Genomic DNA, 54,631 nt, shown 5'->3' with positions numbered 1-54,631 from the left:
CCCAGTACCGTGGCGACGGTTATACCGGCGCGGATGGGGCAGGTGATCGCTTCAAGGACTTCCCCCGTGACGTCAAGGGCAACAATGAGCTGCTGTCCATCACTCGCCCTGACGTGATTCGTGACATTCACGAGCGCTATCTGGCCGCAGGTGCCGACCTGATCGAGACCAACACCTTTGGTGCGACCACCGTGGCCCAGGAAGACTACGGCATGGCTGATCTGGCGCGCGAGATGAACCTCAAGAGCGCGCAGATCGCCCGCGCAGCCTGCGACAAGTACAGCGTCAATGGCCGCAAGTGCTATGTGGCAGGCGCTTTGGGCCCCACACCCAAGACAGCCTCCATCAGCCCCGATGTGAACGACCCCGGTGCACGCAATGTGGACTTTGAAACCCTGCGCAAAGCCTACTTTGAGCAAACCGTGGCGCTGATCGAAGGCGGCGCGGACGTGATCCTGGTCGAAACCATTTTTGACACACTCAACGCCAAGGCAGCGCTGTTTGCGGTGGAAGAAGCGTTTGATGCTACGGGCGAAGTGCTGCCCATCATGATCAGCGGCACGGTGACTGATGCCTCTGGCCGCATCCTGTCGGGCCAGACCGTCACCGCCTTCTGGCACAGCGTGCGTCACAGCAACCCGCTGTCTGTGGGCCTGAACTGCGCCCTGGGTGCCACCCTGATGCGCCCCTACATCCAGGAGCTGGCCAAGGCCGCGTCCGACACTTTCATCAGCTGCTACCCCAATGCGGGTCTGCCCAATCCCATGAGCGACACCGGCTTTGACGAAACCCCTGATGTGACCAGCCGTCTGGTCCATGAGTTTGCAGCCGAAGGTCTGGTCAACATCGTCGGCGGCTGCTGCGGCACCACGCCGGATCACATCGGCGCGATTGCCAAGGCTGTCTCGGCAGACAAGGGCCGCAAGCTGTTCTATCCGGCACAGGCCTGAGTCCACTGCGAGAGCAGATTTCGATAAAAAATAGCTGCCAGTGCCCATGAATCAAGCGCTGGCAGCTATTTTTTTTGTGTGTGAATTTATGCCTGTGGCTGCAGCACCTGGGCCGAGGCGGGTAGACCAAAGATGCGGTCAAAGGCCCAGTTAAACACATAGGTGTAGATCAGGAAGAAGGTCAGAATGCCGGCTTCCAGCACGGTGGCCTGCCACAGCGAGATATCAAACCACCAGGCCATGAGCGGAATCAGCATGGCAGCAATACCGCCTTCAAAGCCGATGGCATGGGCCACGCGGCGCAGCACGGAGCGGCCCTTCTTGGTCTGGCGGGCTTCCCACTTTTCAAACAGCCAGTTGAAGATGACGTTCCAGGCAATGGCGATGGCCGAGGAGACCACGGCCATGGCGCCGGAAGAGGCGGCTTCCTGACCAATGGCCATGAACAGCGCGCTGCAGGCGATGATGGCAATGGTTTCATACAGGCCGACAAAAACGACGCGGCGCCAGGGGCCCTGCAGGCCCACGGCTTGTTGTGTAGTAATGGATGACATATGGGGGCCGAGTTTATGTGTAGAAAATTGACATCGAAAGTCAGGTCTTTTCAGATTTCTTGATAGGTTGCACCCATGCCTTTTCCTCCAGAGCAAGTTCCTCTGTTTCTGACCGTGCTCGACAGCGGCTCGTTTTCTGCGGCAGCCCGCAGGCTGAGGCGCGTGCCTTCGGCCGTCAGCATGGCCATGGGGCAGCTGGAGGTGGAGCTGGGCCTGCAGCTGTTTGACCGTACTGGGCGTGAACCACGGCCCACCGCAGCTGCGCTGGCGCTGGAGCCGCAGGCCCGCCTGCTGGCGCAGCAGCTGCAATTGCTCAACCAGCAGGCCCAGGCCTTGCACGAAGGGCTGGAGCAGCGGCTGACGCTGGCCATTGCCCCCGAGCTGCTGACCACAGACTGGACGCAGGCACTGCGCCCGGTGGTGGAGCAGTACCCCTCGCTGGTGGTGGAAGTGCTGGCAGCGCCGCAGGACGATGCGCTGAACATGCTGCACACCGGCCGCGCCCAGCTGGCGCTGGTGTTCGAGCGCCCGGCCATGGATGCGCGTGAGGATTTTTGCGAGCAGGGGCATGAGACGCTGGTGGCCGTCATGTCACCGCAGCACCCCTGGTGCGCATCGCAGTCTGAAGGGGCACTGCCTGCGCTGGACATGTCGCAGCTGGCCACGATGCGGCAGGTGCTGGTGGCCAGCCGCGATCTGAGCTTGCGCGACACCCGTTTTGTGTTTTCTCACAAGCTCTGGCGGGCTGACAACCACGCAGCGGCGCTGGCGCTGATTGCCAGCGGTCTGTGCTGGGGCTGGTTACCGCAAAGCCTGGTGGAAGCGCAGATTGCGCGGGGCGAGCTGCTGCGCATTCCCTTTGTCAACATCAGCAATGGCAACACCTTGTTTGTGGACTGGGTGTGGTCCAAGGAACGCACGCTGGGGCTGGCTGCGTCTTTGTTTGTGCAGACGCTCAAGGACAGGCGTGTGCAGGCTGGCAGCACACGTTCAGCAGCAGACGCTCTTTAAAAAATAGCATGTTGCGCTGGTGTTTATTGGTTTTCCAGGTGCTTTCATGCGAAATTCGGCATAAATCCAGCGCTGGCAGCTATGCTTTGAATAACAAAAAAGCCGCTGCATGGGCAGCGGCCTGTCTGACACCCTCAGCAACAGCGCTTACTGCTTGGCGGCGCGTGCATCCATGGCGCGCGAGAGGTCTGCCATCATGCGTGCGTCCTGCAGTGCCAGTTTCCAGGTCAACTCATCTGCGCGGGCCAGGCGACGGGCCTGTTGCCAGGCCTTCCACTGCTGCAGGCATGCCTGAAGCAGGCGGGGCAGCAAGGCGTTGGGATTGATGCGGGCAGAGTAAGTGGAGGTAGAGGTAGTCATGGTGTGGCTTTCCAGAGCACCCTGGCAATGGCTTGTGGCCTCAGTGGGTGCGGGACCCGAATACTAGGGTTATCCCTAAAACATTTCAAATTTATATTTTGAATTTCATTCATTCACAGCGGTGATGTTTAAATGGCGGCCGTATGCACCCTGAAGATTTCCGTTTTCTGGACCTCAATCTGCTGCGTGTGTTTGACACTGTCATGTCAGAGGGCAGTCTGACACGTGCTGCAGATAAGTTGTCACTTACTCAGCCTGCGGTGAGCAATGCCATGCGCCGCCTGCGTGATGCCCTGGGCGACGAACTGCTGGTGCGCCACGGCCATGGCGTGCAGCCCACGCCGCGCGCCATGGTGCTGTGGCCGGTGGTGCGTGAAGCACTGGGTGCGCTGCAGCAGAGCCTGGCCCCTGAAGCCTTTGACCCGGCCACCGCCAGCCTGACGCTGGTGCTGGCCATGGCCGACGCCACCGCCAGCACACTGATGCCCAATCTCGTGCCCATCCTCGAGCAGGAAGCGCCTGCGCTCACCGTGCGCGTCCTGCCGCTGACCACGCGGGACCCGCGCAGCATGCTGGACAGCAAGACGGCGGACATGGCCGTGGGCCACTTCCCTGCCGTGCTGACCGATCTGACCGCCCGCGCCCAGGCGGGCACGCTGGTGGTGCATGAGCACCGGCGGCTGTATGACGGCGAATACGTGGCCGTGATGCGCAAGGGCCACCCGCTGGCCCTGATGCCGCTGACGCTGGAGCATTACTGCGCCGCTCGCCATCTGCTGGTGAGCTTTTCTGGCCGCGCCTATGGCTTTATCGACGAAGCCCTGGCTGCGCTGGGGCGTGAACGGCATATTGCGCTGACCGTGAACCAGTACACCACGGCTGCGCGTGTGGTCAGCCAGTCCGACCTGATTACCGTGCTGCCGCGCCACTTTGTGCCGATCACGGGCATCCAGCACCTGCTGCAGGTGCACCCGCTGCCGCTGGAAGTGCCTGCCGTGCGCGTGGATGCGCTGTGGCACAAGCGCGGCCCCAACCGTGCAGCCTATGACTGGCTGCTTCAGGCGCTGAACCGGGCGACGCTGAAAGCTTTTTCTCACTAGGCGCCACGTGCTGTGGTGATGCCCTTGGTGTGTGGACTATGAAACTTCAATTGCTCTCTGATCTTCATCTGGAAGTGCATCCCAACTTTGTGCCGCAGGCCGCCCCCGATGCCGATGTACTGGTGCTGGCCGGAGACATTGGCTCCTACCAGCCGGGCAGTCTGCTGCAGGGCGAGTACTTTGGGTTGGAGCGGTTTGCCAACTGGCCCTGCCCGGTGATTTTTGTGCCGGGCAACCATGAGTACGACATGCAGGACTGGGACGCGGCCCATGCGCGGCTGCGCCGGGTCTGCGAGGAGCTGGGCATCATCTGGCTGGAGCGCGAAACCGTGGTGCTGCACGGCGTGCGCTTTGTGGGCACCACCCTGTGGACGGACTATGACGCCATTGCTCTGCTGGACGAGCAGGTGCAGGCTGGCGACATGAGCCGCTTGCTGCGCCTGCGGGAAAAGTCTTTTCGCGCGGCCAACTTCTACCTGCAAAAGACAGGAGGCACACGCCATGGCGAGCCGTTTCTGGCTGCCCCCATGCGTGAGCAGGCACTGGGCTGTCAGAACTGGCTGCGCCAGGCGCTGGCCCAGCCTTTTGACGGAAAAACGGTGGTGGTCACGCACTTTGCACCCAGCCTGCGCAGCAGCGATCCACGCTATGGCATGGTGCCGGGCACGGCAGGCTTTTGCAGCGCGCTGGACGAGCTGTTGCCCCGCGCCGACCTGTGGCTGCACGGCCACCTGCATGCACCCAGCGACTATGTGGTGCAGGGGGAGGATGCCGAGCGCGGCGCATGGCGCTGCAGGGTCGTCGCCAATCCATTGGGCTATGCACGCAAAGGAGAACAGCGGTATTTCCAGCCCGCGACAAGCCTCACCGTATGATGTGGCGCGGGCCGTTTAAAAACATGACATAAGTCAAGACACAACAGACGCCAGCGACTACGCTTGTCCTTAGACCAGCGCACACCCTCCTGATCCTTGCTGCTCTGCCCCTGCATGTGTTGTACTGCCTGGGCTTTGCGCTTTGTCTCGGGCGCCACAAGGTGGTTTGCTGTGTGGTGTGTGCAGCGCTTATTCACTTGGAGATATCTCATGAAAATCTTGCTTGCTGTTGACGGCAGTCCTTTCACCAAAAAAATGCTGGCCTATCTGGCTGCGCATGAAGAGCTGATTACGGCCGGACGTCATGAATACACCGCGCTGACGGTGCAGTCTGCCCTGCCTCCCCGCGCCCGTGCTGCGCTGAGCAAGGAAGTGGTGGAGGAGTACTACGCTGAGGAAGCTGCCAAGGTGCTCGAGCCTGTGCAGAAGTTCCTGGCGCAGCACAGCATCACGCCTGTGTGCCGCAGCGAAGTGGGCCCTGCTGGCGAGACCATCGCCAAGATTGCCGAAAACGAAAAGTACGACCTGATCATCATGGGCACCCACGGCCACGGCGCGCTGGGCAAGCTGGTGATGGGCTCGGTCTCTACCCAGGTGCTGGCCAACTGCTCCGTGCCTGTGATGCTGATTCGCTGATCGCGCACGGCATTCGCCACACCAACACAAAGGGCTGCCATTCGGCAGCCCTTTGTGTTGGTGGAAGCAGTCTGACTCAGCGGTGCATCAGCGGCAGACGCAGCACAAAGCTGGCGCCTGGCTGGCCGTCCAGACGGCCCTCGCAGACCGCGCTGCCGCCGTGGCGCTGCGCAATGCTGCGCACCAGGGACAGGCCCAGTCCCACACCGCCGGAGCGCTCGCTGGCACCGGGCAGACGGTAGAACTTTTCAAAGATGCGCTCACGCTGGTTTTCGGGCACGCCGGGGCCAAAGTCCTCGACGCGGACCACGGCCATATCACCTTCGCGCGAGAGGATGAGCTGGATGTCGCCCGTGCTGTAGCGGCGTGCGTTTTCCAGCAGATTGCGCACAGCACGGCGCACCAGCTTGGCAATGGCCTTGACTTCCACACCCTCGGTGGCGCGCACTTCCAGGTCGGCATCCACGCGGGCACATTCTTCGGCGGCCAGACCTATCAGGTCGACCGCTTCGGTGCTGCCCACGTCCACATCGGGCTGCTCCAGCCGGCTGGCCAGCAGGATCTCATCGACCAGCTGGTCCAGCTCGTTGATGTTGCGCTGGATCTCGGCCTTGGCCTTGGTCACGGAAGGATCGTCCCCCATCAGCTCCAGGCCCATGCGAATGCGTGCCAGTGGCGAGCGCAGCTCGTGCGAGGCATTGGCCAGCAGCGACTTGTGCGACTGCACCAGCTCCTCAATGCGGCTGGCGGCGGCGTTGAACTGGCGGGCCAGATCGGCCACTTCATCCTTGCCTTCAGTGGGTACGCGCACGGTCAGATCGCCATCGCCAAAGCGCTTGACGCCCCGCTGCAGGTTTTCCAGGCGCTTGAGCAGGCGGCGAATGATGGGGAACACGCCGATGGCTACCGCCACGCCCACCAGCCCCAGCAGCCACAGAAAGCCGAACGGCGGCTGCATCCAGAAGGCCCAGACGTCATTGCGGGGCGGGCGGTGTCCACCGGGGCGGCCGTTGTTGCCCTGGCGGGGCGACATTTCCAGGTAAAAAATCTTGCCGTCTGCCGTGGCAATGGCAAAGCGCGGCACTTCGTTGTCGTGGTTGCGGATGCGCTCAAAAGGCCCCTGGAACAGCAGCTGACCGTAGCCATCGGTAATGCGCATCTCACGCGCCATGGCCGTGGGCGATGCCTGATCGCGGATGCGGTATTCCTCGGCTTCGCGCCAGGCCCAGGCCACGATCAGCGTCAGCACGGCGACGCCGCCTACGACGGCCAGCCAGATGCGCAGATACAGGCGCTGTGAGAATGCGTTGAACATGGTGTGCTTCAGTCCTGCTGCTTGGCAAACACATAGCCCACACCGCGCACGGTGAGGATGCGCTTGGGCGATTTGGGGTCGGCCTCAATCGCAGCGCGGATGCGGCCCATGTGCACGTCGATGGAGCGGTCAAAGGCCTCCAGCTCACGGCCGCGCACGGCTTCCATGATCTGGTCACGTGTGAGCACACGGCCCGCGCGCTCGGCCAGTGCGACCAGCAGGTCAAACTGATAGCTGGTCAGCTCGGCAGGCTGGCCGCCCACGCTCACAGTGCGTGCATCGCGGTCAATTTCCAGGCTGCCAAAGCGCATCACATTGGCCGCTTCCGGCACGGCGGCGGCAGTTGCATCACCTCTGCGGCGCAAGATGGCGCGGATGCGTGCCAGCAGTTCACGCGGTTCAAAGGGCTTGGGCAGGTAGTCGTCCGCACCAATTTCCAGGCCAATCACGCGGTCCATGGGGTCGCCCTTGGCGGTGAGCATCAGCACCGGCACCTGGGCCGCAGGACCGGGCATGGCACGCAGGCGGCGGCATACGTCCAGACCGTCCATGTCGGGCAGCATGAGGTCCAGGATCAGCAGATCCGGCAATGCACTGCTGCCCTGCAGATGGGCCAGCCCCGAGCTGGCGTCTGCGCAGTGTGTGACGCTCAGGCCGTTCTTGCCCAGATAGTCGCTGACCATGTCGGCCAGACGCACATCGTCTTCAATCATTAACAGGCTGTGTGTGCTCATAGGGGCAGTGTAGAGAAGCTGTTTGTCTGTTGCGTAAAGTCGGCGTAAAGCGCGAGAAACCACAAAAAAGAGAGCTGCTAGCGTTTGATGCTGCTTGGTTTGAAAGCAATTTGTTTTTCAATCCATTGCTGGATAAGCGCTGGCCGCTCTTTTTTCAGGAGTTTTTCTGTTTGACCCGTGAGGCCAGTGCCACCAGCACCAGCACCGGCAGCCCCAGGCAGGCTGTGCCTACAAAAAAGTGCACATAGCCGTAGGCATCCACAAACTGGCCGGAAAAGCCTGCCAGCCACTTGGGGGCCAGCATCATCATGGAGCTGAACAGCGCGTACTGCGTGGCCGAGTACTGCACATTGGTGAGGCTGGACAGATAGGCAATAAAGGCGGCCGAGGCAATGCCGCCGGCCAGGTTGTCGGCACTGACCACCAGCGTCAGCCCCGTCAGATCATGGCCACGTGTGGACAGCCAGGCAAACAGCAGATTGCTGGCGGCAGACAGCACCGCGCCCAGCATGAGCACGCGCATCACGCCACAGCGCATGGCCATGGCACCGCCCACAAAGGCACCGAGCAAGGTCATGACCACGCCGAACACCTTGGTGACGGCGGCCACCTCGTCCTTGCTGAAGCCCATGTCCACATAGAAGGGGTTGGCCATGATGCCCATGACCACATCGCTGATGCGATACACGGCAATCAACGACAGCACCAGCGCGGCCTGCCAGCGGTAGCGGCGGATAAAGTCGGCAAACGGTGCCACCAGCGCACCGCGCAGCCAGTCCATCAGACCTTTGGAAGGGGGCAGGGGGGCGGGGTTGGGCTCCCGCGAGCACAGCACCGTCACCATGCCGACCAGCATGCTGGCTGCCATGACCAGATAGGCGACCTGCCAGGCCTGCTGCATATAGCCCTCGACCTGGCCCTGTACGCGCGCAGCCAGCCACAGGGCTCCGGCTCCGGCCCAGATCATGGCGAGCCGGTAACCAGTCTGGTAAGTAGCCGCAAGCGCTGCCTGGTGGTCGGCGTCGGCCGACTCAATGCGAAAGGCATCCAGCGCAATGTCCTGTGTGGCCGAGCCAAAGGCCACAGCCAGTGCGCACCAGATGATGGGGTTCAGGGCCGTGAGCGGGTCGCTCAGCGCCATGCCAACCAGCCCGCCCATGATCATCAGCTGCGACAGCAGCAGCCAGCTGCGCCTGCGCCCCAGTGCGCGCGTGAGCAGCGGGAGCGGCATGCGGTCCACCAGCGGCGACCACATCCACTTGAAGGCATAGGCCAGGGCCACCCAGCTCAGATAGCCAATGGTGGTGCGGTTGATGCCTGCTTCGCGCAGCCAGAACGAGAGCGTGCCCAGCACCAGCAACAGCGGAAGCCCGGCCGAAAAACCCAGGGCCAGCATGCGCAGGCTGGCCGGTTCGGCATAGACCTTGAGGGTCGCGGCCCAGGAGCGGCGTGTGGGGGAGGAAGCAGCGGTGGCTGCGGAAGATTCTTCAGACATGGTGCACAACAAAAAGCCTTAGCCATTATGACCAGCAGCACTGCGATTGCAGGTCTGCTGCAGTGTTTGATTGCGCACTGTTACCTGCAGGCCGCTGTGCATGCTGCGCGACAGAAAGCGGCACGGTTTTGGCATAGCATGCCGCCATGTCGCAATCGTCTTCTTCCGCGCACGGCGTGCTGCTGGTGCTGATCGCTGCCATGCTGTGGGGCACCACAGGCACGGCCCAGAGTTTTGCGCCCGCAGGCATGTCGCCGCTGTGGGTGGGAGCGCTGCGCCTGGTCATGGCCGGGCTGTTTTTTGTGCTGCTGGGCCGCCTGCTGCGCACGGACAGCAGCCATCGCCCTGCGCCCATGGACTGGCCGCGCATGCTGCTGTGTGCGCTGTGCATGCTGACCTACAACATGGCATTTTTTGCCGGGCTCAAGCTCACCGGCATTGGGCTTGGCACGGCCGTGGCGCTGGGCTCCAGCCCTGTCTGGGCGGGGCTGCTGCAGGCCGTGATTCAGCGCCGCCTGCCGGGCGCGGTGTGGTGGCTCGGCACGGCCATTGGTGTGGTGGGCGGCTTTGTGATGACCCAGGGCAAGGGCGGTGACATGAGCGGCTCACTGCCCGGGCTGCTGCTGTGCCTGCTGGCCGGTCTGGCCTACGGGGCCTATGCCGTTATCAGCCAGCCGCTGGTGCTCAAGAGCGGTGTGACGCGTGTGAACGCCTGGGTGTTTCTGACGGCGGCCCTGCTGTCGCTGCCAATTGCGGCCTGGCTGGGCGGCGTGCCGGATGCCAGCGCCCGCAGCTGGGCCGTGGTGGTCTATCTGGGCGTGGTGGCGACAGGGCTGTCCTATCTGTGCTTTTCCACCGGGCTGCGCACCGTGTCTGCGGCCACCAGCGTGGCGCTGAGCAAGTTTGAGCCCATTACGGCCTTTGTGCTGTCCATTGTGGTGGTGGGAGAACAACCGGGCTGGCTGGCCTTTGTGGGGCTGGGAATGGTGTTGCTGGGCCTGTGGCTGGTGGTGCGTGGCGAAATGCGGGACAGCCGCAAAGCTGCTGCCGCCTGAGCTGAAAAACGCTTTGCAGCTGTACACTGCAACAGCGCGTGCAGGCAGTCTGACGCACGGGTGGCGTGACGCAGACTGCAAAGGTCTTTTCAGGCCTCAGGTGTTGCCCACATAAGGATTGGTCTTGCGTTCACGGCCAAAGCTGCTTTCCGGGCCATGGCCGGGAATGAAGACGGTGGCATCGCCCATGGGCCACAGGCGCTGGACGATGGAGTCAATCAGCTGCTGGTGGTTGCCCTGGGGAAAGTCGGTGCGGCCAATGCTGCCTGCAAACAGCACATCGCCGACAAAGCAGCGCTCAATCTGGGGCGCATGGAACACCACATGGCCGGGCGTATGGCCGGGGCAGTGGCGTACCTGCAGGGTTTCCTTGCCGATCTGCACCGTGTCGCCATCGTGCAGCCAGCGTGTGGGCACAAAGCTGCGCGAAGGCGGAAAGCCGAACATGGCACCCTGCTGGGCCAGGCCGTCAATCCAGAACTGGTCGCCCTCGTGCGGGCCGATGATGTCGAGCTGGTACTTGTCTGCCAGATCGGCCACGCCGCCCGCATGGTCGATGTGGGCATGCGTGACCCAGATGGCCTTGAGCTGCAGGCCCAGGCGGTCAATTTCCCACTCGATGGCTTCCAGATCTCCACCGGGGTCGATCACGGCAGCTTCCTGCGTCTGGTCACACCAGACCAGCGAGCAGTTTTGCTGAAACGCTGTAACGGGAATGGTCTTGTACTGGAGCATGGGGCGATGTGTAGGGCTGGGGTGTCAGAAATCAGGCGGACATTGTCACCCAAGTCCCGCTCCGGCAAAAAGCCTGGTGCAGCCGGGGCATGCACCAGGCTTGCAACTGAAGACGCCGTGCGTCTGCTGCCACGGCATTGGCATCGGCCGTGGTGCTGAGCACGAGGTTGTGGCCCATGGTGGCCTTGCTCATCTTGCCCACGTGCGTGAGCGTCATGGTGTACTGGCGGCAGGTTTTGGGCACCACCACGTTCTTGATGTCGAACTGCATCTTGTCATCGCTGGCGATGGTGATGGCGCAGTCAGACGCCAGCGCAGGCATTGCCATGCCGCAGGCAGCCAGCAGGCTCAGGATTCGCAGTGTTGGTTTCATGGATGCATTCTTCCTTATGTTGTCCTTGTGGCAGGAGGCTGCAGGCCCTCTTGTTTCTGCGATGAGCACCTGTCCAGAGACGGTGTGCGATTGCGCCCGCCATTGAAGCAGGGCCTGCGCATCCGGCGTTTGACACCTCTCAACATCTACGAGGGGTGTGGGCTGGAAATGCTTGTACTTCAATAGCTTGTAGCGCTTGATATATCTTGCTTTCACATAGTTTTTATTGTGAAAACACCATCAGTCAAGCACTAAATGCTATGAAATTGTTTTGCCTTGCCATGTCGTCGCTGGGCAGTGCGCGCACTGCATGTCTGCGCCCAAGTACACACAGGTCACGGGGAATGCCGCATTGCAGTTAGGATTCGCAACATTTGCAGCATTCGCGTCCGTGTGGCACCGCCTGCCATGACCGGCGTATTTGCATGATTGCTCCTCTTTTCTAATTGCGCTGTTGTGTCTATTTCTACTTCTGCTGCAGCTGCTGAGTGCCAGCCTGCTTTCACTGAACGCGATTTCCGCAATGCGCTGGGTCAGTTCGCCACGGGCGTGACCGTGGTGACGACGGTAGATGCACAGGGTCAGCCCGTGGGCATGACGGTCAGCTCCTTCAACTCGGTGTCGCTGGACCCTGCGCTGGTGCTGTGGAGCCTGGGCAAGCACGCAGGCTGCTTTCCGGCCTTTGCACAGGCCAGCCACTATGCCATCCATGTGCTGGCCAGCCACCACCAGGAACTGGCCCTGCAGTTCGCGCGCCGGGGTGTGGACCGCTTTGCCGGTGTGGCCTGGCATGCGAATGCGCAGGGCGTGCCGCTGCTCGACGATGCACTGGCCACCTTCGAGTGCCGTGCACGCAGCCAGTACGCTGAGGGCGACCATCTGATTCTGGTGGGTGAGGTACTGGCCTGCCACCATGCGGCACACCCTGAGCCCTTGCTCTACCACCGTGGTGTCATGCGCTGAGGCGCCAGAAGGTGGCACAAAAAACAAAACCGCAGCCCGGCAACGGGACTGCGGTTTTTTTGTGCGAAATGGTGTGAAGACCGGGATTTAGCGCGTGGTTTCGGGCAGCTCGATCTTGACTTCCAGCACTTCCAGATTGTCCTGACGCTCAAGTTGCACCTTGATGTCATCGGGATTGATGGACACGTACTTGGACACCACCGCCATCAGCTCGCGCTGCAGGGCAGGCAGATAGTCTGGCTGTGCGCTGGAGCCACCGATGCGCTCGCGCGCCAGAATGATTTGCAGGCGTTCTTTGGCTACGGAAGCGGATTTTTTCTTTTCGCCCAGGAGCATGGAAATCAGGGACATCGTGGCTTACCTCCCGCCAAAGATGCGTTTGAAGAAACCGGGCTTGTTGGCCTCGGTAAAGCGCATGGGCTTGTCTTCGCCCAGGAAGCGGGACACCACATCCTTGTATGCCTCAGAGACGTCCGAGCCTTCCATGTGGATCGCAGGAATGCCCTGGTTGGAGGCCTGCAGCACGGTTTCAGATTCGGGAATCACGCCGATCAGCGGGATGCGCAGAATGTCTTCAATGTCCTGGATGGACAGCATCTGGCCGTCCTCCACGCGGTTGGGGTTGTAGCGCGTGATCAGCAGGTGTTCCTTGACGCTTTCGCCCTTGGTGGCCTTGTCGGTCTTGGAGCTGAGCATGCCCAGAATGCGGTCCGAGTCGCGCACGGACGAGACTTCGGGGTTGGTCGTCACCAGTGCTTCGTCAGCATAGTGCATGGCCAGCAGCGCACCGCTTTCAATACCCGCGGGCGAGTCGCAGATGATGAACTCAAAACCCATGTCGGCCAGATCGTCCAGCACCTTTTTCACGCCTTCCTGCGTGAGGGCTTCCTTGTCGCGTGTCTGCGACGCGGCCAGCACAAACAGGTTGTCGCACTGCTTGTCCTTGATCAGCGCCTGGTTCAGATTGGCTTCTCCGTGGATCACGTTGATCAGGTCATAGACCACGCGGCGCTCGCAGCCCATGATCAGGTCCAGATTACGCAGGCCGACGTCGAAATCGATCACTGCTGTCTTGTGGCCGCGCAGGGCGAGGCCGGATGCAAAGCTTGCACTGGTGGTGGTCTTACCTACGCCACCTTTTCCGGAAGTCACTACGACGATTTTGGCCATGTTTGCTGGGTTCCTTAGAGAAGAATCTTGTGAGGGTGGGTTCAATGGTGAATGCTGCTCATGCTAAACGCAAAGGCTCAATGATCAATTTCTCGCCGTCCAGCCGGGCCTGTGCAGGCTTGCCTGCAATGTCCTTGGGCAGATCGGTTTCCAGTGCACGGTAGTTGCCAGCGATGGACAGCAACTGGGGTTCCATGCAGGTGCTGAAGATGCGGGCATTGGCATTGCCACGCGCACCCGCTACAGCGCGGCCGCGCAGCGGGGCATACACATGGACATTGCCGTCGGCAATGACTTCTGCACCATAACTCACCACGGCCATGACCACCAGATCACAGCCCTTGGCGTAGATCTGCTGGCCCGAGCGCAGGGGCTTGTCAATGATCATGGCGTTGGCAGCAGGCGCAGGCACCTCTCGAATCACTTCCACAGGCACTTCCCGGATGACTTCCACCTCACGCACGACTTCCTTGGTGCGCACGGGGTGGGCGTCGGGCGCTGGCATCAGGCCCGCTGCATGGGCAGCGGCCATCTGCTCGGCCGAGCCATTGCACACGGCCACGGGCACGGTGCGGTGCTTTTTCAGCAGTTTGATGAGCTTGGGGAAGTCGATGGCGTCCGTGCTGTCCTGCACATGCTGCAGGTCAATCAGTACGGGATCATTGTCGAAAAAATCCGGATCATTGGCCAGGCGCTGGGCCAGGTCCTGGGCAATCACGTTTACTTGGGTGTCTCGCACCGCGACGGCCATTACGGGCAGCTGGGCGCTTTTGAGGTCAAAGCTGGAGCGGGCGGTGCCCAACGAGTCAACGGCCATGGTAAGGATTGCGGTTAGATGGAGAGGGCGCAACGCAAAACGCGCTAAGTGTACCCCGCGCGCCTGCAGGCACCAGCCAGACAGTGCCGCACATTGCAAAAGCTTGTAGCGTGTACGCTGCGTCTGGCTTATACCGCGACAGTGTGACGGGCCGCATGGCGCTGTGCATAGGCCACAAACCACTGCAGGCTGGCCGGGTTGGCCATGGTGTCCTTGTTGACCACTTTTTCCAGTGGCTGCCCCAGCAGCAGCTTCTTGATGGGCAGCTCCTGCTTCTTGCCCGTGAGGGTGCGTGGGATCTCCGGCACCTGCACGATCTCATCCGGCACAAAGCGTGGCGAGAGCGCAGTGCGAATGGCGTCTGCCAGCTGCTCGCGCAGGGCATCGTCCAGCTGCAGGCCGTCGCGCAGCACCACAAACATGGGCATGAAGCTCTCGCGGCCCAGGTACTCCAGGTCCACCACCATGCTGTCCAGCACCTCAGGCAGGGCTTCGACAGCGCGGTAGATCTCGCTGGTGCCCATGCGCAGGCCGTGGCGGTTGATGGTGGCATCACTGCGGCCATAGATGGTGCAGCCGCCATGTGCAGAGATACGCAGCCAGTCGCCATGGCGCCAGACGCCGCCCATGTCTGCCGGGCCATCGCCGCCGCCGGGCTGTCTGCCGTGGCCGGGCGGGTACATGTCGAAATAGCTGGACAGGTAGCGTTTGCCTTCCGCATCGCCCCAGAAGTACAGCGGCATGGAGGGTATGGGCTGCGTGCAGACCAGCTCGCCCACGGCGTCGATCACCGGACGGCCTTGCTCGTCCCAGGCCTCGACCGCTGCGCCCAGCATGCGGCACTGCATCTCGCCGGGGTACTGGGGCAGCTCGCGGTTGCCGCCGATGAAGGCTCCGCAGAAATCTGTGCCGCCCGAGATGTTGTTCCACCAGATGTCAGGTGTGCCCAGGGCTGCGAACTGCTGCATGCCCCAGTGCTGCACATCGGGCGACAGGGGGGAGCCCGTGCTGCCCAGGCTGGTGATGCGCGAAAGATCGCCGCACTGCGACAGCTCTATCCCGGCCTTCATGCAGTTGGCATAGAAGGCTGCGCCAGCGCCGAAGCTGGTGACTGCGTGGCGCGCTGCAAAGCGCCACAGCACACCCCAGTCGGGCTGCTCCTTGCTGCCGCCGGGGCTGCCGTCATAGATCACACAGGTCGTGCCGCCCAAAAGACCTGCGAGCTGCGAGTTCCACATCACCCAGCCGGTAGAGCTGTACCAGTGAAAGCGTTCCCCCCAGCTCTCGGGCGCATAGCTGCAGCCCACATCGCTGTGCAGGGTCTTCATGGTCAGGGCCACCAGCATGATGCCGCCGTGGCCATGCACGATGGGCTTGGGCAGGCCGGTGGTGCCGCTGGAATACACAATCCACAGCGGGTGGTCGAAGGGCAGCCACAGGGGGGTGAAGCTGTGCAGCTGCGCATCGTCACGCTGCATGAGGGTGTTCCAGTCCGCAGCGCCCTGCACGGGTGCCTGCGCCCAGCGTGTAGACAGGACGATGCAGTGCTGCAGGCTGGGCAGCCTGGCGCGCAGCTCCTGCACGATGCTGCTGCGGTCCATGGGCTTGCCGGCGTAGTAGACGCCATCCACCGCAATCAATGCCTTGGGTGCAATCTGCTCAAAGCGGTCCAGCACTGCTGCCGTACCCATGTCGGGCGAGCACACGCTCCACACCGCGCCAATGCTGACCACGGCCAGCATGGCCACCATGGCCTGGGGAATATTGGGCAGATAGGCTGCGACCCGGTCGCCCGGGCGAATGCCCTGTGCCTGCAGGTGCAGGGCCAGGGCGGCAACCTGGCGGCGCAGCTCGGGCCAGCTCAGCGTGGTGACTTCGCCCAGCTCGTTGTCTGCAATCACTGCAGGCATGCCTGCGGCATCGGCCGCTTCCACATGGCGCAGCACCTGCTGCGCGTAATTGACCTGTGCATCCGGAAACCACTGCGCCCCGGGCATGCAGTTGCGGCCCAGCGCCGCGCTGTGCGGGGTGGGCGACTGGATATCGAAATAGCGCCAGATGCTTTGCCAGAAAGCTTCCAGATCGGTGGTGGACCAGCGCCAGAGCGCGTCATAGCTGTCAAAGTGCAGGTCGTAGTGCTGGGCCAGCCATTGCTGGTAGTGGCGCATCAGCGGCGTGCGGCGGGTGTGGGGCAGGGTGGGGGCAGACATGCATCCCAGCCTAGCGAGCCGCGCCGTGGTGCACCATGCCAGCGCCCCGGATTGACAAGCGGCAAGTTCTGGCGCGTGCTCGCTGACGGGCACAAAGGGGGTGTCAAGGACATGCCATTGATGCAATGCAAGCCACGGCCAAGCCAAACCGGCCGACAATGCACGGGCCGCACAGGCAGCGAGGCCCGTAGATCAGGCCACAATAGGCCCTACTTTCACAGTGATTGCACACATGTCCATGAACACCGATGTCCTTATTGTGGGCGCAGGTCCTGCCGGCCTGTCGCTTGCCATTTCGTTGGCCCAGGCGGGCTTGCAAGCCACGGTGCTGGAACTGCAAGGCGAATCCCAGCTGGCCCAGCCCGCACCCGATGGGCGCGAGATCGCGCTGACCCATCCCAGCGTGCAGATCCTGCAGCGTCTGGGCACCTGGGGCAGGCTGCAAGACCATGAGATTGGCACCATCCGTGATGCCATCGTGCATGACGGCCCCGTAGGCCTGCGTTCCACGCTGGACATCGTCTCTGACGGCAGTGGCGCAGACTATCTGGGCCGCATCGTGCCCAACCATGCCCTGCGCCGCACGGCCTGGGAAGTGGCCAGCACCACCGAAGGCGTGCACATCATCACCGGTGCACGCGTGACCCAGGTGACGGTCACGCCTTCCCATGCTGAAGTTCATTACACCCAGGACGACAACGGCGTGCGCGTGGATGGTGCACCGCTCAAAGCGCCGCTGGTGATTGCGGCAGATAGCCGTTTCTCCAGCGTGCGTCGCATGCTGGGCGTGGGTGCGCAGATGACGGACTTTGGCCGCAGCGTCATCGTCTGCCGCCTCAGCCACACCGTGCCGCATGAAGGCAAGGCCCATGAATGCTTTGGCTATGACCGCACCCTGGCCATCCTGCCGCTGCAGCCTGATCCTGAAACCGGTGAGCTGCTGTGCTCTGCGGTGGTGACCACGGATTCGGCCGATGCGCAGCAGCTCATGCAGCTCTCGCCCGAAGACTTTGCGGCCCATGTGCACAACCATTTTCAGGGCCGCCTGGGGGACATGAAACTGGTGGGTGAGCGCCACATCTACCCCCTGGTGGCCACCTATGCCCACCGCTTCAGCGGCACGCGCTTTGCGCTGCTGGGTGATGCCGCCATCGGTATGCACCCAGTCACGGCACATGGCTTCAACCTGGGGCTTTCGGGTGTGGAGCGCCTGACGGCCTGCATCGTGTCGGCCTATGGTGCTGGTCAGGACTGGGGCCGCGCCGAAGTGCTGGAGCCCTATGCCCAGGGCCACCATCGTCATGCCTGGCCCATCTTCCAGGGCACGAACACCGTGGTGAAGCTGTTCACCGATGCGCGCCCCGTGCCACGGCTGGTGCGTCAGGCGGTGATCGGCCTGTCGCGCAACATGCCGCCCGTCAAGGCGGCCATCGTGGCGCAGCTCACGGGCCGTAGCCCCTGGTCCGTCATCCGCGGCCAGCTGCCTGCGCTGCCGTTTTTTTCGCGCAACATGCGCTGACTTCAAAAAACAGAGTGCCCAGCGCTGAACTTTGCTTGCTTTTCAAGGCTTAGGGCTTTGAATGCAAGCAAAGTCAAGCGCAAGCCGCTCCTAAAAATATAGTTAAGCAAAAATCTCGCTGGCACGCTGTCTGCTTGTGTTTAGCTGACATGCAAGCACGTATGCCTGGCGAGGACATGCCGTGCCCGGTCGAAAGCTTCTAACATCGCGCCAGCAATTTTTACGGAGCAAAAAAATGGGAATGTTTTCCTGGACTGCAAAGTCCCCCGCAGCGCTGAAAAACGGCGGTGTGATCGGGCCTGACGAGCGTCTGCCCTGGGGCCAGACGGGGCTGATGGGCATTCAGCACGTGGTCGCCATGTTCGGTTCGACGGTGCTGGCTCCCATCCTCATGGGCTTTGACCCCAATCTGGCCGTGCTGATGAGCGGCATCGGCACGCTGATTTTCTTCCTCATCACCGGCGGCAAGGTGCCCAGCTATCTGGGCTCTTCTTTTGCCTTCATCGGCGTGGTGAACGTGGCCACCGGCTATGTGGCCACCCATGGTGCCAATGCCAACATCGGCCTGGCGCTGGGCGGCATCATTGCCTGCGGTCTGGTCTACACCCTGATTGGCTTCCTGGTGCAGGCCATTGGTACGGGCTGGATTGAGCGCTTCATGCCTCCCGTCGTGACGGGTGCGGTGGTGGCCGTGATTGGTCTGAACCTGGCAGCCATTCCCGTCAAGAACATGGCGGCCAACAACTTTGATGCCTGGATGCAGGCCGTGACCTTCGTGTCCGTGGCGCTGGTGGCCGTATTTACCAGCGGCATGCTGCAGCGCCTGCTGATTCTGATGGGCCTGATCGTCGCTTCCATCATCTATGCCGTGCTGACCAATGGCATGGGTCTGGGCAAGCCTATGGACCTGAGCGGCGTTGCCAATGCTGCATGGTTTGGTCTGCCTACGCTGCACGCCCCTGTGTTCAACGCCAATGCCATGCTGCTGATCGTGCCCGTGGTCATCATTCTGGTGGCCGAGAACCTGGGCCACATCAAGGCCGTGACCGCCATGACCGGCAAGAACCTGGACAAGTACATGGGCCGTGCCTTCATCGGTGACGGTGTGGCCACCATGGTCTCCGGTGCGGCCGGCGGCACCGGCGTGACTACCTATGCCGAAAACATCGGCGTGATGGCCGCCACGCGCATCTACTCCACCGCCGTGTTCCTGTTTGCGGCGCTGCTGGCCGTGCTGCTGGGCTTCAGCCCCAAGTTTGGTGCGCTGATTCAGGCGATTCCGCTGCCCGTGATGGGCGGTGTGTCCATCGTGGTGTTCGGTCTGATCGCCATTGCGGGTGCCAAGATCTGGGTGGATAACAAGGTGGACTTCTCCGACACCAAGAACCTGATCGTGGCCGCCATCACCTTGATTCTGGGCACGGGCGAATTCACGCTGAAGTTCGGCGATTTCGCACTGGGCGGCATTGGTACCTCGACCTTTGGTGCCATCATTCTTTATGCCCTGCTCAGCCGCGCCAAGCGCAGCTAAGCAGTTGCTGCTCGATACCACTGTGTAAAACCGGCCTGCTTAGCAGGTCGGTTTTTTTATGGGATTGCTGCGGTGCAGCAAATCTAGGTGTTTACCCTGGTTTTTGCGGCGTTAGTAGCTACTCTGCCGCGAATCCAGTAATGACAATGGGTTAGAGACCTACGCAGAACTACGCACTATGCTTAGGTCAAGGGTTAACGCTGATACCATCTCCCCCGGAGATAGGGAGCCGACCAAGATGTCGCCAGTACAACAACAGCCTGCACGAACAGGCAAGCGAGGAGCGTGAAAGCCCCCTGTGCATGTTGGCCGTCCCGATAAAGCCGGCCCGATGGGGCGGCTTGTTTATGCAAAGTTGGAGAACACCTCGATGAGCCTGGCAGACCGCGTCCGCTACCCCCAATTTCACAACCTCATCATGTCGGCCGAACAGGCTGCAGCCATGATTCCGCACGGCGTCAACGTCGGCATGAGCGGCTTCACGGGTGCAGGCTATCCCAAGGCATTGCCACAGGCGATTGCTGACCGGGCCAAGGCCGAGCATGCACAGGGCAAGCCCTACAAGATCAATGTGTGGACCGGCGCGTCCACTGCTGCCGAGTGTGATGGCGTGATGGCCGAAGCCCATGCGCTGGGCCAGCGTCTGCCTTTCAACACCGACCCGACCGCACGCAAGGCCATCAACGCCGGTGAGATCGACTTCATCGACATGCACCTGTCGCACGTTGCCCAGCACGCCTGGTTTGGCTTTCTGGGCCACATGGATGTGGCTGTGGTGGAAGTGCTGGGCATTACGCCCGATGGCCTCTTAATTCCCTCTACCGCCGTGGGCAACAACAAGACCTGGCTGGAGATTGCGGACAAGGTCATTCTGGAGGTGAACACCAAGTTCCCCGCCAAGATGGAAGGTATGCACGACATCTACTACGGCACGGCCATCCCGCCCCGCCGTACGCCCATCCACATGACCACGGCCGACCAGCGCATTGGCGAGCAGTACCTGAAGGTCGACCCCTCCAAGGTGATCGCCATTGTGGAAACGCACAAGGGCGACCGCGACAACGTATTTGCCGCGCCGGATGCGAACTCCAACACGATTGCTGCGTCCATCATCGACTTCCTCGCGCATGAGATGAAGATGGGCCGTCTGCCCAAGGACATGCTGCCTATCCAGTCGGGTGTGGGCAATGTGGCCAACGCCGTGCTGGCAGGCCTGTTGCATGGCCCGTTCGAGAACCTGCTGGGCTTTACCGAAGTGCTGCAGGACGGCATGCTGGAGCTGATCCGCGCAGGCAAGATGACCCGCGCTTCGGCCACCTCGATCTCGCTGTCCAGCAGTGCTTTCAAGGAGTTTGAAGACAACATCGACTTCTACCGCGAGCGCATCATCCTGCGCCCACAGGAAATCTCCAACCACCCTGAGCTGGTGCGCCGTCTGGGCATCATTGCCATGAACTCGATGATCGAGGCAGACATCTACGGCAACATCAACTCCACCCACGTCATGGGCACGGGCATGATGAACGGTATTGGTGGCTCGGGCGACTTTGCGCGCAATGGCTATCTGTCCTTCTTTGTGACCCCTTCCGTGGCCAAGGACGGCAAGATCAGCTGCATCGTGCCCATGTGCTCGCACGTGGACCACACCGAGCACGACACACAGATCATCGTCACCGAGCAGGGTCTGGCTGACCTGCGTGGTCTGAGCCCCAAGCAGCGTGCACGCGTCATCATCGACAAGTGTGCTCACCCCGACTACCGTGACCAGTTGAACGACTACTTTGACCGTGCACGCGCCAGGGGTGCACAGCACACGCCGCACATCCTGACGGAAGCGCTGAGCTGGCACCAGCGATTCGTCGAAACCGGCGATATGCGTATCTAAAAAACGCAAAAAAACGGGGCGCTGCAAGCGCCCCGTTTTTTTATCGCCCGGCACCAGCACGGTGTGCTGGTGCCGGGCTGTCTGTCACTAAATCCGCAACTACACCCGCTCGGCATGCATGCCCGCGTCGCGCAGCACCTGCAGCACCTGCTCCACGTGCTGCAGATTGCGGGTCTGCAGCACAAAGTCGATCTCTACGTTCTGCGCGGCCAGCATGGTGAAGGCGCGCTGGTGGTGCACCTCTTCGATGTTCGCTCCGGCTTCGGCCACCAGGGCTGTGATCCGTGCCAGCACGCCGGGCACATCGCGCGCACTGACGCGGATGCGTGCCAGGCGGCCCGAGCGTACCATGCCACGCTCGATGATGGCAGCCAGCAGCAGCGGGTCGATATTGCCGCCAGACAGCACAATGCCCACCTTCTTGCCCTGGAACTTGTTTTTGTGGCGAATCAGCGCCGCCAGCCCGGCAGCGCCTGCACCTTCGACCAGCGTCTTTTCAATTTCCAGCAGCATGAGCACGGCCTGCTCGATATCGCCTTCGTCCACCAGCAGCAACTCGTCCACATGCTCGCGCACGATCTCGCGTGTGATCTGGCCCGCCGTGGCCACGGCAATGCCTTCGGCAATGGTGGAAGTGCCTATCGGCAGGTCTTTGCCTTCGATGGCATTGACCATGGAGGGAAAACGCTCGGTCTGCACGCCCACGACGTGAATCTCGGGCTTGAGCGCCTTGGCCGCAGTGGCCACACCGGCAATCAGGCCACCACCGCCAATGCCCATGATGAGCACATCCAGATCGTGCTGGTCCGCCAGCATTTCCATAGCCAGCGTGCCCTGTCCAGCAGCCACGCCTTCGTCATCAAAGGGGTGCACAAAGGTCAGATTCTGCGCTTCAGCCAGCGCGTAGGCGTGTTGGCGTGCCGCTTCCAGCGTGTCGCCATGCAGCACCACTTCGGCACCAAAGCCGCGCGTGCGCTCCACTTTCACACCGGGGGTGAAGCGCGGCATCACGATCACGGCGCGTATGCCCATGCGCTGCGCGTGGTAGGCCACGCCTTGGGCATGGTTGCCCGCGCTCATGGCGATCACGCCGCGCGCCTTTTCTTCGGTGGTCAGCAGCTGCAGGCGGTTGCAGGCACCGCGCTCCTTGAACGAGGCGGTGAACTGCAGGTTCTCAAACTTCAGAAACACCTGTGCCCCCACGATGTGCGACAGGGTCTGGGACTCCACGCAGGGCGTGCGCAACACATGGTCACGCAGGCGCTGGGAGGCGGCTTGGATATCGGAATAGCTCAGCATGGTCTGCACATTCTGAAGCAATGCGTGCGGCCGTGCAGTGCGGGTGCTGAAAACTTCTTTTCAGTTTTGTGAGCAGCTAGCGCGCGTATTTGCTGCTTATTAAGCAGAAAACACATTGAAAGTCGCTTGTAGCAAGCGCTGGATGCTACATTTTTTCAGTTCTGGCGCAGCTGCTCAGGCGCTCAGACGCACCACGCGCAGCACTTCTTCGCCATAGGCTTCGAGCTTTTTCGCACCAATGCCGCTGATGCCCTGCAGATCGGCCAGGGTCTGCGGATTGCGCTCGGCAATGCCGACCAGGGTGGCATCGTTGAAGATGACGTAGGCCGGCAAATCGTGTGCCTTGGCGACTTCGGCACGCCAGGCCTTGAGGTTGATAAAGCGTGCCTGTGCATCCGGCCCCAGGTGGATGGCAGCCGCACTGGTGGGCGTGCTGCGCTTGGCAGAGCGCGTGCGGCTGGCAGCGGCCGATTCGCGCAGCAGCACCTGCACATCGCCGCGCAGCACGGCGCGTGACTGGGGGGTGAGCGTGAGTGTGTCAAACACATGGCCGCTGTTTTCGCTGGTCACCTTGTGCAGGCCCAGCGCACCTGTGGCCAGGAGCTGGCGCATCACGGCGCGCAGCTGCTGCTCGGAGTAATCCTTGCCAATGCCGAAGGTGGACACCTTGTCATGCAGGTATTGCGTGACTTTGTCCGTCACCTTGCCGCGCATCACGTCCATGATGTGGCCTGCACCAAAGGTCAGCTGGCTCATCTCATGCACGCGGTAGATGGTTGACAGCAGCTTGCGCGCAGCGTCTGTGCCGTCCCAGATGGCGGGCGGGTGCAGGCAGTTGTCGCAATTACCACAGGGCTCGGAATGCTCACCAAAGTACTGCAGCAGGCGCACGCGGCGGCAGTCTGTGGCCTCGGCCAGTGTGAGTAGTGCGTCGAGCTTGCCGCGCAGCACGGCCTTGAACTGCTCGTCCGCATTGCCTTCGTCAATCATGCGGCGCTGGTTGACCACGTCCGAGATGCCATAGGCCATCCAGGCATGTGCAGGCAGGCCGTCACGGCCCGCACGGCCGGTTTCCTGGTAGTAGCCTTCGATGTTGCGCGGCATGTCCACATGGGCCACAAAGCGCACATCGGGCTTGTCAATGCCCATGCCAAAGGCAATCGTGGCCACCATCACCACCCCTTCTTCGCGCAGAAAACGGTTCTGGTGCAGCTGGCGCACATCGGAGGGCAGGCCCGCGTGGTAGGGCAGGGCGTGAATGCCGTTGTCCTGCAGTGTCTTGGCCAGCTCCTCCACGCGGCGGCGCGAGAGGCAATAGACCACGCCTGCATCGCCCTCGTGCTCGTGCTTGATGAAGCGCAGCAGCTGGTTGGTGACGTCTTTTTTCTCGACGATGGTGTAGCGGATGTTGGGCCGGTCAAAGCTGCTGATGAACTGTTCGGCCTGCTCCAGATGCAGGCGTTCCACGATGTCAGCGCGGGTGAGGCTGTCTGCCGTTGCCGTCAGGGCAATGCGCGGCACGCCCACATAGCGCTCGTGCAGCACGGAAAGCGCGTGGTATTCAGGGCGGAAGTCATGGCCCCACTGGCTGACGCAGTGCGCTTCGTCAATCGCAAACAGGCTCAGCTGGCCGTTGGCATGCAGGTCGTCCAGCAGCCCCAGAAAACGCGGCGTGACCAGGCGTTCAGGCGCCACATACAGCAGCGTGAGCTGGCCGCTTTGCATCTGCCACTCCACATCCTGCGCCTGTGCCCAGTCGAGGGAGGAGTTCAGAAAGGCGGCCTTGACCCCGGCTTCATGTAGCGCACCGACCTGGTCGTGCATGAGGGCAATCAGGGGTGAGACCACAATGGTCACGCCATAGCCCTGGTGCTGGCGCACGATGGCGGGAATCTGGTAGCACAGGCTTTTGCCGCCGCCTGTAGGCATGAGCACCAGGGCGTCGCCACCGGCTGCGACATGCTCAATGATGGCCTGCTGCGGCCCACGGAAGGCCTCGTAGCCAAAAACATCTTGCAAAACGGTGTGGGCGGGGGACAAAGGCAGCTTCCTGATCAGGTGCGGGGAAACCGCATATTGTGCGCTGCAAGCCTGCGTTCTGGCACGCAAGCCCCCAAGTCCCAGGTGCGGTGCAGGATGTATGGGGTGCGGCCTGCCGCTGTCACCGAACCAACAGCGTGGGTCCGCCACTGGCTGCATCATGCTGCCCTGTTGCTTTGGAGGTATGACATGTCAATCTGGCGTAAACCTGTGACGCTGGCGCAGCTGAATGCAAGCGCCGCCGATACGGCCGTACAGCATCTGGGGATTGAGATTACGGAGCTGGGGCCGGACTATCTGACGGGCCGCGTACCCGTAGACCACCGCACCAGGCAGCCCTTTGGGCTGCTGCACGGTGGCGTCAGCGTGGTGCTGGCGGAAACCCTGGGCTCCATGGCGGCCTACTACGCCGCACCTGAAGGGCACAAGGCGGTGGGGCTGGACATCAACGCCAATCACCTGCGTGCGGTGCGCAGCGGCTGGGTGACGGGCACGGCCAGGCCCGTGCACATTGGCAAGACCACCCAGGTCTGGCAGATCGACATGGTGGACGACGAAGGGCGGCCCAGCTGCGTCTCGCGCATCACCATGGCGATTCTGGCTCCGCAAGTAGTGGATCAGACGGTCTCTGTGTAAGCCTGGGCTGCCAGCGCCTGGGCAAGGATCCAGGCAGGGTCTATGAGCCGGGCGCCTTGTGCCTGCGGCGCCTGTGGCAGGGCCAGTGGAATTTCCGTGCATGCCATGAGCACAGGGATATCAGTGCCGTGGCGGCTTTGCATGTCCTGTAGCACCTGCCCAAAGCATTGCATGGCCAGAGCGGTATCACCGCGCTTGACGCCGTCATAGATACCTTGCATGAGCAGGGTAATGCCCGCTGCATCAGGCTGCAGCGCTTTGATGCCGTGGCAGAGCAGTGCGGCGTCGTACAGCCCCGTCTGGTAGGTGCCTGCGGTGGCCAGCACGATGGCACATTGCATACCCTGCTGCTGCAGGTGCCGGGCCGTTTCTTCGGCAATGTGCAGGATGCGCAGCTGCGGAAACAGCGCCTGCAGCTGTGCATGCCAGACATGGGCGGTATTGCAGGCCACGGCCACGCTGCATACGCCCAGTGCCGCCAGTCGCCCAACCCCTTGCAGCATGTAGGGGGCTGGTCCATGCGGCGCCTGTGGACTGGTACGCAGTGCCTCGGTGCGATCGGGCACCGGCATCTGCACCAGCCAGTGTTCGGGAAAAGCCTGATCATTGACCGGGTGATTATGAGCGCGCAGATAGTTGCTACAGGCCTCGACAAACAGGCGCACAAAATCGGCGCCTGCGGCCGGGCCCATGCCTCCCAGAATGCCCACTGCACGCGGTGGGCGGCGAAACACATTGGTCATGCTCAGAACGCGGGCTTGTCGCTCAGCTCCACCAGGTTCTGCTTGAGCTGCTCCGACATGGGCAGGTTCAGTGCCATGTTGGATGGAGGAATGGGCTGCACGAACCACTTGTCGTACAGCTGGGTGAACTGGCCGCTCTTCATCATGTCGCTGATCACGCCATCGACCAGCGCCTTGAACTTGGGGTCGTCCTTGCGCAGCATGCAGGCATAGGGCTCGACCTGTAGGGCATCGCCCACGACTTCGTAGTCGCCGGGATTCTTGGCATTGGCAATCAGGCCATAGAGCAGGATGTCATCCATCGCAAATGCACTGGCACGGTCGCTTTCCACCAGCAGAAAAGCGTCCGCGTGGTCCTTGGGGTGGACCATGTCAATGCCCCAGTTGTTTTCGGCGTTGGCCTTGCGCATGACCTGCAGGTTGGTGGTGCCCGAGGTCACGGCCACGGTTTTGCCCTTAAGGTCGCTGTAGTTCTTGATGCCGGAGCTCTTCTTCACCAACAGGCGGGTGCCGGTGTAGAAGTGGTTGATGGCGAAATCCACATCCTTGCCGCGCGTGGTGTTGTTGGTGGTCGAGCCGCATTCGAGGTCGATCGTGCCATTGGTCAGCAGCGGAATGCGGTTCTGCGACGTGACAGCCTGCCAGTTGACCTTGATGTCGTTTTTGCCCGTGGCTTTCTTGACCGCTTCCACCACGGCATTGCTGATGTCCACGGAAATTCCAGCTGGCTTGCTCTGGTTCAGATAGCTGAAGGGCACCGAAGACTCGCGATAAGCCAAGGTGATCTGGCCGCTTTGGGCCACCTTGTCCAAGGTGTCAGCATGGGCGCTGGCCAGACAGGCTAGGGACAGGGCTGCGTAGAGAACCGTGGTGCGGACTTGCATGTGCATCTCCTTCGAAAGAACTGATGGGGTGAGGCCAGTGTAGGAAGCAGATTTCGGCTGTGGCGATGCCAATCACAGGTCCGTCCATGCCATTTTTTTATGCCTTGTCTAGGTTTTCACCAGTAGGGTGCGTGGCTTGCTGAAAAGCGGTGCGGTGTGCGCCGTTTATGTACATGGGGTTTACCCATAAACCACGGGCATACCCCTGCAAACAAATGCCATGCGTCAGGGGCGTTGGCAGTTCTACAGTGACGGCAGATGGAGAACACCAATGCATGTATGTGTGATAGGAGCCGGCATCGTCGGTCTGGCCAGCGGGTATGCGCTGCAGCAGGCCGGGTATGAAGTTAGCCTGGTGGAGCGGGCCGAGGCACCTGCTATGGGTGCCAGTGGCGGCAATGGCGCGCAGCTGAGCTATGCCTATGTGCAGCCTCTCGCTGATCCCGGCATCTGGGCCAGTTTGCCCAAGCTGCTGCTCGACAAAACCTCACCGCTGCACATGCGCTGGCAGCTGGACCCGCACCAGTGGTCCTGGCTGCTGCAGTTTCTGGGGGCCTGCAATGCTGCCTCCTCGCGCGCCACCACGCAAAGCCTGTTGACGCTGGCTGCGCAAAGCCGCGCTGCGCTCGAAGCGACCCTGCAGCGCGAGCAGCTGAACTGCGACTTTCACACACCCGGCAAGCTGGTGCTGCAGAGCACGCAGGTGGGGCTCGATGGTGCGGCGCGCCAGCTGCAGCTGCAGGCTCAGCTGGGCGGGCCTCAGCAGCACATGGTCGATGCGGCAGAAGTGGCACGCCTGGAGCCGGCGCTGCAGCACTATGTGTCCCAGATTGCCGGTGCGGTCTATACGCCCAGTGAATGCGCGATTGACTGCCGCAAGCTGTGTGAGGCCCTGCTGGCCCTGCTGCGACAACGTGGTGCACAAGTGCTGCTGGGGTGTGAGGTGCAGCAGTTCCAGACGCAGGGCAGTCGCATCACGGGCGTGCAGACCACGTGTGGTCTACATCAGGCCGATCACTTTGTGCTGGCCGGGGGCTGGGAGAGTGTGTCGCTCGCTCGCCAACTGGGCGTGAAGCTGCCGGTCTACCCGCTCAAGGGCTACAGCATCACACTGGATGCAGGTGCTGCGGCAGAGCAGCTGCCGCGCGTGAGCGTGACCGACAGCAGCCGCAAGGTGGTGTTTGCGCGCATTGGCGAGCGTCTGCGCGTGGCGGGCATGGTGGAAATCGTCGGGGCCGACCGCGCCCTGCATCTGGACCGGATTGGGCGTCTGCGTGAGGCCTCGCACCAGGTGTTTCCGCAGCTGGATATTCCGGACGATCTGCAGCCCTGGACCGGCATGCGTCCGGCCACGCCCACGGGGTTGCCCATCACAGGCCGCATGCCTGGGGGACCGCAGAACCTGTGGTTGCAGACGGGCCATGGGGCGTTGGGGCTGACGCTGGCCTTTGGCTCGGCACAGCGACTGCTGGAGGCCTTGGACGCAGCGTGCTAGCCGATCAGCTCGCGTAGTGCCTTGCGCATCTCCTGTGTCATCGCGCGTGCGAGCACGGAGCGCGGGTGCTGTGCGAGGTGCAGTGCGCTGACGGTCACCGTGATCTGTGGCAGCAGCGGCAGCACATGGACCTTGCGCCTGTCGGCGGCGGAGGCTGTGCAGCCATCCACAATGGCGACGCCCAGGCCGTATTCGGCCATGGACAGCGCCGCATGGTAGGTCTGCACCGTCACTACAGGCGACAGGCCCACCCCATGTTCGCTGCAGGCCTGGTTGATGCGCATGCCCAGCGGGTCTTTCACGTCGAGCGCGACGACGGGCAGTTCGGCCAGTGCTTCGATGGGCATGCCATGTCTGGGCACCTTGGAGGGTGCGATCAAGCCCTTGGGGACGAGGCAGTGCATGTCCACATCGGCCAGCGGTTCGCGCTCCAGCGCAGGCAGCAGGCCCGCACTGATCACAAAACCCACATCGGCTTCCTGCAGCAGCAGACCTGAGACGACCTGTGGCGTGTGCAGCGCCTGCACGGTGACATGCACGTTCGGGTACTGCTTGCGAAACCCTGCGACGGCGTGGGGCACTACCTCGCGGCTGAGTGCAAACACGGTCAGCACCTGCAGTCGGTCTGTCACTTCGCCGTGTCGCAGGCCGGCGGCCAGACGCTGGACTTCACCGAGCTGCTCGTAGAGCTTTTCGACATGGGGGAACAGGGCTGCGGCTTCGTTGGTGGGCGTGAGGCGTCCGCGCACACGCTCGAACAGCGGAAAGCCCAGCTGCAGTTCTGCATGCTGCAGCGTGCGGCTGACGGCAGGCTGTGTGACGTGCAGCAGCCGTGCGGCGGCACTGACGCTGCCGGTCTGCATCACAGCATGAAAGACTTCAATGTGTTTGAGGCGCATGGCATGGGGGTCCGGCAGGGAGGTGCGGGCAGCCTCCCTGCATGCAAGAAATGCACCTAAAAAAGGAGCTGCTTGCGCTTGTTATATCTTGATTTCACTGTGAAATCATCTCAAAACCAAGAAAAATCAGGCGCAAGAAGCTCTGCTTTTTACTTGGCCTCTTCGTCCTGCATCTTGGCCAGGCGTTCGCTCTTCCAGTAGACATCATCGCCGCCATCGACGCGGTTGAGCACGCGTGCCAGCACGAACATCAGGTCGGACAGGCGGTTCAGATACTGACGGGGCGCTGCGCGCATGGGCTCAGACTCCTGCAGGGCGACCACGCTGCGCTCGGCGCGGCGTGCCACGGTGCGGCAGATATGGGCCTGCGAGGCAGCGCGGGTGCCGGCGGGCAGGATGAATTCCAGCAGACGTGGCAGCTGTGCGTTGTAGTGGGCCAGGGCTTCGTCCAGGCGCAGCAGGGCGTCGTCCTTGAGCATTTCGTAGCCGGGCACGGAAATTTCGCCGCCCAGATTGAACAGCTGGTGCTGCACATCCACGAGGACGGCGCGCACATCTTCTGGCAGTGCTTCGCACAGCAGCAGGCCGATGTGCGAGTTCAGCTCGTCCACATCACCCATGGCGTGGGGACGGGCGCTGTTCTTGGAAACGCGGGTGTTGTCACCCAGGCCGGTGGTGCCGTCATCACCGGTGCGGGTGGCGATTTGTGTCAGACGGTTGCCCATAGAAACTCCTTGTGGTCTGCGGCAACGAGGCCGTGTAAAACGGGCATTTTGCGTTACATCGCGCAGGCAGATGTTGTGCAGGGAAACAACTGGCAAAAAGCATGGACGTGCCGACGCGCAGCAGGTGCAATGCAAGCCTGTTTCACGCATTTGAAGGAGAGTCACCATGGCACATCCACACCGCACATTGCACGCCTTTGATGTTCGCAGCATGCTGCTGTTTGCCAGCCTGACGCTGGGCGGCACCACAGCCCTGATGGCACAGCCCGCACCTGGTGCGGTTCTGGGCCCTGCAGAAACGGGCCGCAGCGTACCCCGCCAGGATGATGCGCAGCAAAATGCGCAAAATACTTTTCAGCGCGTTGATGTCGATGGCGACGGTTTTCTGAGCCGCGAAGAAGCGAAAGCCCTGCCCGCCGTGCTGGAGCAGTTTGAGCTGTGGGACCAGGACGGGGATGGAAAAATCTCGCTGCAGGAGTTCCTCGGCGCAGCGCGGGCGCGCAGCAATCAGTAAGCGCTGCGCTTGCAGCATTTGCAGCCAGTCGCCGTGAACGCAGCCCGTCATGCTGCGTGCTTGGCGAATGCAGCAACAGCTTTTTACGGGTGCAGCGCCTGGGGATGCGAGGGATGGGGTGCTAATCTTTGACGTTCCTTGTGAGAGCCAGAAGATGAACGCATTGCACCACCCCACGCAGCTGTCCCGTCCCATTCCTCCAGCCTTTGTCGATGCCCTGCAGGCGCGCTTTGGCGCACAGTGCTCCACCGCGCAGGCCGTGCGCGAGCAGCATGGCCGCGATGAAGGCTCGATTGAGGCACCACCACCTGTGGCCGTGGTGTATGCGCACAGCACACAGGATGTGGCGGACTGCGTCAAGCTGGCCGCCCAGCACAAGGTGCCAGTCATCCCTTATGGCGCGGGCACATCGCTGGAAGGCCATCTGCTGGCCGTGCAGGGCGGTGTGAGCCTGGATGTCTCGCGCATGAACCAGATCATTCGCGTGAATGCCGAAGACATGACCGTGACGGTGCAGCCTGGCATTTTGCGCAAAGCCCTGAACGATGCCATCAAGGATCAGGGCCTGTTTTTCCCCATTGACCCCGGTGCTGATGCCTCCATAGGCGGCATGACTGCCACACGCGCCAGCGGCACGAACGCCGTGCGCTACGGCACCATGCGCGAGAACGTGCTGGCGCTGGAAGTGGTGACGGCCAGCGGTGAGATCATCCGCACCGGCAACCGCGCCAAAAAGAGCGCGGCGGGCTATGACCTGACCCGCCTGCTGGTGGGCAGCGAAGGCACGCTGGGCATCTTCACCGAAATCACGCTGCGCCTGTACCCCTTGCCCGAGGCAGTGAGTGCTGCGGTCTGCTCCTTCAACACCGTAGCGGACGCCGTGCACACGGTGATTCAGACCATCCAGATGGGTGTGCCGATTGCACGTGTGGAGCTGGTGGATGCGGGCACGATTGCCATGGTCAACAAGCACAGCAACCTCACGCTGCGCGAAGCACCTACGCTGATGATGGAGTTCCACGGCAGCCCCAATGGCGTGAAAGAACAGGCCGAGCTGGTGCAGGACATTGCGGCGGAATTTGACGCCCAGGGTTTTGAGTGGGCCGACACCCCCGAAGAGCGCACACGCCTGTTTACCGCACGCCACAACGCCTACTTTGCCGCCATCCAGAGCCGCCCCGGCTGCCGCAGCATCACTACCGACACCTGCGTGCCCATCAGCCGTCTGGCGGACTGTTTGCTGGAATCCATGGAAGAAGCGCGGGCCAGCGCCATTCCGTTCTTCCTCGTCGGCCACGTGGGCGATGGCAACTTCCACTTCGGCTACCTGATCGACCCCGACAACGACGACGAGCGCCAGCGTGCCGAAGCGCTCAACCACGCGCTGGTGCGCCGTGCGATTGCCATGGAAGGCACCTGCACGGGCGAGCACGGCATTGGCATCCACAAGCAGGACTTTCTGCGCGAGGAATGCGGAGAGGGGGCCATTGCCATGATGCGCGCCATCAAGCAGGCGCTGGACCCAGAAAACATCCTCAACCCCGGCAAGATCTTTGCGCTCTGAGCGCAAGCGAGGCGGTCTGTCTGCGTGCTTGCTGTGTACAGGCATAGTGTGAGCAGGGCGCAGCTGCAGGCAACGCACCGTAAAATTGACGCTTTTCGCCCCAAGGAGCGCTGCAGCAGCGAAGGCTTTCGCTGTCAGGCTTGGGGTGAACGGCTGGCACCGCCGGGTGCAGCCGTCCCCCATTGCAACGGCGCTCACCTGTCCCTGGCCCCTTTGTTTTTTAGATACAGGTGAGTGCAATGTCTGCTGCCGCCCCTCAAGCTATTCCCCCCATGCGCCTTTCGGGCTTGGAGCCCCTGACCATTGGAGAGGATTCGCTGTTCGTCAACGTGGGCGAACGCACCAACGTCACAGGCTCCAAGGCCTTTGCGCGTCTGATTCTGAATGAGCAGTACGAAGAAGCCCTGGCCGTAGCGCGCCAGCAGGTGGAAAACGGCGCGCAGGTCATTGACGTGAACATGGACGAAGCCATGCTGGACAGCAAGGCTGCCATGGTGCGCTTTCTGAACCTGATTGCCTCTGAGCCCGATATCGCCAAGGTGCCGGTGATGGTGGACTCCTCCAAGTGGGAAGTGATCGAAGCCGGCCTGCGTTGCCTGCAGGGCAAGGGCATCGTGAACTCGATCTCCATGAAGGAAGGCGTCGAAGAGTTCAAGAAGCACGCCAAACTCGTCAAGCGCTATGGCGCTGCGGCCGTGGTCATGGCTTTTGACGAAAAAGGCCAGGCCGACACCTTCGCGCGCAAGATTGAAATCTGCGAACGCGCCTACCGCATCCTGGTGGACGAAGTGGGCTTTGCGCCCGAAGACATCATCTTCGACCCCAACATCTTTGCCGTGGCCACCGGCATTGAAGAGCACAACAACTACGGCGTGGACTTCATCGAGGCCGTGCGCTGGATCAAGCAGAACCTGCCCGGCGCCAAGGTGTCCGGTGGAGTGTCCAACGTGTCCTTCTCCTTCCGTGGCAATGACCCCGTGCGCGAGGCCATCCACACCGTGTTCCTGTACCACGCTATCAAGGCAGGCATGGATATGGGCATTGTGAACGCCGGCATGATTGGCGTGTACGACGAGCTGGACCCTGTGCTGCGTGAGCGTGTGGAAGACGTGGTGCTCAACCGCCGCCCTGACGCGGCCGAGCGCCTGCTGGAAATTGCCGATCAGGCCAAGGGCAATGCCAAGGACGACAGCAAGAAGCTGGAATGGCGCGGCACGCCCGAGCACCCCAAGACCGTGGAAGAGCGCCTGACCCACGCGCTGGTGCATGGCATTACCGACTTCATCGCCGAAGACACGGAAGAGGCCTACCAGGCGATTGTGGCCAAGGGTGGCCGTCCCTTGCACGTGATTGAAGGCCCGCTCATGGCAGGCATGAACGTGGTGGGCGATCTGTTTGGCGCGGGCAAGATGTTCCTGCCCCAGGTGGTGAAGTCCGCCCGCGTGATGAAGCAGGCGGTAGCGCATCTGGTGCCCTACATTGAAGAAGAAAAGCGCCAGCAGGAAGCGGCTGGTATGGACGTGACCAGCAAAGGCAAGATCGTGATGGCCACCGTCAAGGGCGACGTGCACGACATTGGCAAGAACATCGTCACCGTGGTCCTGCAGTGCAACAACTTTGAAGTCATCAACATGGGCGTGATGGTGCCCTGCCATGAAATCCTGGCCAAGGCCAAGGAAGTGGGGGCAGACATCATCGGCTTGTCGGGCCTGATTACCCCCAGCCTCGAAGAAATGCAGTATGTGGCGGGCGAGATGCAGAAGGACGAATGCTTCCGCAGCCGCAATACCCCGCTGCTGATCGGTGGTGCGACCTGCTCGCGCGTGCACACGGCCGTGAAGATTGCGCCCAAGTACGAAGGCCCCGTGGTCTACGTGCCTGATGCCTCGCGCTCGGTCAGCGTGGCGCAAAGCCTGCTGGGCGAAGGCAAGGAAGCCTATCTGGCAGAGCTGAAGGCCGACTACGACAAGGTGCGCACCCAGCACGCCAACAAGAAGAAGACACCGCTGTGGGCGCTGGAAAAAGCGCGTGCCAATGCGGCGGTGGTCGAACACGCACCCGTGGTGCCACGTGCCATTGGCCGCAAGGTGTTCAAGAACTTTGATCTGGCAGAAATTGCCAAGTACATTGACTGGGGCCCCTTCTTCCAGACCTGGGATCTGGCTGGCCCCTTCCCCGCCATCCTTGAGGACGAAGTCGTGGGCGAGCAGGCGCGCAAGGTCTATGAAGACGCGCAGGCCATGCTCAAGAAAATCATCGAAGGCCGCTGGCTGCAGGCCAATGGTGTGATGGGCCTCTTCCCTGCCAACCGTGTGGGTGATGACATCGTGTTCTACACCGACGAGTCGCGCACCCAGGTGCTGAGCACCTGGTATGGCATGCGCCAGCAGACCGAAAAGCAGGCGGTAGACGGTGTGATGCGCCCCAGCCGTTGCCTCTCCGACTTTGTCGCGCCTGTGGGCGTGGCCGACTACGCAGGCATGTTTGCCGTGACTGCGGGCATTGGCGCTGAGAAGAAGGACAAGGAGTTTGAAGCCGCGCTGGACGACTACTCCGGCATCATGTTCAAAGCCCTGGCCGACCGCCTGGCCGAAGCTTTTGCAGAATGCCTGCATGAGCGCGTGCGCAAGGACTTGTGGGGTTACGCAGCCGATGAGAACCTCAGCAATGAGGAACTCATCAAGGAGCAGTACAAGGGCATTCGCCCTGCGCCCGGCTACCCTGCCTGTCCCGACCACACGGCCAAGATCGACCTGTTCAAGGTGCTGCAGGCCGAAGAAATCGGCATGAGCCTGACCGAGAGCCTGGCCATGAACCCAGCCTCCAGCGTGAGCGGTTTCTATATCGGCAACCCCGAAGCGACCTACTTCAACGTGGGCCAGATTGGCGAAGACCAGCTGGCCGATATGGCCCAGCGCCGCGGCATGGATGTGGAAGAGTTGCGTCGTTATCTGGCACCGAATCTGGGCTGATTGCACCGCTTTGCCGTATCGCACGAGGCCACGCAATGCGTGGCCTTTTTCTATTCAGAATGAGCCATTTTTCTATTCAAAAATCTGTCTGATTGATCTGTAAGTGTTTGAAAAACATAGCTAGCAGAAAGTTTTTTTCTATTCAATAATCTATTCAGTTTTCTATTCAATGTCTCGCCATGTCCAATGCCACGTCTGAGTTGATGCAGTCCATGCTGCGCATCCTGCGCCAGCAGGGGCAACCACTGCGCAGCGCGCAATTGCAGCAGCAGTTGCAAGTGAGCCAGCCCACCGCCTCGCGGGCTTTGGCTGCGCTGGTGCAAGCTGGGGATGTGATCAAACTGGGCCTGGGGCGTAACCAGCATTACGGCGTGCCACGGCAGGTGCCTGGTGTGGGGCAGCATATCCCGGTCACTGCGGTGGATGCGGCAGGCAGCCTTCAGCCATTGGGCAGCTTGCATGCCCTGCATGGTGATGGCTACTGGGTGGAAGGCGAGGGCTTGCGCGCCATGCTCGGCGGAGGGCCGTACTTCGATGGATTGCCGTGGCTGATACAGGATATGCGCCCCCAAGGCTTTCTGGGACGCAGTTTTGCCAAGCAGTATCTGGGGCAGGTGCTGGGCAGCGATCCACGCCAGTGGAGTGAGGATGATGTGCTGCTGGCCATCACCCAGTATGGGGACGATTGGCCCGGCAACCTGATCGTGGGCGAGGCCGCTTTGCAAAGGTATGTGCAGCGCACAGGGCAGGGGCTGCCGCAAGCAGAGCCACACAACTATCCGGCCCTGGCAGAGGCCGCTATGAATGGTGTCGAACCAGGCTCCTGCGCAGGTGGTGAGCAGCCCAAGTTCTGCTGTCTGGATACGCAGGGCCGAAGCTGGATCGTGAAGTTTTCTCCGGCAGAAGCCAATCCTGTCGCTGAACGCATACGCACGTTGCTGCGCTGTGAGCATCTGGCGCTGGAGACTTTGGGTGCAGCAGGCCAGCCCGTGGCTCGTACGCAGCTGCATGAAGTGCAAGGGCGCGTATTTTTGGCGACTGAACGCTTTGATCGTCCGGAGCCAGATCTGCTGGGGCGGGCACCTGGGCGCATCGGCATGGTGTCGCTGGAGTCCTTCAACGCAGAGTTTGCCGGGCCGGTGGATCAATGGGCCAGGACGGCGCAACGCCTGCACGACCAGGGGCTGTTGAGCGCTGCGGATGCACGCAGGCTCAAGCTGTGGGACGCATTTGGCCAGCTCATTGCCAATACAGACCGGCATTACGGCAATGTGTCTTTGCTGTGGAATGGCAGGCGCTGGGAGCTGGCGCCTTGCTATGACATGCTGCCCATGCGCTTTATGCCGGTGCAGGGTGAAGTGCCAGCGTGGATATGGGATATGGAGGCCGTACAGCCGTCTGCGGCGGTCTTGCCCGTGTGGGAGGAAGCCAAAGTGCTCGCGCGTCAGTTCTGGGCACGAGCACAGGCGATGATGGCTGGCTGAGGCCACCGGGCTTTATTTCACCACCGGATAACAAGCCTCCCCCCATACCGCCATGGGGTGGGACATCATGATGTCCACGATGACGGGCACCAGCTTGCCCATCAGATTGGCGCAGTCTTGCACCTGTGCGCGATTGACCTTGCTGTTCCATGTAGCACCGCCGTGGATCAGCTGGTTGCGCAGGGTGTAGATGCGCTGCAGCACCAGGCTCAGCAGTTCGGGTGTATTGCCCTTGGCCAGCAGAATGAGTGCGCGCTGCTTGCCGTTGGCAAAGCGTTCCTGCCACTGTGCTTCGGTCAGCAGACCGCGATGGTAGTCCCAGAACGATTCAAACACATAGGGGTTGTCCAGCAGGACGCGGATAGGGCCGCTGAACTCTTCCCACACCAGATGGTCGAGCTGCTTGCTGGTGTCGAGCTGGTGGAGCTTGTGCAGAAACTGCTGGAAGCTGAACTGCTCGGGCAGGCGCTGGGCACTGGGAATTTCCTGCGCGTAGGCAGCGTTAAAAGCAATCCACAGAAAGATAAAGCGAGCGTCTGGATCGGGCTCACAGACGGCGGCGCGCTGGATCCAGCTCAGGGCGCGGTGGATGCGCAGATTCAGCGCTTCCGGCATGTCGTCACGCGTGGCGCGATGGCGTTTCTTGAGTGTGGCGTGTACAGCCAGCATGGTGCTCTCCCTCCGGGGCTGTTTTTGTGAGGGGCAGCATAGGACGGTTGTAACAAGTCGTGCAATGACTTAGCGCATATGCAACGCGCGCTTTTCTTGTTTTGATAGCTACCAGCGCCCGTTACATCAGCGCTGGCGGCCAAAAATATAGAAAACACTAAGTCGTGTTTCTGGCCGCAGCCTGTACACGGCTTATTGGCGCGGTAGGGCGTACTCCGCAGGGCGCACGTCGAGGATGCCATGCTCGCTGTGCCTGCCGGTGGTGCTCAGGATGTGTGTGCCATGCTCATCTTCTACGCGGTACAGCGAAGGATCATGTGGGTCACGGAAGGCCTTGAGCTTGACCTGGTAGATGTGTGGACCGCTGATGATGGAGCCATTGGCGTAGGGCGTGTGGGGTGCAAAGATCAGGCAGGTGTGCCCGGAAAGCTGCCCTTGTGCACATTGCGCATCACCATACAGTTTGGCGGGCTGGCCCTGGTACTGAATGTCGATGCCGGGCGGGAACATCAGGGTATCGGTCAACGACGATTTTTCGCTGCAGGCGGACAGTGCAAAGGCACAAGCAAAGGCTGCCAGATATGGCAATCGCATGGTGTAGTTTCTCTCGGCAAACACGATGGCAGGACGGTCTGGGCTGCGCCTGCCTGGCTCGTAACAATGGGTGAATGCAGAGCTGTAAGTGTAGCGATCAAGCACTGCCTCAGCGGCTTGTGCCGCTGTGTTTTTCAGAGCGTGCCAGCCTGTTTTTACTGTGGTGGCAGGCTGGTTTTCTTCAGGCGGTAGTGCTGTGCCTGGGGCAGAGGCGCACCGCTGAAACGGTCACGCATCTCCAGCCAGTTTTCCCCCACAAAAAAGCGGTAGGCAGGCTGTGCTTCCGGGGATTCGCTCAGCGTGATCAGGCTGCCGCCTGCCGGGTCAAAGCGAAAAGGCCCCTGGTAGGTGAAGTTCACAGGCTCGCCCGTGGTGTCCAGGCTGCGCTCACGCACGACGGCGGTGCGGTCATCACGCAGCTGCACGCTGATGGCGCGCTGGGGCAGAACAGCCTGGTAGGTACCGGGCCAGTCCAGCATGTTTTCCGGGGAATCTCCCACCGGTACTTGCTGGAATGTCTGCTCCATCTTGGGGGGCGGTGCATCCACTGTGGGCAGAGGGGCCTGGCAGCCAGCAAGGCTGAGCACGGCAGTCAGGGAGAGCAGGCCCAGGCTGGAAGCAGGGGAGCAGCGGAGCAATGAAGACATAAGCGAGCGTGAATGGTGTGTGGCAATGAGGATCATGCTAGCGATAGAGCCTGCCATGCCAATTGCTGGACGCTGTCAGATTTTGTAGGCCATGGCGTACAGAGGGCTGGCGGCAGAGTCGCTGTGCAGCAGATGCACAATGCCTGAGGGCACTGTGATGTGCCTGCTGAAACGTGTGTGGCAACCCCACAAGCGTAAAGCAGCACAACTTTCCCTGTGGCTCGTGGGGAAAGTCATGGCTGCTATCAAAACTGAGAAGCTTTGACGGTGCTGAGGGCGGCTGCAGCACCGTACACTGTTTCGCATTACCTGGCCCTGCGTGCCGGGCCTTTGGCAAGACAAGCGTATGAGTACACCTACCACCCGTGACTGGCTGCAAACTTTGGTGGCGTTTGATACCACCAGCCGCAATTCCAACCTGCATCTGATTGAGCATGTGCGTGACGCGCTGGCAGCGCTGGGCGTGCAGGCACAGCTGTTCAAGTCGCCCGACGGGGCCAAGTCCAATCTGTTCGCCACCCTGCCTGCCCGGGATGGCAGCACACAGGGCGGCATCGTGCTGTCTGGCCACACCGATGTGGTGCCCGTGGATGGCCAGACCTGGAACACCGATCCCTTCGCGCTGACCGAGATCGACGGCAAGCTCTATGGCCGTGGCACCTGTGACATGAAAGGCTTTATTGCCGCAGGCCTGGCGATGGTGCCGGAGTTCCTGGCCATGGAGCGCAACAAGCCGCTGCACTTTGCGCTGTCGTATGACGAAGAGGTGGGCTGCGTGGGCGCACCCATCATGCTGGAGCAGCTCAGGCTGCAGGGCCAGCGTTTTGACGGCTGCATTGTGGGCGAGCCCACCAGCATGCAGCCCGTGGTGGCGCATAAGGGCATCAATGTGTGGCGCTGCAGGGTGCATGGCAAAGCTGCGCATTCCTCGCTCACACCCCGTGGCAGCAATGCCATTGAATACGCGGCGCGCCTGATTTGCCGCATCCGCGATCTGGCAGACAGCTTCAAGGCCCATGGCCCGTATGACGAGTTTTTTGACGTGCCCTACACCACCATGACTACCAACCAGATCAGCGGTGGCATTGCGGTGAACACCATCCCTGAGTACTGCGAATTTGCCTACGAGTTCCGCAACCTGCCGGGGATTGCGCCAGGCTGCATCCAGGCCCAGGTGGAGGCCTATGTGCAGCAGGAGCTGCTGCCGCGCATGCGCCAGGAGTTTGCCGAGGCACGCATTGAGTTTGAGTCCTGCGCCGGTGCACCATCGTTTGATACCGCAGAGACGGAGGCCATCAGCCAGCTGGTGCAGGCACTCACCGGCGACCGTGAAAAGCGCAAGGTGGCCTATGCTACGGAAGCAGGCCTGTTCCAGCTTGCTGGCATTCCCACCGTGGTCTGCGGGCCCGGTGCGATTGCGGAGGCGCACAAGGCCAATGAGTTTGTGGGAATTGCGCAGCTGCAGCGTTGCGAAAGCTTTTTGCGCAAGCTGGCGCAGTCGCTATAGGGTGGTCTGAAAATATCAGCCAAATTGGCTGCCAGCGCTTATCTGGTAAGCGCTGGCAGCTATATTTTTATAAAAAAGGCTGCTTCGCAGCCTGAACAGCCAGGGCTTCAGACCATGGGCCGCTGCAGATAGACATAGAGAAATGCAGCGCAGCCCAGCGCAAACAGGGCGCAGCCAGAGCCATAGCGAAAGATCAGCTGAGGCAGCGCAATGGTCTGGCTGGACAGAGCGCCCCAGGCCAGCCCCAGAATACCCAGCATCCACAACACAGCAGCAACGGTGTACATAAGCTCTCCTTGTCATGTCGTCTGAAAACGAATGACACAAGTCTAGGGCGTGTTCACATCAACATTGGGTTCGCGCAGCCACGACAAGGCTGGCAATGCGCGACGCACGGCGCAGCGCGGGTGCGCACCCGCGCAAGGCGGGCAACAATGCAGTGGCGACCTTGTCGTGGCTGCCCCTGATTATGGAGATCACAAATGGGGTTGAAGGCTTGGGGCGGTCTGCGTTGTTGCGGCGGCTTGCAAGGCGCTCGGCATTGCTGCGCCACCGCGCCTAGCATCCCATCCCCAAGCCTTCAACGCGAATCTCAAGCTTTATGTGAACACGCACTAATGTCCCAGTATGCCAATGCGTGTCAGTACAGACCTTAAGCGGCGTACGCAGCCACCAATCTTTCTTTAAGCCTGATGCATCAAGCCTGAGCCGCCATTTTTTATGCACGGCACAGGGCTGCCGCTGGGCAGTGGGAAGGGGTAGACCTGCTGCACGCAGTCCAGCCAGGCCTGTGCGGCGCGGGATCGGTAGCCGCTGCGCCACATCAGCACGGCGTCCCAGGTCATGGACGGCCCCACCAGTGGGCGGCTGGCTACGCGTGCCGTGTCGTACTTGGCAATCACGTGCTCAAACATCACGGCAATGCCAATGTCGGCAGCGACCAGATCACCAATGAAATCCCAGTAGCGGCTTTGCAGCCTGACCTGTGGCGTAAATCCTGCTGCCGCGCACTGCTGCAGCACGGCTTCGTGCAGGGTGAAGTCACTGGTGTAGAGCAGAAAAGGCATGCCCTCCAGCTCTTTCCAGCGCACGGGTCGCGTTTCGTTTTTGATGCGGTGGCGCGCCATGGCTACGCGTGTTTTCTGGTGGGCAATGGTGTAGGTCTGCAGCTGCGGGTCGGGTGCATCAATCAGGCCCAGTGCCATGTCCAGCTTGCCTTCCAGCACCAGCTGGCGCTGCATGCGTGCGCCGGACTCCTGCACGTTCAGCGTCACGCCCGGGTAGCGCTGCTGGAACAGGGCAATTACCGGCGCCATGTAGTGGCCTGCGGTGGGCATGATGCCCACGGAGAGCTCACCGCGCGCAATGCCGTCCACCTCGGCCACTTCCTGCTTGAGCAGCTGCGCCTGCGCCAGCACCTGCAGGCCGCGTTCATAGACCACCTGGCCCGCATCCGTGAGCTGCACGCCACGGCCTTCGCGCAGCAGCAGCGGGCCGCCCAGCTCGTCTTCAAGCTGCCTGACCATCTTGCTGATGGTGGGCTGGGTGACGTGGGCGTTTTCTGCCGCACGCGTAAAGCTGTTGGTGCGCACGACTTCAACAAAGTAGCGCAGGGCGCGTAAATCCATGGGGATGCCTTATAGGAATGCCTGTGATGGAAATTATTCATTTTACGAATCTAAGTAGAAACCCTAGACTGCGCAGCATGTCATCCCTGATCGCGTCCGTCTCCAGCCTGTCCCTGCAGCGCAGCCTGCTCAGCCTCCAGCACCTGTTCAAAGTGGTGCTGCAGGTGGTGGTGCTCAGCTGCATCTGGCTCAGCATGGACGTGCTGCGCCAGCACTTTGGCTGGAGCATGCCTGCAGGCCTGATCGGCTTTGGCCTGCTGGCTGCAGGCCTGTTCAGCGGCGTGATCAAGGTGCAGTGGCTCAAAGGCGGCACCAACTGGCTGCTGGCAGAAATGCTGCTGTTTTTTGTGCCTGCCGTGCTGGTGGTCACCGAATACCCGGAGCTGATACAGAACCAGGGCCTGCGCATTCTGGCGGTCATCATCTCCAGCACCTTGTGTGTGATGGTGGCCACAGCCTGGGCCGTAGACCGTGTCTACCGTCTGGAGCTGTTGCTGGCACGCCGCCGTTCTTCGCGTGGAGCCTGAAGCCATGCTCAGCAATGAAGCGATTGGCGTGCTGTCGCTGCTGGCGACGGTGGTCTGCTACGCCATTAACAAGCAGCTGTACCGCAAGTACCCCTCACCGTTTTTGATGCCGATTCTGGTCACGCCGCTGGTACTGATCGCCCTGCTGCTGCTCACGCACGTGAGCTATCCACAGTACATCGCCCAGACACGCTGGCTGGCCTGGCTGCTGGGCCCCACCACTGTGGCCTTTGCGCTGCCGCTGTATGAACACCGCGCCATGCTGCGCAAGCACTGGCTGTCCATCACCACCGGCGTGCTGGTGGCCAGCTGCGTCTCCATCAGCACCACGGTCTGGTTCGCCCATGCCTTTGGCCTGGACGAAACGCTGCAAAAAGGCCTGGCCGTGCGTTCCATCACCACACCGTTTGCCATTGAGGCAGAACGTGTGCTGGGTGGCCCCACAGATCTGGCCGCGCTGTTTGTGGTCATGACCGGTATTGCCGGCATGCTGCTGGGTGAAGTGCTGCTGCGCGTGCTGCCCCATGTGCGCAGCAAGCTGGCCACGGGTGCCATTCTGGGTGGGGCTGCCCACGGCACAGGCGTTGCCAAGGCGCGCCAGTTTGGCGATGTGCAGGCTGTGGTTGCTTCGCTGGTGATGATGATTGCGGGCGCGGTCAATGTGCTGGCGGCACCGTTTGTGCGGCAGGTGTTCTTTTAGGGCGTGTGCACACAAAGCTTGAGATTCGCGTTGAAGGCTTGGGGATGGGGTGCTAGGCGTGGTGGCGCAGCAATGCCGAGTGCCTTGCAAGCCACCACAACACCGCAGACCGCCCCAAGCCTTCAACCCCATTTGTGATTTCCATAATCAGGGGCAGCGAACCCAATGTTGATGTGAACACGCCCTAGACTGCCAGATATCCACCATCGACATTGAGCACCGTGGCCGTGATGTAGCTCGCCATGGGGGATGCCAGAAAGGCCACAGGGCCGGCGATTTCTGCGGGCTCGCCATAGCGCTTCATGGGAATGCGGCGCAGGATGTACTCCACATGCTTGGGGTCTTTGCGGGTCTGCTCGGTCATGCTGGTGAGCATCACGCCCGGAGCAATGGCATTGACGCGAATGCCCTTGGGGGCCAGCTCCAGAGCCATGGTTTTGGTGAGCATCTCCAGTGCCGCTTTGGAGGTGGAGTACGCAATCGAATGCGCCGCTGCACGGGAGGCCGCCAGCGAGGTGATGTTGACCACACAGCCTTGCGTCTGTGCCAGCAGGGCTTCAAAGGCCAGGATGGTGTTGCGCGCACCATCCAGGTTGACGGACAGGGTGCGCTGCCACTGGGCATCACGGTCTTCACTGTCAAACGCATGCTTGGGGCGCAGGCCTGCGTTATTGACCAGCAGCAGCTGGTGCCCTGCGGGCAGCTGCACAGACGCTGCAGCAGCGCGGCAGGCCGCTGCATCAGCTACATCGAGTGCCATGGCCTGTGCCTGGCCGCCAGCGTCCCGGATGCGCTGGGCGGTGTGCTCGGCCTTGTCGGCGTGGATGTCGGCGGCAATCACATGCGCGCCCATGGCGGCCAGCCCTTCGGCCACGGCTTGACCGATGCCCTGGCCTGCGCCGGTGATGAAAGCGGTTTGCTGTGCGAGAAATTGGTGCATATCCATTTAGAAATACCGGGTGATGCGTGTGCGTGCCAAGCGGGCCACACGCACAAAAAAGCCTGTGTGCATGGCACACAGGCCAGTGGTCTCAGCTGCTGTGCGCGAGCGTGGCTTTAGTCCACCGAGGCACCGCTGATTTTGACAATCTGCTCATAGCGTGCGCGCTCTTTGGCCATGAATTCGCCAAACTCCTGCGGTGTGCTGGTGACAGTGTCCATCATCATGTCGCCATAGGTCTTCATGACTTCCGGCGAGTGCAGGGCCTGCACAAAGTGCTTATTGAGCGTTTGAACCACATCAGCCGGAGTGCCTGCGGGTGCCACCAGGCCCCACCATGTGTCAATGGCAAAGCCCGGAATCACATCGGCCACAGGTGGCAGCTCAGGCAGCAGCTGGCTGCGTTCCAGTGTGGTGACTGCCAGTGGCTTGAGCTTGCCCGCGCGGATATTGGCTGCGGCACTGGAGAGGTTGTCAAACGTGAAGTCCACCTGCTGTGACAGCAGTGCCAGCTGGGAGGGCGCGCCGCCGTTGTAGGGCACGTGCACGATGTCCAGCCCTGTCTCACGCTTGAAGATTTCGCCAGCCAGATGGCCTGCGCTGCCATTGCCGCCACTGCCGTAGCTGAGCTTGCCGGAGTTGCGCTTGGCGTAGGCCATGAAGTCGTCAAAGGTCTCAATGCCTTCGCGCTTGGCCACCTCTGCATTCATCACCAGCAGGTTGGGGATGCGCGTCATCTGCGTGATAGGCGCAAAGTCTTTTTCGGCGTCGTAGGGCAGGTTTTTGAACAGCCAGGGATTGATGGCGTTGGTGGCGACTGCTGCAATGCCCACAGTCAGACCGTCAGCGGGGGCGCGTGCAATGGCATTCATGCCGATACCGCCACCTGCGCCGGGACGGTTTTCTACCAGGATGGTGCCAAGCACCGGCTCCAGGCGCTCCGCAATGCGCCGCACGCTCACATCGATGGAGCCACCTGCGGTGTAGGGCACGATGATGCGCAGCGGCCCCTTGGCGGTCTGTGCGCTGGCCCATTGTGGAGCTGCAAGAACGCCGCATACGGCTGCGGCTGTGGTCATGAACTGTCTGCGCTGCATATGTCTCCTTGTCCGAAACTGGTGGGTACGGGCACTTGTCCGTACCTCTGCTCTCTACTCTGTGTGCCAGAGTGTGGCGCTATTAGAACCCAGGCCATGCGTTGCGCCTATCAGGGCTTGTCTCGGCAGGAACAGCCTGTTGCGCAGCAGCAAGGCGGGCGCTACACATGCATTGCGCAGGCCTTTGTGCTGGCGGAAAAGCATGGCGCAAACCAGGAATACCGCGCAAGAAAATGCCAGGCATCACTAACAGCGATGCACCCCATCATGGGGGTGCTGAAACTGTCTGGCAAGGCACTCATCCGCGGCCGCGCACACTCATCCAAATGCTGCATAGGCCGCAGGCCATGATGACGCCCATACCGGCCAGCGAAATACCATCGGGCACCTGGCCAAAGAACAGCCAGCCCATCAGCATGGCAAAGCCAATCTGGCTGTAGAGGAAGGGAGACACCACCGAAGGCAGTGCGTAGCGGTAGGCCTGCAGCAGAAGCAGGTGGCCTACGCCGCTGCAGATACCCATCATGGCAATGGCCCCCCACAGCTGCCAGTCGGTGATGGATTGCCAGATCCATGGAATCACCGGCGCTGTTGCCATCACGGGCAGCCAGGTGGTGTACAGCTGCGTGGTGGTGGGAGGGTCCAGGCGCGAGAGGCGGCTGCCCAGCAGCTGGTAGGTGGTGCCGCACAGCAGCACACCCACTGGGGCGAGGGCAGCCCAGCCCAGCGACATGCCATCGCTCTCCGGGCGCACGATGGTGATGACGGCGACCAGTCCGATGACCAGCAGCACCCAGCGTGCGGGGCTGACTTTCTCACCAAACAGCAGGGCCGAGGCAACGACGATGAGCAGCGGGCCTGCCGACCAGATGGCCGTGAAGTTGGCCAGCGGCATGGTCTGAATGCAGAAGAAGGCAAACACCGTGGTCATGACGCCGCTGAGCGCACGGCTGACCTGGAACTTGGGGTGCTCGGTGCGCAGCGCTGCCAGTCCATGTTTCGGGAGTACAAGGGCTGTGGTCACCAGCGCCTGCGCCATGAAGCGTAGCCAGACCACCAGCAGCATGGGCAGTGCCTGCCCAGCGAACTTGGTGCCGCTGTCGAGCAGGGCAAACATGGCGCAGGCTACGACCGTCAGGCCAATGCCTGCGAGCGCAGCACGCGCGGGAGACATGGAAGCGGGTGCTGTGCCCAGGGGAGAGGACGGCATAAGGGCCAGCCCACTTTCTGCAAAAAATCCGCCAGGATGGCGTTCATGCGTGTGCACCGCGCACCGCACGGCGGCGGATTGTAGAAGCGATTGCGCGTGGTGGATGTGATGTCCGGGAGGGTAGCTGCGGCGCTGGTGCTTTTCTGGCAGCCGCTGGTGGGCGAGGGCTGACAGTCGGCGGTGCGCGGGACGCGCCACAATGGCGACATGCAAGCTCCTTCTTCTGTCGCTCCCCATCCTCTGTTGCGGCCCGTATGGCCTCTGATTCAAGCCGTGCAGCTGTGGCTGCAGGCCGATGGCCTGCGCATGAGTGCTGCCATGACCTTCTATGGCTTGCTGAGCCTGTCGCCGCTGCTGCTGCTGATTGTGGGTCTGCTGGGCTGGTGGATGGACCGCAGTGTGGTGGAAGACAACCTGCTTGCGCAGGTGCGCAGCGTGATGGGTGAGCGTGGTGCCAGCGTGGTGGAGGCTGCGCTGGCCAGTGCGCAGGCACCCTCACAGGGGAAACTGGCTTCGATTGCAGCCTTTGTGTTGCTGGTCTCAGGTGCCACAGGGGTGTTTGCAGAGCTGCAGCAGGCCTTCAACAAGCTCTGGCAGATTGGCCAGCCTGCCACCGTGCAGGAACAGAAAAAATGGTGGGCGCTTGCCACGCTGCGTATGCGCGGTCTGCTTTATGTGCTGGTGCTGGGCTTTTTGCTGCTGGTGACCATGGTGCTGTCCACAGCGCTGCGGATTTTCACGCAGCTGGCCGGGGACTGGCTGCAAATGGAGCCGCCTGGCGAGCTGATCTGGCTGCTCAATGAAGGCGTATCCATGTGCGTGATTGCGCTGCTGTTCATGGGTCTGATGCGCATTGGCTCCGGCCAGAAACCCTCTTTGCGCTATCTGGCCGTGGGCGCTGTGGTGGGGGCGCTGCTGTTCACGCTGAGCAAGCAGGCGCTGGCCTGGTATCTGGCCACGGCGGCGGTGGTCTCCGCCTATGGGGCCGCAGGCTCGCTGGTGGTGGTGCTGATGTGGATGTATGTCACCTCGGCCATCCTGCTGCTGTCTGCCAGCTGCGCCAAGGCGCTGGAAATGCAGGCGCGCCCGCCAGCAGCGGAGCCTGACGACTCGCCGAAGGCGGAGAGCGAGGCTGCAGACAGCGTGGCGGCTGCGCGGCCCCAGGTGCCGCAGAGCGTGGGTTCTCGGCCCATACGGCAGTGGCCAGAGGTTTAAGCGCTCTGGGTCAGCGTGGCATCAATCTGTGCCAGCAGCTCCAGCACTGTGGCATGCTGACCCTGGGGCATGCGATGCGTCCATTCATGCTCGGCCAGTGGCTGCACGCTGCAGCTGCTGGGCAAGGCAGCGTCGGCATCCAGTAGTGCATGCAGGCGTGGCACAAACACCCACTGCAGCCATTCTTCAATGTGCAGGGTGTCGTACATGAAAGGCATGGTCGATGCCATGGCCTGCTCGGAGGGCGGCACGGCGCTCCATAGCGAGGCGGTACGCATTTCGGCTTCAAGCTGCAGCAGCAGCTGGCGCAAGGTGTGGGCGGTATCACTCATGGCTTGGGATTGTGCGCGCAGGCGCAAAACTTGTCCGGGCAACGCCCATCGCTGGGCATGAAAAAGCCTGCCGATGCAGTACATGGGCAGGCTGATGTGCAGGCGCTGTTAACGGCTTACTTTTCGACGAAAGCGCGCTCGATCACAAAGTCGCCGGGGGTGGTGGTGTTGCCTTCCTTGAAGCCACGCTTTTCCATCATTTCCTTCAGCTCAGCCAGCATGGCAGGGCTGCCGCACAGCATGACGCGGTCGGTTTCCGGGTTGAGCGCGGGCAGGCCCAGGCACTGGGGGAAGGTGCCGTTGTTGATCAGGTCGGTGATACGGCCCTGGTTGCGGAAGGGCTCGCGTGTCACCGTGGGGTAGTAGTGCAGCTTGTCCTTGACGATTTCGCCGAGGAATTCGTGCTCGAACAAGTCCTTCTCGAACATGTCCTTGTACGCCAGTTCCTTGACTTCACGCACGCCGTGTACGACCACTACGTTGTCAAACTTTTCGTAGGTTTCGGGGTCGCGCGCTACGGCCAGCCAGGGGGCCAGGCCTGTGCCGGTGCCGATCATGTACAGGTTCTTGCCGGGCAGCAGGTAGTCGATCAGCAGCGTGCCTGTGGGCTTCTTGCCGACGATGATGGTGTCGCCCACCTGGATGTGCTGCAGGCGCGAAGTCAGCGGCCCGTCTTCGACCTTGATGGACAGAAATTCCAGGTGCTCTTCGTAGTTGGGGCTGGCAATCGAATAGGCGCGCAGCAGATTTTTGCCATCTACCTTCAGGCCAATCATCGTGAAGTGGCCGTTGGAAAAACGCAGCGATGTGTCACGGGTGGTGGTGAAGGAAAACAGGCGGTCGGTCCAGTGGTGTACGGACAGGACGCGTTCTTCGAGGAAAGCGCTCATGATGAAACAGATGACAGAGGATGCAAAAACGGGCACGACATGCCCGGGCTTTGAAGCCAGGTGGCGAACCCGCCGAAGCAGCGCATGCAGCGCAGGAGGGGGTATAGCGGGCTGGCGTTTATGCGAATCAACCGCTTATTGTCGGAGAAATGCGGCGCCACGGGTGAGGATGCGGTCTTTGATTTGATATGGATTAGTAATAAGCACCTAACGAAGCGGCAGGGTTGTGTGTCTTGACAACAAATAATGCTCGGAATTAGCATAAATGAATGCGTGCCGTGCAGGGAGTCAAGCCCTGCGCATTTTTTTGGCTTAAATATACTCAAAATGAGTATTAATAATCAGCGCCATCCCAGCGCTGTGGAGGAAGACATATGCAATGGCGTTGGACTTGGCCTGCCCTGGCGCTGATGGCTGCCGCTCCTGCCTGGTCGGCACAGGATGTGCTCAAGATTGGTGAAATCAACAGCTACAAGGCCATGCCGGCTTTTCTGGAGCCCTACAAAAAAGGCATGGAGCTGGCGGTCGAGCAGATCAATGCCCAGGGCGGCCTGCTGGGCAAGCCAGTGGTGCTGGTCACGCGTGATGACAACGGCAATCCCGGTGATGCCGTGCGTGCGGCGGAAGAGCTGTACACCCGCGAAAAAATCGATGTGCTCACGGGCAGTTTTCTGTCGCACGTGGGCATGGCGCTGACCGATTACGCAGGGCAGAAAAAGCGTTTCTTCCTGGCCTCGGAAACGCTGACCGACAAGGTGGTCTGGGAGAACGGCAACCGCTACACCTACCGCCTGCGTGGCTCTACCTACATGCAGACGGCCATGCTGGTCGAAGAGGCCAAGAAGCTGAACAAAAAGCGCTGGGCGATTGTGTATCCCAACTACGAGTACGGCCAGTCGGCCGTCGCCACCTTCAAAAAGCTGATGAAGGAGGCGCAGCCCGACATCGAATTTGTGGCTGAGCAAGCGCCGCCGCTGGGCAAGATCGATGCCGGTTCCGTGGTGCAGGCCATTGCCGACGCCAAGCCGGATGCCATCTTTAACGTGCTGTTCTCGGTCGATCTGGGCAAGTTTGTGCGCGAAGGCAATACGCGTGGCCTGTTCAAGGACCGCACCGTGGTCGGGCTACTGTCTGGCGAGCCGGAATATCTGGACGCGCTGCGCCGGGAAGCGCCTGAGGGCTGGATCGTCACCGGCTACCCCTGGTACGCCATTGATACGCCCGAACACAATGCCTTTCTGAAGGCTTATCAGGCCAAGTTCAAGGACTACCCACGCCTGGGCACCATCGTGGGCTACAACGCCATCCAGTCGCTGGCCGCAGGCATCACCAAGGCCGGCAGTACCGACACCGAGGCATTGATCCAAGCCTTCAAGGGCCTGAACGTGGATACGCCCTGGGGCACCATTACCTACCGCCCGCAGGACAACCAGTCCACCATGGGGGCTTATGTGGGTAAGACCACCTACAGCCCGGAGATGAAGCGCGGCGTGATGGTGGACTTCTACTATGCCGACGGCAAGGACTACCAGCCTTCCGATGAGGCCGTGAAAAAACTGCGCCCCGCGAGCGCGCAGTAAGCGGCTTCAGGATCTGCAGAAAAAATAGCTGCTTGCGCTGATAAATACTTGTTTTCAGAGCGATTTTGTTTTGAAAACAAGCAATATCAAGCGCTGGCGGCTACGTTTTTGAAAGCTACCGTGCAATGAGTGCCTCTGGCCTGCTGGCCCAACTGCTCAACGGACTGGCCAGTGCTTCGTCACTGTTTCTGGTGTCCGTGGGCCTGTCTCTGATTTTTGGCGTCACGCGCATCATCAACTTTGCGCATGGCTCCTTCTTCATGCTGGGTGCGTATCTGGCCTTTTCCAGCGTGGAAATGCTGGAGCCCGTCATCGGCTTCTGGCCTGCGCTGCTGCTCGCGCCACTGGTGTGCGGCGTACTCGGTGCGCTGACGGAAATCGGCCTGCTGCGCCGCATCTACAAAGCGCCGGAGCTGTTTCAGCTGCTGGCCACGTTTGCGCTGGTGCTGGTGATCAAGGATGCCGCCCTGTGGCTGTGGGGCCCGGAAGAATTGTTTGGCCCGCGTGCAGCGGGTTTGGAGGGTTCGGTTGAGTTGCTGGGCCGCCAGTTCCCTAACTATGACTTGCTGCTCATCGCCGTGGGGCCACTCGTGTTGCTGGGCCTGCACCTGCTGCTGACGCGCACTCGCTTTGGCACGCTGGTGCGCGCCGCCACGCAGGACCGCGAAATGGTGGGCGCACTGGGTGTGAACCAGGCCTGGCTGTTCACGGCCGTGTTTGCGCTGGGCACGCTGCTCGCAGGCCTGGCAGGTGCCTTGCAATTGCCGCGCGAACCCGCCAGTCTGGAGATGGATATGACCACCATTGGCGCAGCCTTTGTAGTGGTGGTGGTAGGTGGTATGGGCAGCATTCCGGGTGCCTTTATTGCGGCGCTCTTGATTGCGGAAATCAAGGCCGTGTGCATCTGGCTGGGCGTGCAGGAGATCGCAGGCGTGGAAGTCTCTTTTTCCAAGCTCACGCTGGTGGTGGAGTTTCTGGTGATGGCCGCCGTGCTGGTCTGGCGGCCCTGGGGTCTGATGGGCAAACCGCAAGCTGCTGCACGCCATGCGGGCGCGCCAGAGCAGCCGCTGCGCAGCAGCTCCCGGCAGGGCCGGGTGGCGTGGCTCGTATTGATCCTCGCCATGGCGGTGCTGCCACTGCTGCTGGATGCTGACAACTACGCCACCGTGCTGCTGACCGACATGCTGATTGCCGCACTGTTTGCGGCCAGCCTGCACTTCATCCTCGGCCCCGGTGGCATGCATTCGTTTGGCCATGCTGCCTACTTTGGCCTCGGCGCCTATGGCGCTGCACTGGCGGTGCGGGCGCTGGATTTGCCGATGGAAGCCGCGCTGTTGTTTGGCCCCCTGGCGGCCGCCGCAGGGGCCTTGCTCTACGGCTGGTTCTGCGTGCGTCTGAGCGGCGTGTACTTGACCATGCTCACGCTGGCCTTTGCGCAAATCACCTGGGCCATTGTGTTCCAGTGGGATGGTTTTACGGGTGGCAGCAATGGCTTGACCGGCGTATGGCCCAGTGAGTGGGCAGCTGATGGCTCTACGTTCTACTGGCTGGCTTTGGCGCTGTGTGCAGGTGGCATTTACCTGCTGCGCCGCATGCTGTTTTCACCGCTCGGTTATGCGCTGCGCACCGCACGCGATTCGGCCCTGCGCGCCGATGCGATTGGGCTGGATGTGCGCCGCATTCAATGGACGGCCTTTGTGATCGCCGCGGCCTTTGCCGGTGTGGCGGGGGCGCTGTTTGCGTTTTCCAAAGGCAGTGTGGCGCCGGATGCGTTGAGCGTGACCAAGAGTGTGGATGGCCTGGTCATGGTGCTGCTGGGCGGCATTCAGACGCTGGCAGGCCCCGTGGTGGGCTCGGCGGCTTTTACCTGGCTGCATGACACCGTGGCCCGCAATACCGATTACTGGCGCGCCATGATGGGCGGGATTATGTTGGTGCTGGTGCTGCTGTTCCCGCAAGGCATTGCGGGCTTTGCGCAGCAGTTGCAGGCGCTGCTGGCTTCCAACAAGAAAGCGCAGGTGGCGCCATGACGGCCTTGCTGCAAGTGCAGAACATCTGCAAATCCTTTGGCGGCGTGCAGGCCGTGCGTGGGGTGTCGTTCACGCTGCAAGCTGGTGAAATGCTGGCCCTGATTGGGCCGAACGGCGCAGGCAAATCCACCACCTTCAATATGGTCGGCGGCCAGCTCACACCCGATTGCGGGCAGGTGCTGCTGCACGGCGAAAACATCGCCGGTCTGCCACCTCGTGCTATCTGGCGCAAGGGCGTGGGGCGCACCTTTCAGATTGCGCAGACGTTTGCCTCGCTCACCGTGGTGGAGAACGTGCAGATGGCGCTGCTCTCACACGACCGCCGCATCTTTGCGTGGTGGCCGCGTGCCAGTGCCCATCGCCGTGCGGATGCACTGGCGCTGCTGGAGCAGGTGGGCATGGCGGCCCAGGCAGACCGCGCGTGCTCGGAGCTGGCCTATGGTGATGTCAAGCGTGTGGAGCTGGCCATGGCCTTGGCACACAACCCGCAATTGCTGCTGATGGATGAGCCCACCGCCGGCATGGCCCCGGGCGAGCGCGTGGCGCTGATGCAGCTCACGCGCGATCTGGCGCAGCAGCGCCGCATGGGCGTGCTGTTTACCGAGCACAGCATGGACGTAGTGTTTGGCCAGGCCGACCGCGTAGCCGTGCTGGTGCGTGGGCAGCTGCTGGCACAAGGCACGCCGCAAGCGGTGCGTGATGACGAACGCGTGCAGCAAGCGTATTTGGGCACTGGACTGGTGCTGGAGAACAACCTATGAGCAACGCGCCAACACTGCTGCAGGTCGAAGGCCTGAACGCCTGGTATGGGGCGGCGCACATCCTGCATGGCGTGTCGCTCAGTGTGGGCCGTGGTGAGGTTGTGGCGCTGATGGGCCGCAATGGCGCAGGCAAATCCACCACGCTCAAGGCTATTGCCGGGCTGGTCGAGCGCCGCGATGGAAAAGCGCTTTTCATGGGCGCCGACATCAGCCGCAAAGCACCGCACCAGATTGCGCGTCTGGGGCTGGGCTATGTGCCTGAAGACCGGCGCATCTTCACCGAGTTGACGGTGCTGGAGAACCTGGAAGTCGGCCGCCAGAAGGCACGCCACTGGCCCAGCGGCGAAGCGCTGCCGCACTGGACACCTGAAAAGCTTTTTTCGTTATTTCCCAACTTGGGTGAAATGCCGCAACGCCCTGGCGGGCAGATGAGTGGCGGCGAGCAACAGATGCTCACCGTGGCACGCACGCTGATGGGCCAGCCCTATGTGGTGCTGCTCGATGAACCCTCGGAAGGCGTGGCACCGCTGATCGTGGAGCAGATGGCGAAAACGATTTTGCAGCTCAAGGCACAGGGCATAGGCATTTTGCTGAGTGAGCAAAACCTGCCCTTTGCGCAGGTGGTGGCTGACCGCGCCTATGTGCTGGAAAAGGGGCAGATTGTGCACAGTGGCAGCATGCAGGAGCTGGCAGGCAATGCGGCCGTGCGCCAGCAGTACCTCGGCGTGTGAAAACGCTTTTTCAAAAATCAAAGCAGCCAGCGCTTGTCAGTACGGCATTTCCGATGGTTTTCTATGTGAAAACCAATGTAGACAAGCGCTGAGCGCTCTTTTTATTGAAAACGCTTTTGCAGTTTTCCGCCATCAGGCAAACCGGGTCTGCGCCAGCGCCTCGCGCTGCTCGGCGCTTTGCAGCCAGGCGTGCAGCTGTGGGTAGTCGGCCTGTGGCAGCAGGGCAGGCAGGCGAAACTGCACATAGGCCAGCGCAACGGCGGTGGCAATCTGGTCGAGCGTCAGCTGCGCCTCCGCAGGTGCTGAAAGCTGCTTTTCAAGCTGTGCGAGGGCGCGGGTGATGGCCGCCAGTCGGCGCTGGCCCATGACGCTGGCGTCGGCCGCTGCGCCTTCGTACTTGCGCGCAATCACGATGTTGAACGCAGCTTCCATCAGGCCATAGGCCACGCTGGTCTGCGCCAGCACGCGGCTGATGTGCTGCGCCGGAATCAGGCGCGGGCCGCGGCCCATATGGTCCAGATACTGCGCAATCAGCAGCGACTCGGCAATGGCCTGCCCATCGTCCGTGACCAGCACCGGAATGCGGGCCTGCGGGTGCTGGGCGAGCAGGGCGGGGTCGTTGTTCCACGGGTCGCACCAGACCAGCTCCAGCTGATCGGCCAGACCTTTTTCCAGGGCGACCACACGCGCAACGCGTGCAAACGGAGATGTGGTGTTCAGAAAGAGTTGCATGGTGAAAGTCGTAGAAAAAATAAAAGCAGTCAGCGCAGATTTCACGGGCGCTGCAGGCGTTTTTGCCTGGAAAAAACCACCAGCACCGCGCCCAGCAGCAGGGCCGCACTGCCCATGACAAACAGGCTGCGGTAGCTGCCCGTGCTGGCATAGACATAGGCCATCAGATAGCCCGCCGTGGCCTGCAGCAGTGCAAACGCTGCCGTGGCATAGCCCCACATGCGCTTGTGCTGTGCAGGGCCAATCAGCTGCATCAGATAGCCCGAGGTAATGGCCGCCATACCAGGCGAGAGCGCTC

General features: G+C 61.7%; 53 protein-coding genes and 1 riboswitch (2 of these 54 cut by a window edge). Of the genes, 24 read left to right on the top strand and 29 right to left on the bottom strand.

The window, feature by feature from the left end; all coding sequences use genetic code 11:
- Nucleotides 1-950 carry the 3' portion of a homocysteine S-methyltransferase family protein gene (locus tag B5M06_RS05490; protein ID WP_054067907.1) on the top strand. The gene continues 115 nt to the left of window position 1, outside the view, so only the last 950 of its 1,065 coding nucleotides appear in the window; its start codon lies beyond the left edge, outside the window; the stop codon is at nt 948-950.
- Nucleotides 951-1,036: 86 nt separating this feature from the next.
- Here B5M06_RS05490 and B5M06_RS05485 read toward each other — a convergent pair whose 3' ends face one another.
- On the bottom strand, nt 1,037-1,504 hold the full coding sequence (locus B5M06_RS05485) for a PACE efflux transporter (RefSeq protein ID WP_054067908.1): 468 nt from the start codon (nt 1,502-1,504) through the stop codon (nt 1,037-1,039).
- A gap of 75 nt (nt 1,505-1,579) precedes the next feature.
- On the opposite strand from B5M06_RS05485, the gene B5M06_RS05480 reads away from it, so the two are divergent.
- Nucleotides 1,580-2,515, top strand: coding sequence for a LysR family transcriptional regulator (locus tag B5M06_RS05480; protein WP_054067909.1), 936 nt, complete (start codon nt 1,580-1,582; stop codon nt 2,513-2,515).
- Between the two features lie 147 nt (nt 2,516-2,662).
- On the opposite strand, the gene B5M06_RS05475 is transcribed toward B5M06_RS05480, so the two are convergent.
- Nucleotides 2,663-2,875: a hypothetical protein gene (locus B5M06_RS05475; protein ID WP_054067910.1), complete on the bottom strand. Its 213-nt coding sequence runs from the start codon at nt 2,873-2,875 to the stop codon at nt 2,663-2,665.
- A gap of 143 nt (nt 2,876-3,018) precedes the next feature.
- On the opposite strand from B5M06_RS05475, the gene B5M06_RS05470 reads away from it, so the two are divergent.
- From B5M06_RS05470 to B5M06_RS05460, 3 genes are all read left to right on the top strand, one after another.
- Entirely contained in the window at nt 3,019-3,975 is a 957-nt protein-coding gene (locus B5M06_RS05470) for a LysR family transcriptional regulator (protein WP_054067911.1), read from the top strand.
- Between the two features lie 38 nt (nt 3,976-4,013).
- Complete coding sequence (locus B5M06_RS05465) at nt 4,014-4,850, top strand: metallophosphoesterase (protein WP_054067912.1); 837 nt, start codon at nt 4,014-4,016, stop codon at nt 4,848-4,850.
- A 210-nt stretch (nt 4,851-5,060) separates the two neighbouring features.
- Nucleotides 5,061-5,486, top strand: coding sequence for a universal stress protein (locus B5M06_RS05460; protein ID WP_054067913.1), 426 nt, complete (start codon nt 5,061-5,063; stop codon nt 5,484-5,486).
- A gap of 76 nt (nt 5,487-5,562) precedes the next feature.
- On the opposite strand, the gene B5M06_RS05455 is transcribed toward B5M06_RS05460, so the two are convergent.
- From B5M06_RS05455 to B5M06_RS05445, 3 genes are all read right to left on the bottom strand, one after another.
- Nucleotides 5,563-6,801 (bottom strand): ATP-binding protein, encoded by a 1,239-nt coding sequence (locus tag B5M06_RS05455; protein ID WP_054067914.1) that lies wholly within the window; start codon nt 6,799-6,801, stop codon nt 5,563-5,565.
- Nucleotides 6,802-6,809: 8 nt separating this feature from the next.
- Nucleotides 6,810-7,535 (bottom strand): response regulator, encoded by a 726-nt coding sequence (locus tag B5M06_RS05450; protein ID WP_054067915.1) that lies wholly within the window; start codon nt 7,533-7,535, stop codon nt 6,810-6,812.
- 154 nt (nt 7,536-7,689) lie between these two features.
- Nucleotides 7,690-9,030 (bottom strand): AmpG family muropeptide MFS transporter, encoded by a 1,341-nt coding sequence (locus B5M06_RS05445; protein WP_054067916.1) that lies wholly within the window; start codon nt 9,028-9,030, stop codon nt 7,690-7,692.
- A gap of 146 nt (nt 9,031-9,176) precedes the next feature.
- Here B5M06_RS05445 and B5M06_RS05440 point away from each other — a divergent pair, with 146 nt between their 5' ends.
- Nucleotides 9,177-10,085 carry a DMT family transporter gene (locus B5M06_RS05440; protein WP_054067917.1) on the top strand — a complete coding sequence of 303 codons (909 nt, stop codon included), beginning with the start codon at nt 9,177-9,179 and terminating at the stop codon, nt 10,083-10,085.
- Nucleotides 10,086-10,181: 96 nt separating this feature from the next.
- Here B5M06_RS05440 and B5M06_RS05435 read toward each other — a convergent pair whose 3' ends face one another.
- Nucleotides 10,182-10,820 carry an MBL fold metallo-hydrolase gene (locus tag B5M06_RS05435; RefSeq protein WP_054067918.1) on the bottom strand — a complete coding sequence of 213 codons (639 nt, stop codon included), beginning with the start codon at nt 10,818-10,820 and terminating at the stop codon, nt 10,182-10,184.
- Nucleotides 10,821-10,851: 31 nt separating this feature from the next.
- Complete coding sequence (locus B5M06_RS05430) at nt 10,852-11,193, bottom strand: plastocyanin/azurin family copper-binding protein (protein ID WP_054067919.1); 342 nt, start codon at nt 11,191-11,193, stop codon at nt 10,852-10,854.
- A 456-nt stretch (nt 11,194-11,649) separates the two neighbouring features.
- Between B5M06_RS05430 and B5M06_RS05425 the strand changes: the two genes are divergently transcribed.
- Nucleotides 11,650-12,156 carry a flavin reductase family protein gene (locus B5M06_RS05425; RefSeq protein ID WP_114070970.1) on the top strand — a complete coding sequence of 169 codons (507 nt, stop codon included), beginning with the start codon at nt 11,650-11,652 and terminating at the stop codon, nt 12,154-12,156.
- Between the two features lie 87 nt (nt 12,157-12,243).
- On the opposite strand, the gene minE is transcribed toward B5M06_RS05425, so the two are convergent.
- The 4 genes from minE to B5M06_RS05405 all read right to left on the bottom strand — a co-directional run bounded on the left by minE (nt 12,244) and on the right by B5M06_RS05405 (nt 16,353).
- Nucleotides 12,244-12,507: a cell division topological specificity factor MinE gene (gene minE / locus B5M06_RS05420; RefSeq protein ID WP_054067920.1), complete on the bottom strand. Its 264-nt coding sequence runs from the start codon at nt 12,505-12,507 to the stop codon at nt 12,244-12,246.
- A gap of 6 nt (nt 12,508-12,513) precedes the next feature.
- Nucleotides 12,514-13,326: a septum site-determining protein MinD gene (minD, locus tag B5M06_RS05415; protein WP_054067921.1), complete on the bottom strand. Its 813-nt coding sequence runs from the start codon at nt 13,324-13,326 to the stop codon at nt 12,514-12,516.
- Between the two features lie 58 nt (nt 13,327-13,384).
- Entirely contained in the window at nt 13,385-14,143 is a 759-nt protein-coding gene (gene minC / locus B5M06_RS05410) for a septum site-determining protein MinC (protein WP_054067922.1), read from the bottom strand.
- 128 nt (nt 14,144-14,271) lie between these two features.
- On the bottom strand, nt 14,272-16,353 hold the full coding sequence (locus B5M06_RS05405; protein ID WP_054067923.1) for an acetoacetate--CoA ligase: 2,082 nt from the start codon (nt 16,351-16,353) through the stop codon (nt 14,272-14,274).
- A 232-nt stretch (nt 16,354-16,585) separates the two neighbouring features.
- Between B5M06_RS05405 and ubiM the strand changes: the two genes are divergently transcribed.
- From ubiM to B5M06_RS05390, 3 genes are all read left to right on the top strand, one after another.
- Nucleotides 16,586-17,872 (top strand): 5-demethoxyubiquinol-8 5-hydroxylase UbiM, encoded by a 1,287-nt coding sequence (gene ubiM / locus B5M06_RS05400; protein WP_054067924.1) that lies wholly within the window; start codon nt 16,586-16,588, stop codon nt 17,870-17,872.
- A gap of 235 nt (nt 17,873-18,107) precedes the next feature.
- Nucleotides 18,108-19,403 carry a solute carrier family 23 protein gene (locus B5M06_RS05395; RefSeq protein WP_054067925.1) on the top strand — a complete coding sequence of 432 codons (1,296 nt, stop codon included), beginning with the start codon at nt 18,108-18,110 and terminating at the stop codon, nt 19,401-19,403.
- Nucleotides 19,404-19,773: 370 nt separating this feature from the next.
- Nucleotides 19,774-21,288, top strand: a complete 1,515-nt coding sequence (locus tag B5M06_RS05390; RefSeq protein WP_054067926.1) for an acetyl-CoA hydrolase/transferase family protein — start codon at nt 19,774-19,776, stop codon at nt 21,286-21,288.
- Nucleotides 21,289-21,387: 99 nt separating this feature from the next.
- On the opposite strand, the gene B5M06_RS05385 is transcribed toward B5M06_RS05390, so the two are convergent.
- On the bottom strand, nt 21,388-22,587 hold the full coding sequence (locus B5M06_RS05385) for a threonine ammonia-lyase (protein ID WP_054067943.1): 1,200 nt from the start codon (nt 22,585-22,587) through the stop codon (nt 21,388-21,390).
- A gap of 174 nt (nt 22,588-22,761) precedes the next feature.
- Nucleotides 22,762-24,627 (bottom strand): DNA helicase RecQ, encoded by a 1,866-nt coding sequence (gene recQ, locus B5M06_RS05380; protein WP_054067927.1) that lies wholly within the window; start codon nt 24,625-24,627, stop codon nt 22,762-22,764.
- Nucleotides 24,628-24,816: 189 nt separating this feature from the next.
- On the opposite strand from recQ, the gene B5M06_RS05375 reads away from it, so the two are divergent.
- Nucleotides 24,817-25,263: a hotdog fold thioesterase gene (locus B5M06_RS05375; RefSeq protein ID WP_054067928.1), complete on the top strand. Its 447-nt coding sequence runs from the start codon at nt 24,817-24,819 to the stop codon at nt 25,261-25,263.
- Here B5M06_RS05375 and B5M06_RS05370 read toward each other — a convergent pair.
- Both B5M06_RS05370 and B5M06_RS05365 read right to left on the bottom strand, forming a co-directional pair.
- Nucleotides 25,245-26,006, bottom strand: a complete 762-nt coding sequence (locus tag B5M06_RS05370; RefSeq protein WP_054067929.1) for an aspartate/glutamate racemase family protein — start codon at nt 26,004-26,006, stop codon at nt 25,245-25,247. The two genes, B5M06_RS05375 and B5M06_RS05370, sit on opposite strands and share 19 nt — an antisense overlap.
- Before the next feature lie 2 nt (nt 26,007-26,008).
- Nucleotides 26,009-26,890, bottom strand: a complete 882-nt coding sequence (locus B5M06_RS05365) for an amino acid ABC transporter substrate-binding protein (RefSeq protein ID WP_054067944.1) — start codon at nt 26,888-26,890, stop codon at nt 26,009-26,011.
- A 271-nt stretch (nt 26,891-27,161) separates the two neighbouring features.
- Between B5M06_RS05365 and B5M06_RS05360 the strand changes: the two genes are divergently transcribed.
- On the top strand, nt 27,162-28,385 hold the full coding sequence (locus tag B5M06_RS05360; RefSeq protein WP_054067930.1) for a D-amino acid dehydrogenase: 1,224 nt from the start codon (nt 27,162-27,164) through the stop codon (nt 28,383-28,385).
- Here B5M06_RS05360 and B5M06_RS05355 read toward each other — a convergent pair.
- Together B5M06_RS05355 and B5M06_RS05350 are read right to left on the bottom strand one after the other, a co-directional pair.
- Nucleotides 28,382-29,284 (bottom strand): LysR family transcriptional regulator, encoded by a 903-nt coding sequence (locus tag B5M06_RS05355; protein WP_054067931.1) that lies wholly within the window; start codon nt 29,282-29,284, stop codon nt 28,382-28,384. The two genes, B5M06_RS05360 and B5M06_RS05355, sit on opposite strands and share 4 nt — an antisense overlap.
- A gap of 149 nt (nt 29,285-29,433) precedes the next feature.
- Nucleotides 29,434-30,009: a cob(I)yrinic acid a,c-diamide adenosyltransferase gene (locus B5M06_RS05350; RefSeq protein WP_054067932.1), complete on the bottom strand. Its 576-nt coding sequence runs from the start codon at nt 30,007-30,009 to the stop codon at nt 29,434-29,436.
- A 166-nt stretch (nt 30,010-30,175) separates the two neighbouring features.
- On the opposite strand from B5M06_RS05350, the gene B5M06_RS05345 reads away from it, so the two are divergent.
- From B5M06_RS05345 to yjjJ, 4 genes are all read left to right on the top strand, one after another.
- Nucleotides 30,176-30,523 (top strand): EF-hand domain-containing protein, encoded by a 348-nt coding sequence (locus tag B5M06_RS05345; RefSeq protein ID WP_054067933.1) that lies wholly within the window; start codon nt 30,176-30,178, stop codon nt 30,521-30,523.
- A 154-nt stretch (nt 30,524-30,677) separates the two neighbouring features.
- Nucleotides 30,678-32,087 (top strand): FAD-binding oxidoreductase, encoded by a 1,410-nt coding sequence (locus B5M06_RS05340; protein ID WP_054067934.1) that lies wholly within the window; start codon nt 30,678-30,680, stop codon nt 32,085-32,087.
- Between the two features lie 96 nt (nt 32,088-32,183).
- Nucleotides 32,184-32,290: riboswitch (S-adenosyl-L-homocysteine riboswitch) on the top strand.
- Nucleotides 32,291-32,326: 36 nt separating this feature from the next.
- Nucleotides 32,327-35,059 (top strand): methionine synthase, encoded by a 2,733-nt coding sequence (gene metH / locus B5M06_RS05335; protein ID WP_077345390.1) that lies wholly within the window; start codon nt 32,327-32,329, stop codon nt 35,057-35,059.
- 179 nt (nt 35,060-35,238) lie between these two features.
- Nucleotides 35,239-36,543, top strand: coding sequence for a type II toxin-antitoxin system HipA family toxin YjjJ (gene yjjJ / locus B5M06_RS05330; RefSeq protein ID WP_054067935.1), 1,305 nt, complete (start codon nt 35,239-35,241; stop codon nt 36,541-36,543).
- A gap of 12 nt (nt 36,544-36,555) precedes the next feature.
- Here the strand turns inward: yjjJ and B5M06_RS05325 are convergent, their stop codons facing one another.
- From B5M06_RS05325 to B5M06_RS05315, 3 genes are all read right to left on the bottom strand, one after another.
- Nucleotides 36,556-37,212 (bottom strand): HEPN domain-containing protein, encoded by a 657-nt coding sequence (locus tag B5M06_RS05325; RefSeq protein WP_054067936.1) that lies wholly within the window; start codon nt 37,210-37,212, stop codon nt 36,556-36,558.
- 192 nt (nt 37,213-37,404) lie between these two features.
- A complete protein-coding gene (locus B5M06_RS05320) occupies nt 37,405-37,806 on the bottom strand; it encodes a hypothetical protein (RefSeq protein ID WP_133936581.1) in 402 nt (133 codons plus the stop codon).
- Between the two features lie 155 nt (nt 37,807-37,961).
- The gene (locus B5M06_RS05315) at nt 37,962-38,453 is read right to left on the bottom strand and encodes a hypothetical protein (RefSeq protein WP_133936580.1); all 492 of its coding nucleotides are present in this window, start codon (nt 38,451-38,453) and stop codon (nt 37,962-37,964) included.
- A 346-nt stretch (nt 38,454-38,799) separates the two neighbouring features.
- On the opposite strand from B5M06_RS05315, the gene argE reads away from it, so the two are divergent.
- Nucleotides 38,800-39,960 carry an acetylornithine deacetylase gene (gene argE, locus B5M06_RS05310; RefSeq protein WP_054067939.1) on the top strand — a complete coding sequence of 387 codons (1,161 nt, stop codon included), beginning with the start codon at nt 38,800-38,802 and terminating at the stop codon, nt 39,958-39,960.
- A gap of 107 nt (nt 39,961-40,067) precedes the next feature.
- Here argE and B5M06_RS05305 read toward each other — a convergent pair whose 3' ends face one another.
- Nucleotides 40,068-40,247, bottom strand: a complete 180-nt coding sequence (locus tag B5M06_RS05305) for a hypothetical protein (RefSeq protein WP_054067940.1) — start codon at nt 40,245-40,247, stop codon at nt 40,068-40,070.
- Nucleotides 40,248-40,643: 396 nt separating this feature from the next.
- Nucleotides 40,644-41,588 carry a LysR family transcriptional regulator gene (locus B5M06_RS05300; RefSeq protein WP_054067945.1) on the bottom strand — a complete coding sequence of 315 codons (945 nt, stop codon included), beginning with the start codon at nt 41,586-41,588 and terminating at the stop codon, nt 40,644-40,646.
- 77 nt (nt 41,589-41,665) lie between these two features.
- On the opposite strand from B5M06_RS05300, the gene B5M06_RS05295 reads away from it, so the two are divergent.
- Together B5M06_RS05295 and B5M06_RS05290 are read left to right on the top strand one after the other, a co-directional pair.
- Nucleotides 41,666-42,115: a CidA/LrgA family protein gene (locus B5M06_RS05295; RefSeq protein ID WP_054067946.1), complete on the top strand. Its 450-nt coding sequence runs from the start codon at nt 41,666-41,668 to the stop codon at nt 42,113-42,115.
- 4 nt (nt 42,116-42,119) lie between these two features.
- The gene (locus B5M06_RS05290) at nt 42,120-42,815 is read left to right on the top strand and encodes an LrgB family protein (protein ID WP_054067980.1); all 696 of its coding nucleotides are present in this window, start codon (nt 42,120-42,122) and stop codon (nt 42,813-42,815) included.
- Nucleotides 42,816-42,999: 184 nt separating this feature from the next.
- Here B5M06_RS05290 and B5M06_RS05285 read toward each other — a convergent pair whose 3' ends face one another.
- The 3 genes from B5M06_RS05285 to B5M06_RS05275 form a co-directional block, all read right to left on the bottom strand.
- Nucleotides 43,000-43,755, bottom strand: a complete 756-nt coding sequence (locus B5M06_RS05285) for an SDR family NAD(P)-dependent oxidoreductase (RefSeq protein ID WP_054067981.1) — start codon at nt 43,753-43,755, stop codon at nt 43,000-43,002.
- A 116-nt stretch (nt 43,756-43,871) separates the two neighbouring features.
- Nucleotides 43,872-44,852 (bottom strand): Bug family tripartite tricarboxylate transporter substrate binding protein, encoded by a 981-nt coding sequence (locus B5M06_RS05280; protein ID WP_054067947.1) that lies wholly within the window; start codon nt 44,850-44,852, stop codon nt 43,872-43,874.
- Between the two features lie 298 nt (nt 44,853-45,150).
- The gene (locus tag B5M06_RS05275; RefSeq protein ID WP_240184002.1) at nt 45,151-46,062 is read right to left on the bottom strand and encodes a DMT family transporter; all 912 of its coding nucleotides are present in this window, start codon (nt 46,060-46,062) and stop codon (nt 45,151-45,153) included.
- A gap of 207 nt (nt 46,063-46,269) precedes the next feature.
- On the opposite strand from B5M06_RS05275, the gene B5M06_RS05270 reads away from it, so the two are divergent.
- Nucleotides 46,270-47,277: a YihY/virulence factor BrkB family protein gene (locus B5M06_RS05270; RefSeq protein ID WP_054067982.1), complete on the top strand. Its 1,008-nt coding sequence runs from the start codon at nt 46,270-46,272 to the stop codon at nt 47,275-47,277.
- Here the strand turns inward: B5M06_RS05270 and B5M06_RS05265 are convergent.
- Both B5M06_RS05265 and B5M06_RS05260 read right to left on the bottom strand, forming a co-directional pair.
- Entirely contained in the window at nt 47,274-47,609 is a 336-nt protein-coding gene (locus tag B5M06_RS05265) for a YqcC family protein (RefSeq protein ID WP_054067983.1), read from the bottom strand. The genes B5M06_RS05270 and B5M06_RS05265 overlap by 4 nt on opposite strands.
- Nucleotides 47,610-47,725: 116 nt before the next feature.
- A complete protein-coding gene (locus B5M06_RS05260; RefSeq protein ID WP_054067949.1) occupies nt 47,726-48,499 on the bottom strand; it encodes a ferredoxin--NADP reductase in 774 nt (257 codons plus the stop codon).
- Nucleotides 48,500-48,873: 374 nt separating this feature from the next.
- Here B5M06_RS05260 and B5M06_RS05255 point away from each other — a divergent pair, with 374 nt between their 5' ends.
- From B5M06_RS05255 to B5M06_RS05240, 4 genes are all read left to right on the top strand, one after another.
- Nucleotides 48,874-50,079, top strand: a complete 1,206-nt coding sequence (locus B5M06_RS05255) for an ABC transporter substrate-binding protein (RefSeq protein ID WP_054067950.1) — start codon at nt 48,874-48,876, stop codon at nt 50,077-50,079.
- A 125-nt stretch (nt 50,080-50,204) separates the two neighbouring features.
- Nucleotides 50,205-52,109, top strand: coding sequence for an ABC transporter permease (locus B5M06_RS05250; protein ID WP_054067951.1), 1,905 nt, complete (start codon nt 50,205-50,207; stop codon nt 52,107-52,109).
- Nucleotides 52,106-52,870, top strand: a complete 765-nt coding sequence (locus B5M06_RS05245) for an ABC transporter ATP-binding protein (protein WP_054067952.1) — start codon at nt 52,106-52,108, stop codon at nt 52,868-52,870. Before B5M06_RS05250 ends, B5M06_RS05245 begins: the two co-directional genes overlap by 4 nt.
- A complete protein-coding gene (locus B5M06_RS05240) occupies nt 52,867-53,601 on the top strand; it encodes an ABC transporter ATP-binding protein (RefSeq protein WP_054067953.1) in 735 nt (244 codons plus the stop codon). The genes B5M06_RS05245 and B5M06_RS05240 overlap by 4 nt, the downstream gene beginning before the upstream one ends.
- 132 nt (nt 53,602-53,733) lie before the next feature.
- On the opposite strand, the gene B5M06_RS05235 is transcribed toward B5M06_RS05240, so the two are convergent.
- Together B5M06_RS05235 and B5M06_RS05230 are read right to left on the bottom strand one after the other, a co-directional pair.
- Nucleotides 53,734-54,333, bottom strand: coding sequence for a glutathione S-transferase N-terminal domain-containing protein (locus B5M06_RS05235; protein ID WP_054067984.1), 600 nt, complete (start codon nt 54,331-54,333; stop codon nt 53,734-53,736).
- 41 nt (nt 54,334-54,374) lie between these two features.
- On the bottom strand, nt 54,375-54,631 hold the 3' portion of the coding sequence (locus B5M06_RS05230; protein WP_054067954.1) for a YbfB/YjiJ family MFS transporter. 931 nt of this gene lie beyond the right edge of the window; only the last 257 of its 1,188 coding nucleotides appear in the window; its start codon lies beyond the right edge, outside the window — the gene reads right to left on this strand; it ends in the stop codon at nt 54,375-54,377.

Origin of the sequence: Comamonas kerstersii, assembly GCF_002056725.1 — a bacterium.
Taxonomy (GTDB): domain Bacteria; phylum Pseudomonadota; class Gammaproteobacteria; order Burkholderiales; family Burkholderiaceae_C; genus Comamonas; species Comamonas kerstersii.
The sequence above is the reverse complement of the archived record's forward strand: the minus strand, read 5'-3'. Positions and strand labels throughout refer to the sequence as shown.

Bases quoted from the DNA above. Each gene is read 5' to 3' on its own strand.
- B5M06_RS05470 (WP_054067911.1), top strand. From the start codon at position 3,019: ATGCACCCTGAAGATTTCCGTTTTCTGGACCTCAATCTGCTGCGTGTG.
- B5M06_RS05390 (WP_054067926.1), top strand. From the start codon at position 19,774: ATGAGCCTGGCAGACCGCGTCCGCTACCCCCAATTTCACAACCTCATC.
- metH (WP_077345390.1), top strand. From the start codon at position 32,327: ATGTCTGCTGCCGCCCCTCAAGCTATTCCCCCCATGCGCCTTTCGGGC.
- B5M06_RS05375 (WP_054067928.1), top strand. From the start codon at position 24,817: ATGTCAATCTGGCGTAAACCTGTGACGCTGGCGCAGCTGAATGCAAGC.
- B5M06_RS05250 (WP_054067951.1), top strand. From the start codon at position 50,205: ATGAGTGCCTCTGGCCTGCTGGCCCAACTGCTCAACGGACTGGCCAGT.
- B5M06_RS05485 (WP_054067908.1), bottom strand. From the start codon at position 1,504: ATGTCATCCATTACTACACAACAAGCCGTGGGCCTGCAGGGCCCCTGG.
- minD (WP_054067921.1), bottom strand. From the start codon at position 13,326: ATGGCCAAAATCGTCGTAGTGACTTCCGGAAAAGGTGGCGTAGGTAAG.
- yjjJ (WP_054067935.1), top strand. From the start codon at position 35,239: ATGTCCAATGCCACGTCTGAGTTGATGCAGTCCATGCTGCGCATCCTG.
- B5M06_RS05260 (WP_054067949.1), bottom strand. From the start codon at position 48,499: ATGAGCGCTTTCCTCGAAGAACGCGTCCTGTCCGTACACCACTGGACC.
- B5M06_RS05300 (WP_054067945.1), bottom strand. From the start codon at position 41,588: ATGGATTTACGCGCCCTGCGCTACTTTGTTGAAGTCGTGCGCACCAAC.
- B5M06_RS05385 (WP_054067943.1), bottom strand. From the start codon at position 22,587: ATGCTGAGCTATTCCGATATCCAAGCCGCCTCCCAGCGCCTGCGTGAC.
- B5M06_RS05370 (WP_054067929.1), bottom strand. From the start codon at position 26,006: ATGACCAATGTGTTTCGCCGCCCACCGCGTGCAGTGGGCATTCTGGGA.
- B5M06_RS05290 (WP_054067980.1), top strand. From the start codon at position 42,120: ATGCTCAGCAATGAAGCGATTGGCGTGCTGTCGCTGCTGGCGACGGTG.
- ubiM (WP_054067924.1), top strand. From the start codon at position 16,586: ATGTCCATGAACACCGATGTCCTTATTGTGGGCGCAGGTCCTGCCGGC.
- B5M06_RS05395 (WP_054067925.1), top strand. From the start codon at position 18,108: ATGGGAATGTTTTCCTGGACTGCAAAGTCCCCCGCAGCGCTGAAAAAC.
- minE (WP_054067920.1), bottom strand. From the start codon at position 12,507: ATGTCCCTGATTTCCATGCTCCTGGGCGAAAAGAAAAAATCCGCTTCC.
- B5M06_RS05480 (WP_054067909.1), top strand. From the start codon at position 1,580: ATGCCTTTTCCTCCAGAGCAAGTTCCTCTGTTTCTGACCGTGCTCGAC.
- B5M06_RS05360 (WP_054067930.1), top strand. From the start codon at position 27,162: ATGCATGTATGTGTGATAGGAGCCGGCATCGTCGGTCTGGCCAGCGGG.
- B5M06_RS05280 (WP_054067947.1), bottom strand. From the start codon at position 44,852: ATGCAGCGCAGACAGTTCATGACCACAGCCGCAGCCGTATGCGGCGTT.
- B5M06_RS05465 (WP_054067912.1), top strand. From the start codon at position 4,014: ATGAAACTTCAATTGCTCTCTGATCTTCATCTGGAAGTGCATCCCAAC.
- B5M06_RS05365 (WP_054067944.1), bottom strand. From the start codon at position 26,890: ATGCAAGTCCGCACCACGGTTCTCTACGCAGCCCTGTCCCTAGCCTGT.
- B5M06_RS05235 (WP_054067984.1), bottom strand. From the start codon at position 54,333: ATGCAACTCTTTCTGAACACCACATCTCCGTTTGCACGCGTTGCGCGT.
- B5M06_RS05405 (WP_054067923.1), bottom strand. From the start codon at position 16,353: ATGTCTGCCCCCACCCTGCCCCACACCCGCCGCACGCCGCTGATGCGC.
- minC (WP_054067922.1), bottom strand. From the start codon at position 14,143: ATGGCCGTTGACTCGTTGGGCACCGCCCGCTCCAGCTTTGACCTCAAA.
- B5M06_RS05255 (WP_054067950.1), top strand. From the start codon at position 48,874: ATGCAATGGCGTTGGACTTGGCCTGCCCTGGCGCTGATGGCTGCCGCT.
- B5M06_RS05295 (WP_054067946.1), top strand. From the start codon at position 41,666: ATGTCATCCCTGATCGCGTCCGTCTCCAGCCTGTCCCTGCAGCGCAGC.
- B5M06_RS05245 (WP_054067952.1), top strand. From the start codon at position 52,106: ATGACGGCCTTGCTGCAAGTGCAGAACATCTGCAAATCCTTTGGCGGC.
- B5M06_RS05345 (WP_054067933.1), top strand. From the start codon at position 30,176: ATGGCACATCCACACCGCACATTGCACGCCTTTGATGTTCGCAGCATG.
- B5M06_RS05275 (WP_240184002.1), bottom strand. From the start codon at position 46,062: ATGCCGTCCTCTCCCCTGGGCACAGCACCCGCTTCCATGTCTCCCGCG.
- argE (WP_054067939.1), top strand. From the start codon at position 38,800: ATGAGTACACCTACCACCCGTGACTGGCTGCAAACTTTGGTGGCGTTT.
- B5M06_RS05320 (WP_133936581.1), bottom strand. From the start codon at position 37,806: ATGCGATTGCCATATCTGGCAGCCTTTGCTTGTGCCTTTGCACTGTCC.
- B5M06_RS05285 (WP_054067981.1), bottom strand. From the start codon at position 43,755: ATGCACCAATTTCTCGCACAGCAAACCGCTTTCATCACCGGCGCAGGC.
- B5M06_RS05305 (WP_054067940.1), bottom strand. From the start codon at position 40,247: ATGTACACCGTTGCTGCTGTGTTGTGGATGCTGGGTATTCTGGGGCTG.
- B5M06_RS05350 (WP_054067932.1), bottom strand. From the start codon at position 30,009: ATGGGCAACCGTCTGACACAAATCGCCACCCGCACCGGTGATGACGGC.
- B5M06_RS05440 (WP_054067917.1), top strand. From the start codon at position 9,177: ATGTCGCAATCGTCTTCTTCCGCGCACGGCGTGCTGCTGGTGCTGATC.
- B5M06_RS05450 (WP_054067915.1), bottom strand. From the start codon at position 7,535: ATGAGCACACACAGCCTGTTAATGATTGAAGACGATGTGCGTCTGGCC.
- B5M06_RS05270 (WP_054067982.1), top strand. From the start codon at position 46,270: ATGCAAGCTCCTTCTTCTGTCGCTCCCCATCCTCTGTTGCGGCCCGTA.
- B5M06_RS05455 (WP_054067914.1), bottom strand. From the start codon at position 6,801: ATGTTCAACGCATTCTCACAGCGCCTGTATCTGCGCATCTGGCTGGCC.
- B5M06_RS05265 (WP_054067983.1), bottom strand. From the start codon at position 47,609: ATGAGTGATACCGCCCACACCTTGCGCCAGCTGCTGCTGCAGCTTGAA.
- B5M06_RS05355 (WP_054067931.1), bottom strand. From the start codon at position 29,284: ATGCGCCTCAAACACATTGAAGTCTTTCATGCTGTGATGCAGACCGGC.
- B5M06_RS05325 (WP_054067936.1), bottom strand. From the start codon at position 37,212: ATGCTGGCTGTACACGCCACACTCAAGAAACGCCATCGCGCCACGCGT.
- B5M06_RS05435 (WP_054067918.1), bottom strand. From the start codon at position 10,820: ATGCTCCAGTACAAGACCATTCCCGTTACAGCGTTTCAGCAAAACTGC.
- B5M06_RS05460 (WP_054067913.1), top strand. From the start codon at position 5,061: ATGAAAATCTTGCTTGCTGTTGACGGCAGTCCTTTCACCAAAAAAATG.
- B5M06_RS05315 (WP_133936580.1), bottom strand. From the start codon at position 38,453: ATGTCTTCATTGCTCCGCTGCTCCCCTGCTTCCAGCCTGGGCCTGCTC.
- B5M06_RS05445 (WP_054067916.1), bottom strand. From the start codon at position 9,030: ATGTCTGAAGAATCTTCCGCAGCCACCGCTGCTTCCTCCCCCACACGC.
- B5M06_RS05340 (WP_054067934.1), top strand. From the start codon at position 30,678: ATGAACGCATTGCACCACCCCACGCAGCTGTCCCGTCCCATTCCTCCA.
- B5M06_RS05430 (WP_054067919.1), bottom strand. From the start codon at position 11,193: ATGAAACCAACACTGCGAATCCTGAGCCTGCTGGCTGCCTGCGGCATG.
- B5M06_RS05475 (WP_054067910.1), bottom strand. From the start codon at position 2,875: ATGACTACCTCTACCTCCACTTACTCTGCCCGCATCAATCCCAACGCC.
- B5M06_RS05240 (WP_054067953.1), top strand. From the start codon at position 52,867: ATGAGCAACGCGCCAACACTGCTGCAGGTCGAAGGCCTGAACGCCTGG.